Genomic DNA, 57352 nt, shown 5'->3' with positions numbered 1-57352 from the left:
TGCTGACGGGTGTGCTGGGTGCGGCACTGTTCTATGGCGACAGCGTCATCACACCGGCGATCTCGGTGCTCAGCGCGGTCGAAGGGCTGGAGGTGGTGACGCCCGCCCTCAAGCCCTATGTGCTGCCGGCCTGCATGGCAGTGCTGGTGGCGCTGTTTGCGGTGCAGCGTTTTGGCACGGGCCTGGTGGGCAAGCTGTTTGGCCCGGTCATCGTGCTGTGGTTTAGCGTGCTGGCATTTACCGGCGCGCTGGAGATTGCGCAACAGCCCGGCATATTGGCCGCGCTGAACCCACTGCACGCCTTCCACTTTTTAAGCGCACAGGGCTGGCACATGTTTGTGGCCGTGGGCGCCATCGTGCTGGCCTTTACCGGCGCTGAAGCGCTGTATGCCGACATGGGCCACTTCGGCAAACGGCCCATCCAGTTTGCCTGGGGCGGCCTGGTGCTGCCGGCACTGGCCATCAACTACATGGGCCAAGGCGCGCTGCTGATGCGCGACCCGGCCGCGCTGGAGAATCCGTTTTATCGCCTGTTTGCCGAGGCCTGGCTGATTCCCGCCGTGATGCTGGCCACGCTGGCCACGGTGATTGCCTCGCAGGCCGTCATTTCAGGGGCTTATTCGATGACGCGGCAGGCCATACAACTGGGCCTGCTGCCACGCATGAGCGTGCTGCACACCTCGGCACGCGAAGCCGGGCAAATCTACATGCCGGGCGTGAACTGGCTGCTGCTGGCGGCCGTGCTGCTGACGGTGGTGGGCTTTGGCAGCTCATCCGCGATGGCGGCGGCTTATGGCATTGCGGTGACGATCACCATGCTGATCACGACCTTGCTGACCTTCTTTGTCATACGCCAGGGCTGGCGCTACCCCTTGCCGCTGGCGATTGCGGCCACGGTGACTTTTGTGGCGGTTGACCTGCTGCTGGTGGTGTCGTGCCTGCTGAAGTTCATGCAGGGCGGCTGGTTCCCGCTGGTGATGGGCGTGGCAATCTTTACGGTGATGGCGACGTGGCGGCGCGGGCGCGAGCTGCTGATGGACAGCATCCGCCAGGATGACCCGGAGCTGCTGCCCTTTGTGACGGCCCTGTCGGCCGACAGCGAGAACCGTGTGCACCGCGTACAGCGCACCGCGGTTTATGCAGTGGCCAACCCCGACACGGTGCCGCAGGCGCTGATGCACAACCTCAAACACAACCAGGTGCTGCATGAACGCAACCTGATCCTGACGGTGGTGTTCCACGATGTGCCGTGGATACCGTTTACCGAGCGCGTGCAGGTACAGCCGCTGGCGCCGGGGTTCTGGCGGGTGGAGGTGAACTACGGCTTCAAGAACACGCCCGACATCCCGAAAGCGCTGGAGCTGTGCAAGGCCCAGGGCCTGCCCATCAACCTGTTCGAGACCTCGTACTTCTTGAGCCGCGAGATCGTGGTGCCCACACGCGGCTCGGGCATGGCGCACTGGCGCGAGGCGCTGTTCGCGCTGATGTCGCGCAACGCGGGCAGCGTGGCGGGATTCTTCAAGCTGCCGAACAACTGCGTGATCGAGCTGGGGACGCGGGTGCAGATTTGAGGGGTCGGACGTCGCCCGCGCGACGGTCCAATTACTATCAATTTAATAGCTGTTCGCGCACATTTCTATTGGGCTACAGACGCTTTTGATACTTGAAAACGCCTGTTTCACCGCTTTCCCGGGCTTTTCCGCGCCCCAGGGCGGTTCAGGACGGTTCAGGACGGTTCAGACTGATTCCGTTGCCCGGACAAGCTATCAAAACGATAGCTGCTTGCGCCTATTTTTATTGGGCTAGAGGCCTATTTGATGCTGAAAATAGCATCAAAAGGCCCCAGACACCCGCTGGGCGCCAACCGCCTCAGGCCTTGCCGTCGTACTGCTCAAAGAACCCGATGGGGTGCATGTCGATGCGCCAGCCGGCTTGCTCCCCCAGCGTGGCGGCCGGGTGCAGCGAGGCGGCTTTCACGGCTTCTTCGGCGCTGGCAGCCTCGATGATGAAAAACCCGCCGACCAGCTCTTTGGCCTCCGTGAACGGGCCGTCGATTTTCTGCGTCTTGCCTCCGCGCGGCTGCAGGCGGATGGTCGTTTCAGGCTCGCCCAGCGAAGCACTCACGCGCAACTGCCCGGTGGCCTTGAGCTGGGCGTCCTTGGCGGGGCACTGGCTGACCAGGGCCTGCATGTCGGCGGGTGCCATGGCGGCGAATTCGGCGGGGTTGTAGTAAGCGAGGCAGAGGTATTTCATGACCGATTTCCTTTAAAAGTGGTTACTGACACCTCTACGACGAATGGATTCGACCGGAATCGACAAGTCAGCTGAAAAAAGCCCGCGGCAAGAAATCGCGCCGTCAGGTCACCAGCGCCGGCAAGTCGGCCATGGCGATGAACACATGCACCGCACCGGCGGCGCGCAGGGCCCGGGGTGCGTCGTGGCCCAGCTCGGGCGGGCTGTAACCGAACACCGTGCAGCCAGCCGCCACGCCGGCGGTGACACCGGTGATGGTGTCTTCAATCACGGCGCAGCGCTTGGGGTCAACTCCCAGCGCCGCGGCGGCGGCCAGGTACACATCCGGGAAGGGCTTGGAGCGCGGCAGCTCATGCCCACTGAAAACCTTGCCTTCGAAGAAGGGCATCAGCCCGCACTTTTCCAGCTGCAGCTCGACCTTGAAGCGGTCTGCGCCGGACGCGCAGGCAATGCGGCCCTGGTACAGCGTGTGGATCTGGCTGACGGCCTCGACCGCGCCATGCACGGCCAGCAGCGACTCGACCAGGGCTTCGTTGCGGCGGGCACGAAACTCCAGCATCCACTCTTCCGTCACGGGCTTGCCGGTGTGGGCCTCGATGTTGGCGGCTTCGTCCTTGACGGCCTTGCCGACAAACATGGCCATGCATTCGGCCGAGCCGAGCTTCCAGCCGAGCTCTTCGAGCATGTCGCGCAACACGCCGTTGGTAATCGGTTCGCTGTCGACCAGCACGCCATCACAGTCAAATAACACCGCATCGAACTTCATCTGTCTGCTTCCTGTTTATGGGGGCCGCGCCGGGTTGACCGCCGGCGCATCGAGGGTGAACATCACCCACTCAGGCCTCATGTTAAATCGCACCGGCAAAATGCTGACGCCGAGCCCGCTGGTGACATACATGCGATTGTCGCCGTGCTCCACCCAGCCATAGGCCCAGTCACGCGGCGCGTCGCCGGGCACGACCAGGGCGCCGACAAAAGGCAGGTAGACCTGGCCGCCATGGGTGTGGCCAGCTACGGCAAGGCCGCGCACGGGGGGTAGTTCCTTCAGACTGGCGGGATCATGCAGAAACACCAGCGAGTGCGCGCCCGGCGGCAGTTTTTTAACGGCGGCCCGGGGGTCGGAATGCCCGGTCATGTCGTCGCCGATACCGACGACCCAGACCTGCGTGCCTTTGAGCAGCTGGGCGTCGTTCTCAAGCACTTTGATGGCGCGCCGCTCCAGCGCTGCCGTAAAAGCGGGGCCGTCATGCCACCAGTCGTGGTTGCCCAGCGCCACATAGACGCCGAGCGGCGCCTTGAGCTCGCCCAGCACTTCGGCAATTTCGTCTTCAGGCGTGGCGGCAAAGTCGGGCTTGTAGTTGTGTTCGGCGATCAGGTCACCGGGGATGAGGATGACGTCGGGCTGGGCGGCGTTGATCTCGCGGACGATGGCGCGGGCACGCTCGACCGTCATCACGCGCCACAGCGCGCGTTTGGTGAAGTGCCAATCCGACGCAACAGCCACCTTGAGGCCAGCCGGGCCTTTCCAGTGACGAACCTCCACGCTGATTTCACGGTGCGCGACCCAGCGTGGTTCGATGATGACAACCCATGCGCCCAGCAGCAAAATCACCAGAATTAAAGCGCAGGCCCAGCAAGACCTCTGCAGTCTTACCAGGCGCTCATAAACGGACATCAACACCCGTTTCGTTCACGGCCTCTATCACACCGGTGCTGTGCGGCGCCAGGCCATAGGCGCGAAGGTTTTTTCGCAATTCGACGGCGTCGACCTCGTTCCAGGCCAGGCCGCAGTCGATGCAGGCATGTGAATGCTGATTTTGCAAAAGCACCGGCTTGCCGGCAAGGGATCGCAGCAAGCCACGCAAGGGATAGAACCGTTCCGCTTCGAAATTGCCGCGCACCACCTTTCGGCTGCTGCAGCGCAGGCAATACATGCCTCGCACGGTCTGATTGAACATCTGCCCTCCCCTTATTGGATGTCGCCGTCCACATAGTACCAACGCCCTTCTTCACGCACGAAACGGCTGCGCTCATGCAGGCGCACGGCCGGGCCACCGGAGCTTTTCTGGCGCGCGACGAATTCGACCTCAGCGTGGGTGGCATCGAGCTGGCGATGGCTGCGCACTTCAAGGCCCAGCCATCTCACGCCGGGGTCAAACTCGATGGACGCGGGCCGCTGGGTGGTGTGCCAGGTGGCGAGCAGGTAGTCGGCATGCCCGGCCACAAAGGCGGTGTAGCGCGAGCGCATGAGCGACTCGGCGTCCGGCGCGGGCACAGCGTCGAAATGGTCAAGGTAACGGCCGCAGCAGTTGGTGAACAGCAGTGGCTTTTGAGCCGGGCCTGTGCGCCCGCAGGGGCACGGCTGGGACGACAGCAACTGGGGCATCAGCCGCAGTTGTTGACGCGGGCCTTGCGCTCTTCCAGCGTTTCAGTGGGTGCGCCCTGCTTCACCCATTCGGCATAACCACCGTCAATGTGCGCCACGTTGCGCATGCCCATGTCCTGCAGGGTTTTGGTGGCCAGGGCGCTGCGCCAGCCTGCCCCGCAAAAGAGGATGAACTCTTTACCTTCATCGGCAAACAGGGGCTTGTGGTACGGAGACTCTGGGTCAACCCAGAACTCGAGCATGCCGCGCGGTGCGTGGAAGCTGCCCACCACGGTGCCGGCTGTCAGCTCGCGCACATCGCGAATATCAACGATCTGTACCTTGGGGTCGTTGAGTTTTGATCTGGCCTCTGCGACGGAATAAGTTTTGATCTGCGCCATGGCCTCGTCGACCAATGCGCGGAATCCTTTGGTGATGGGCATGCTCTGTCTCCTGCTGTGGATAGCCACTGAATCGGCAAGTTTACGGCGTGCACTCCATACGTAGTGCGAGAAATCCCGCAAACCCAGCAGGGGCCGCGGAACCGGCTTTGCCGGGCCGCAGGCGCCGCCCCCTGCAAGGGGGGAGGAGGCTACACAAAGTGAGCCTCAACGGGGGTGTACTCAAAGTCCGCGTTGAATAATGATTTTCTGCACGTCCGACGTGCCTTCATAAATTTGGCACACACGCACATCCCGGTAAATGCGTTCTACCGGGAAGTCGCTGACATAGCCGTAGCCGCCCAGCGTCTGGATGGCCGCGCTGCAGACTTCTTCAGCCATTTCGCTGGCAAAGAGCTTGGCCATGGCGGCTTCTTTCAGGCAGGGCAGCCCCGCGTCGCGCAGGCTGGCCGCGTGCCAGATCAGCTGGCGGGCAGCTTCGATCTTGGTGGCGCAATCAGCCAGGCGAAAGCCCACCGCCTGGTGGTTAAAGATGGCAGTGCCAAAGCTCTGGCGCTCCTTGGCGTAGCTGAGCGCAAATTCGAATGCGCTGCGCGCCATGCCGACGCTTTGTGCGGCGATGCCGATGCGCCCGCCTTCAAGCGCGCCCAGGGCGATCTTGTAGCCTTCGCCTTCGCTGCCGATCAGGTTTTCGGCCGGGATGCGGCAGTTGTCAAAATTGATTTGCGCGGTGTCACTGGAATGCTGGCCCAGCTTGTCTTCAAGCCGCGCCACCACATAGCCCGGTGCGCTGGTGGGCACGATGAAGGCGCTCATGCCTTTTTTGCCGGCGCCCTTGTCGGTCACCGCAATCACGATAGCCGCGTGGCCATTCTTGCCGCTGGTGATGAACTGCTTGACACCGTTGATCACATATTCATCGCCGTCTTTCACGGCCGTGGTACGCAGTGAAGAAGCGTCACTGCCGACGTGCGGCTCAGTCAGGCAAAACACGCCGAGCATCTCGCCCTGAGCCAGCGGTGTGAGCCACTGCTTTTTCTGCTGCGCGTTGCCGTAGCGCATGAGGATAGCGTTGACCGGACAGTTGGTGACACTGATGGCGGTGCTGGTGCCACCGTCACCGGCGGCGATTTCCTCAAGCACCAGGGCAAGCGTGAGGTAGTCAAGATTTGCGCCGCCGAACTCTTCAGGTACGCAGATACCGTAAGCGCCCAGCGCGGCCAGGCCGGCATGCGCTTCCTTGGGGAAATAGTGCTCCTTGTCCCAGCGGGCGGCGTGGGGCCAGAGCTCTTCTTTCGCAAACTCGCGCACCGCGTCGCGAATCATTTCCTGGTCCTGGTTCAGCAGCATGGTGTGCCCTTGCGATATGTGTCAAAGAAAAAACGGAGCCGGCCGGGTGAATTCACCATGCGCCGAAGAGGCGGCCGTCATAGTCGAGAAAGGCACCCTTATGTTCGGGCTTGAGCCCCGCCAGTGTGGCGCGCATGGCCGTGACGCTTTGCTCCACAGTGAGCGGCGCGTCCTGGCCGCCCATATCGGTTTGCACCCAGCCGGGTGACAGGGCCACCATGATGGCCTTGGGGTAGTCGTGTTGGGCCGAGGCGACCGCCATATTGAGTGCGGCCTTGCTGGCGCGATAAACCCAGCCATGGCTGCTGTCCGCGCCCGCAATCTGCGACAAGGCGCTGCTGATGAAAGCAAAGCGGCCCCTGCCACCGCCTCCCATCCTTGAGGCCTCGACCATCGGCGCGACTTGCGGAATGGCCTGCATCGCACCCAGCACATTGGTATGCATGGCCTGGTCAAAGGCCTCGCGTGTCGGCGGTGTCAATGCACCGCCCCGCGGGAAGACGCCGGCCACATACAGGGCGATATCGATCTCTTCGCCGTCCAGCAGCCAGGCCAGACCGCTGATGCTGGCGGGCTCGGCCACGTTCAGCCGCAAGGCCTTGGCGCCCAGGCCCTTAAGGCGCTGCAGGCCTTCGTCGTCGCGTGCGGTGGCAATGACGTCCGCACCGTCTGCCAGGTACTGCCTGACAAATTCGAGACCTATGCCGCGCGATGCGCCGAGGACAAGAACTTTCATGGATCAGCCCGCAAACTCGAAGTACTTCGACCATGACGGATCGAATTCGCTGCGCAGATCGGCATCGGCCAGTGGCGCAGACTGCACGCTGGCATTGATCATTTCAAGCGCCGCGGGCAAGTCGCCAACGTAATAGTTGGCCATGCGTTCGCCGTTGCGCAGCATGGTGTGCGACAGGATGCCTGCATGATGGAGCTCAAGCCGGGTGGCGATCTGGTCCTGGAGGTCACGGGCGGCGTCCAGCGTGGCCTGGTCATGCGCGGGCAGCTTGAGTTCGACCGCATGGCCCAGGTCTGGCCTGGCTGCCACGGCATTGGCGCTGTCGTTGACCGACACGATCGCGTGGTTGCCTTCGCCGTCGCTTTCAAAGGCAAGCGTCAGCGTGGACCAGCTGTCTTCGCCATTCGGGAAAAGCCCCGTATGCCCCAGCGCGCCGGTCCAGAAGCTGTCCATCACGGCGCCGAACTGATGCAGCGGCGTGGCCTGAATCACCTCTGCGGAAAATTCGTCCACAAAATCCACCACCCCGACCTTGATCGCGAAGTCGTATTCGCCCAGCACATGGTCAAGCATGATGAAGGCCATGTTGCGCGCGTGGTCCTGCATGTCACTGGGGAGCTCGCGGTCGAACTTGACCTCAATGCCCACCTGCCCCTCGTCGGCAAAATGGCCGATCAGCAGCTCTGAGGTGGCGAGCTCGAAATCATTCATGCGGATCGGGAAATCGGGTTCCTCGGTGCGGCTGCGAAAAGCGCGGAGGGTGTAGTGCTTCAGGGGAGGCGCCCGCTTCACGAAATCCATGAGCAGGGGGAAGCGGTCCTTGGAGCCTTGGGCCGTCGCGATCAGCTCGATCTGGAGGTCTCCGTCGTTTGCGGACATCTCCAGCGCCAGCCCATCCAGCGAGGCCTCCAGAATTTCGTTGATCTCCTCAACCTGGTCACGCACCGGTTTTTGGACAAGTTCCGCCTCACCCTGGAGGAAACCGAGCCAGAAGGTGTCGATACGCTGCGCAAGCTCGGCCGCCGAAAGCTCCGGAGCGGCCTCGCTCATACCAGCTCAACCGCCAGTGCCGTGCCTTCACCGCCGCCGATGCACAACGTGGCGACGCCTTTTTTGAGGCCGCGGGCCTTGAGCGCGTGGATCAGCGTCACGATGATGCGGGCGCCGGAGGCGCCGATGGGATGGCCCAGCGCACAGGCGCCGCCGTTGACGTTGACGATCTCGTGGCTGATGCCGAGTTCCTTCATCGCGGCCATGGGCACCACGGCAAAGGCTTCGTTGACTTCCCACAGGTCGACGTCTTTCACGCTCCAGCCGATTTTCTTGAGCAGCTTGTTGACGGCGCCGACGGGGGCGGTGGTGAACCACTCGGGGTCTTGCGCAAAGGTGGCGTGGCCGAGGATGCGGGCGATGGGCTTGGCGCCCAGCTCTTTGGCGGTCGACTCACGCGCCAGCACCAGGGCGGCAGCACCGTCGTTGATGGACGAGCTGGACGCGGCCGTGATGGTGCCGTCTTTTTTGAAGGCAGGCTTGAGTGTGGGGATCTTGTCGAGCTTGACCTTGCCCGGGCCTTCGTCGATGGAAATCACCGTGTCGCCGCTGCGGCCCTTGACGGTGACGGGCGTGATCTCGGCCTTGAAGGCGCCGGACTCGGTGGCGGCCTTGGCGCGGTTGACGCTGGTGGTGGCGAAGGCGTCTTGCGCTTCGCGGGTGAATTTGTATTTGTCGGCGCACTGCTCACCGAAAGTGCCCATGGCACGGCCGGGCTCGTACGCGTCTTCCAGTCCGTCCAGCATCATGTGGTCATAGATGCGGTCGTGGCCGATGCGCACGCCGCTGCGGCCCTTGAGCAGCAGGTGGGGCGCGTTGGTCATGCTTTCCATGCCACCGGAGACCATCACGTCACGGCTGCCGGCGATGAGCTGGTCGTGCGCGAGCATGGTGGCCTCCATGCCGGAGCCGCACATCTTGGAGAGCGTCACGGCTCCCACGCTGGAAGGCAAGCCGCCCTTGAAGCCGGCCTGGCGCGCGGGCGCCTGGCCCTGGCCGGCCATGAGGCAGTTGCCGAACAGCACTTCGTCGACTTTTTCGGGGGCGATGCCGGCACGCTCGATGGCAGCCTTGATGGCAGCGCCGCCCAGGTCGTGGGCCGACAGGCTGCTGAAGTCGCCCTGGAAGCCGCCCATGGGGGTGCGGGCTGCGCCGAGGATGACGATGGGGTCTTGGAGTGATTTCGACATGAGAGGTCCTTTCAGATGTGGAGGTAAATCTTGTTCAGGGAGTCAGGCCACTGAGGCCAGTGAGCACGGGCTCGGGCGGCAATTGCGTAAGCACCTCGTCGCCGGCTTCTCCCGGGCTGTGCAGCGCGATAAAACGTTTTTCGCGTTCATAGGGAAATACGTCATGCACATGGCCAGCCTGGATGCGTGCCTGGTGACTCTGCCAGAAGTGCGCGTCGAGCAGGTCGCCATGGTGGTTCATGAAGACTTCGCGTACCGCATCGTTGCCAAGAAGGAAGGGACCAAAGGTTTCAGGGAACACGTCCTTGGGTCCGACGGAATACCAGACCTCGCCGCTCATCTCCTCTTCTTCGTTGCGGGCGGCGGGCACCCTGCGGAAGTTGCAGTCGGTGATGTATTCGATCTCGTCGTAGTCGTAGAACACGACCTTGCCGTGGCGGGTGATGCCGAAGTTCTTCCAGAGCATGTCGCCGGGGAAAATGTTGGCAGCCACCAGGTCCTTGATGGCGTTGCCGTATTCGACGACGGCGCGTTCAATCTGGTCCTTGGCGGCGGGCTCCTGCACGCCGGCGTCAAACGCTTCCTGCAGGTAGATGTTCAGCGGGATCATGCGCCGTTCGATGTAGACGTGCTTGATGATGACTTCGGTCTGGCCGTCGCCATCGCGGTCGCTGATCTCGAGCTGGCTGGGGGCGAACTTTTCGATCTCGGCGATCAGCTCGTCATCAAAACGCTCACGCGGGAAAGCCACTTCGCTGTATTCCTGCGTGTCGGCCATGCGGCCCACGCGGTCGTGTTGCTTGACCAGCAGGTACTTGCCCTTGATCTGCTCACGCGTGGTGTCTTTTTGCGGCGGGTAGTAGTCTTTGATGACCTTGAACACGTAGGGAAACGAGGGAAGGTCAAACACCAGCATGACCATGCCCTTGATGCCGGGCGCTATGCGGAACTTGTCAGTCGAGTGCCGCAAGTGGTAGAGGAAGTCGCGGTAGAACAGCGTCTTGCCTTGTTTGGCCAGGCCCAGCGCGTTGTAGATTTCGGCGCGCGGCATGTGCGGCATCATGCTGCGCAAAAACTGCACGTAAGCCGAGGGGATGCCCATGTCGACCATGAAGTAGGCACGCGCGAAGCTGAAGAGGATCAGCAGGTCGTCTTCCCCAAACAGGGCCGCATCGATGACGAGCTTGCCGGCCTTGTTGTGCAGCACGGGCAGCGCAAACGGCACTTCATTGAAGCCGTTGATGATCTTGCCGACGACGTAAGCGCCCTTGTTGCGGAAAAACAGGCTGGTCAGGACCTGGATCTGGAAGTTGGCGCGCAGCTTCACGTCGGCAAAACGCTCGCTGATGGCTTCCAGCACATAACCTGCGTCGCGCTCGAGGTCCTCGAACGGCAGGCGCAAGTCGAAGTCGCGCACCAGCTGCAGCAGTACATCGCGCATGTTGTCGCGTGTGGGGTAGTAGGCGCGGTAGGTCGGTTGCGATGCCAGCTCGTCGTTTTCGATGTACTCGGTGCTGACGGCCGGGCGCACGAAGATGAAGTCGTTCTGGAAGTAGCTGCGGTGCAGGATCTTGGTGGTGACCGAGTTGAAGAAGGTTTCAGCCAGCTCGGGCTGGTGGTGGTTGACGAGGAGGCCGATGTAATGGAGCTTGACCTGTTGCCAGACGTCCATGGGCTGCTCGCCGGCCTTGAACTCCCGCTCCAGCCGGGTGGAGGCTTCGCGCACGCGCAGGTCATAAAACTCTATGCGTTCGCGCTGGGCACGCTGCTGGCCGTGCCAGTCTGCCGTTTCAAAGCGGTGTTTGGCGCGCGCGGATTCGGTGCGAAAGAGCTGGTAGTGGCGGTTAAAGCCATCCATCATCGCCTTGGCGATGTCGTAAGCAATGCTCGAGTCCAGGCGCTGGGGGAACATGGCTTTGCCTTTCGCCGCTCAGACCAGTTGCTGCTGCATGCCGCCGCCGGCGCGCGCGGTCCACAAGTCCCACACGCGGTCGACTGCCTTGCTGTAGAGCTTGTCGAGTTCATCAGGTGACGAGACACTCATTTGCAGATCTTGCAGCAGGCCGTCATGCACACCGAAGGCCCAGCCGTGCACGGTGACTTCCTGGCCGCGCGCCCAGGCGTCGACCATGACGGTGCTGACCGAGACGTTGACCACCTGCTCAATCACATTGATGTCGCACAGGGCCTGGGCACGCACGTCTTCGGGCAGGCTGTCGAGCAGCTGGCGGTGGCGATGGCGCACGTCCTGGATGTGGCGCAGCCAGTTGTCAGCCAGGCCAATGCGCGCACCTTCGAGCGCAGCCTGTACGCCCGAGCAGCCGTAGTGGCCCACGACCATGATGTCCTTGACCTTGAGCCGCTCCACCGCGAACTGGATAGCGGAAAGCGCATTGAGGTCGGAGTGCACGACGATGTTGGCGACGTTGCGGTGCACGAACACCTCACCCGGCTCCAGCCCGGTGATCTGGTTGGCGGGCACACGGCTGTCGGAGCAGCCTATCCACATGTACCTGGGCGTCTGCTGCTTGACAAGGCTGGTGAAGAAGCCCGGGCGCTCGGCTTCCATCTGCGCGGCCCAGGCGCGGTTATGGGCAAAGAGGTCTTGGAGCGAAGTGGTCATGGGTGTATTTTCGCCTGCTCGGCTTACATCGTCTCGGCGAACAGCTCCCGCCCAATCAGCATGCGGCGGATTTCGCTGGTGCCGGCGCCGATTTCATAGAGCTTGGCGTCGCGCCAGAGGCGGCCCAGCGGGTATTCGTTGATGTAGCCATTGCCGCCGTAGATCTGCACACCCTCGCCGGCCATCCAGGTGGCTTTTTCGGCGCACCAGAGGATGACGGAGGCGCAGTCCTTGCGAACCTGGCGCACGTGTTCCGTGCCGAGCATGTCGAGGTTTTTGGCCACGGTGTAGGCAAACGAACGGCCGGCTTGCAGCACGGTGTACATGTCGGCGACCTTGCCCTGGATGAGCTGGAACTCGCCGATGCTCTGGCCGAACTGCTTGCGGTCATGGATGTAGGGAACCACGTTGTCCATCACGGACTGCATGATGCCCAGCGGGCCGCCGGTGAGCACGGCACGCTCGTAGTCAAGGCCGCTCATCAGCACCTTGGCGCCGCTGTTGAGGCCGCCGAGGATCTGGCTGGCCGGCACTTCAACGTTGTTGAAGACGAGTTCGCCTGTGTGGCTGCCGCGCATGCCGAGTTTGTCGAGCTTTTGCGCGACGGAAAAACCCTTCATGCCTTTTTCGATCAGGAAGGCGGTGACGCCGCGCGCGCCGAGTTCGGGCTCGGTCTTGGCGTAAACCACCAGGGTGTCGGCGTCGGGGCCGTTGGTGATCCACATCTTGCTGCCGTTGAGCAGGTAATAGCCGCCCTTGTCTTCAGCTTTCAGCTTCATGCTGATGACGTCGCTGCCGGCGCCGGGCTCGCTCATGGCCAACGCACCCACGTGCTCGCCGGTGATCAGTTTGGGCAGGTATTTTTTGCGCTGCTCATCGGTGCCGTTGCGCTTGATCTGATTGACGCACAGGTTGCTGTGCGCGCCGTAAGACAGGCCCACCGAGGCACTGGCGCGGCTGATTTCTTCCATGGCGATCATGTGAGCGAGGTAGCCCATGTTGGCGCCGCCGTATTCCTCACCCACGGTGATGCCGAGCACGCCAAGCGAACCCATCTTTTGCCACAGGTCCATCGGGAACTGGTCGTTGCGGTCGATCTCGGCGGCGCGCGGGGCGATCTCGGCTTGCGCGAATTCGCGCACGGCGTCGCGCAGGGCGTCGATGTCTTCACCGAGCATGAAGTTGAGTCCGGGCATGTTGGTCATGATGGGCTTTCTGAAGTCGTATGACGGGATTGGGTTAGTAGGTCTTGGGCACGGGCACCAGCGTTTGCTGCATCAGGGCGCAGGCACTTTCCTTGCCGCCGGCGCCGACGTGCGTCACTTCCGCTGTGGTGACGATGATGCGTTTGCCGGCCTTGGCGACGCGGCCGATGGCGCGCAGTTCGCCGTCCTTGAAGGCGGCCATGAAATTGATTTTGTACTCGACGGTGGTGACTTCGGAATCTTCCGCGGCCACCGTCAGCGCGGCATAGCCGCCTGCGATGTCGGCCAGCGCGCCCATGGCGCCGCCGTGAAAACCGCCTTGCTGCTGTGTCACGCGCCCCGAATAAGGCAGGGCCACCTCGCACAGGCCCGGCTCCACGCGCAGCAAGCGCGCACCCAGGTGCTGCATCAGGCCCTGGCGCAGGAAGCTGGCTTCGATACGCTGGAACAGTGCTGAAGGTGCAGTGCTTGCGGCGGCGGTGGCGTCCATGGAAAGCCCTTTGAAACGTGCGGAAGGCGGCTTCCGCGGAGTTTTCGGAGTTGACGTTTACGTAAACGTCAATTATGACGTATTTGATGCCCGCGTGGTCCGGCCCGGGATTGCCCGCGCCGGCCCGGGGGCAATCAGCCCCAGCGAAAGCGCTTCAGGGTTTGCCGGCCTTGGCCTTCTCGGTCTTGGCGAGAAGGGCCTTGGCTTCTTTCTCGTGGGTGCGGATTTCGTCGAGGTTGGCCTGCAGGTCAAGCATCTGAGCTTCGAGCTTTTTGCGATGCTCCGTCAGGATGGCGAGAAATTTCTTGAGCTGCGGCGCGGTGTCGCGCGGGCTGTCGTAGGAGTCGATGATTTCCTTGGCCTCGACCAGCGACAGGCCCAGGCGCTTGGCGCGCAGGGTGAGCTTGAGGCGGGTGCGGTCACGCGCGGTGTAGACCCGGTTGCGCCCGCCCGCCCCTTCGCGCTGGGGCTGCAGCAGGCCCATGTCTTCGTAAAAACGCATGGCGCGTGTCGTCAGGTCAAACTCTTTTGCCAGGTCGCTGATGGTGTAGGTGGTGGCCATGATGGGTCTCTGGGAAACTCGGGCGACAGCGCGAAAGAGGCGCGGTCCCTACAATGGTTGTGTATGACGTTTACGTAAACGTCAAATATACCGTGAATATGCCATGAACCTCCTCGAGCAGCAACTCCACTACCCTTTTGGCGACAGCCTGCCGGAATCGGGCATGACGATGGAGGTGGCGCCAGGCGTCAAGTGGATACGCATGGCCCTGCCCTTCGCGCTGAACCACATCAACCTGTGGTTGCTGCGCGATGAGATCGAAGACCCGGATGCGCCGGGCACAAGGATCCAGGGCTGGACCATCGTCGACTGCTGCATCAGCCGGGAAGAATCCAAAGCGCAATGGGAGGCGATATTTGCCACCCAGCTGGAAGGTTTGCCGGTGCTGCGTGTCATCGTGACGCACATGCATCCCGACCACATCGGCCTGGCGCACTGGTTGTGTGAGCGCTGGACCACCCCCAAACACCTGTGCAGGTTGTGGATCAGCGCCACGGACTACCTTTCCGCCCGCATCGGCTCACAAAGCACCACGGGTTTCGGCGGGGAAAGCGCCGCACGTTTTTTTGCCGCGCACGGGCTGGTGGATCCGGAATCCGTCGAGAAAATCCGCGGCCGCTCCAGCTATTACCCCGGCATGGTGCCAGCCGTGCCGGCGAGCTACGTCCGCATCATGGATGGCATGGCGGTGCGTATCGGCGGGCGCGACTGGCGCTGCATCAGCGGCTACGGCCATGCGCCCGAGCACATCGCGCTGCACTGCGAAGAGTTGAACACCTTGATCAGCGGCGACATGGTGTTGCCGCGCATCTCAACCAATGTCAGTGTGTACGACATGGAGCCGGAATCGAACGCGCTCACGCTGTTCCTGGAATCCATCGACAAATTCCTGCCGCTACCCGAAGACACGCTGGTGCTGCCGTCGCACGGCAAACCCTTTCGCGGCCTGCACACCCGCATAGGCCAGCTGCACGACCACCACCGCGACCGCCTGGCCGAGGTCATGCAGGCCTGCACCACCGCACCCTGCAGCGCGGCGGACATCCTGCCCATCATGTTCCCCCGCAAGCTGGACCTGCACCAGACCACCTTCGCCATGGGCGAAGCCGTGGCACACCTGCACGCGCTGTGGTTTGGCGAAAAGTTGACGCGCCGGCTGGACGCCGATGGGATTTACCGGTTTAGCGTTAGTCCGTAAGCGGGGCCAGGACGGGCGCTATGTTTTTAGTAGCTGCTCGCGCTCGTTCCTATTGGCCTGCAGCCCGATTCGGCACATAAGAATGAGTGACCGTGGGACCCCTTCTTTACCAGCCGGGGCCGCGGAACCGGCTTTGCCGGGCCGCAGGCGCAGCGCCCCCTCGGGGGGCAGCGCATTACACGAAGCCGAAGGCGAAGTGAAAAGCGTGGGGGCTTAACTACGCCACTTCCGGTTAGCCGTCACCAGCGCGGTGAGGTAACCGTGCAACCATTCAAAGTTGACGGGTTTTTTCAGCAGGTGGGCATGGGGTGGAAGGCCTCCGCGTTCCGCAATGGCGTCGGGCGGCAGGCCGCTGATGACAACGATCTGCATGTCAGCCAGCTGCACATTGCGCTTGAGTGCCTTGAGCATTTCAATACCGTCCACGCCGGGCATGGACAGGTCGGTGATCAGCAGGTCAGGCCGCATGCTGGCAATGTCCATCATGGCCTCCAGGGCGGAGGGCATCCAGGTGCAATCAACCGGCAGGTCCCAGTCTTCAAACTGGCAGCGGTACAGCTCGCGGGTGTCTTCGTCATCCTCCACCATCAGCACCCGAAGGCGGCTTTTGGGGTCGGTGTCGACACGCGACAGCTGTGGGCTGTTTTTCGCCAGGTAGGCATTGATGGACTGAAGGGCAATGCGGCGGTGCCCACCCAGCGTCTTCCACGCCTCGATCTCCCCTTTTTCAACCAGGGACTGCACAGTCGCAACGGACAGCCCCAGAAGCTTGGCTGCATAGCTGGTGCCGCAGTAATCCTCGCTGGAGAAATCCGCAGCCGTGATAGCGGCCTCGAAGGACTTGGGTTCACGCGCCATGGCAGACCGCAGGGTGGAGGGAATGTTTCATTTTGTGCATTTTAATCAATTCGACTCACTTGCCCGCTTATTAAGCCCGGCATACAGGATGGGAGCCTCCATCGACCATCAGGCATCAGGTATCAGGCCGAGAGTGGTGAAGTAGGCAGGGTGAAGAAAAACCTCGCTCCTTTACCCGGGGCTGCCTCGGCCCATATCCTGCCGCCATGCCGTTTGATGACCCGGCTGACGGTGGCAAGGCCTATACCGGTACCGGGGAACTCAGAAACTGCATGCAGGCGTTGAAACGGGGTGAAGAGCTTGTCGGCATAGGCCATGTCAAAACCGGCGCCGTTGTCCCCGACAAAAAATTCCGGCAGCCCGGCGGCATCAAGCTGGCAGCCCACGGCGATCTCCGCAACGGGTTGCTGGGCGCTGAACTTCCAGGCATTGCCGATCAGGTTTTCCATCACCACACGGACCAAACGGCTGTCGCCATAGGCTTTCAGCCCTTCTTCAATGTTCACCGCAACCTTGCGCCCGGGATCGCGCACCTGCCATTCATCGACAATCGTGCGGGCCAGGCCCGACAAATCCACCGCCGCGTTGTTCAGCGGTGAGCGCGACACTTGCGCCAATGACAGCAGATCTTCGATCAACTGCCCCATCTGTGCCACACCCGCCTGGATGCGCGCCAGGTAGTGCGTCACCCTTTCGCCGGCATTGGAACCCAGGTGTTTGCCCAGCAGGCGGCTGAAGCCGTCCACGGTGTTGAGCGGCGAGCGCAGGTCATGAGAGACAGAATACGAAAATGCTTCAAGCTCCTGGTTGGACAGGCGCAAGGCGGCTTCAATGGCCTTGATCTCGGTGATGTCGGCGTCGATGCCCACCCAGAATGTCACCTCCCCCTGTTCGTCCAGCACAGGTGATGCGCGGTAAGACATGGTGTGCACGCCGTCCCGGGCCAGCACGCGCCGTATGCCCGTGTATTGGGAACGCGTGGCCTTGGCTACATGCCAGCGGGCCTTGATATCGGGGAGGTCGTCCGGGTGGATGGCGGCAAACCATTGCGTGCCCGTCCAGTCCTCCATCTTGCCGCCCGCCAGGTCAAACCAGGCACGGTTGAAGTAGGTGGCGGCACCTTCAGGGTCGCTGGTCCACACCACCTGGGGCGCTTGCTCGGCCAGCGCCTGAAAGAGCGCCTGCTGACGCTCCAGCGCCAGTGTGCGGTCTGCCACTTTTTGCTCCAGTCCGGTATTGAGCTGGCTGACCTCTTCAATCAGGCGGGCGTTCTGGATGGCAATGGACGCCAGCTGGGCGAGCTCAAGCGCCACATATTCGTCCTCCTGCGTGAATTCACCTTCGTATTTGTCGGACAGCTGGAGCAACCCGATGTTTTTGCCGTCGCGGCTTGTCAGGGGCACGGCGAGCCAGCCGCGCATGACGGGATGCTTGTCGGCATAGTTGCCAAAACCGCGCCAGCGTGGATGGGCTTCCAGCTCAGCCTGGGTCATGCGCATGGACCTGTTGGTCTGGCAAACCAGTGAATAAATACCGGTACCGTCGGGTGGCTCGATCAGGTCCCGGTATTTCGCGTACTTCTCGGACAGCGACAGCGCATTGATGGCCTGGGCCCAATCGCTGTTCACGGTGAGGCTGACAATCGACTGGTGCGCGCCAATCACACCCCGGGCCTGTTCGGCCACTTCGCGCATCGTATCTTCCAGCGTCTGGTGCCACGTAATGGCCTGTGCGGCGTCGGCCGCGCGTTGCAGCGTGAACAGGTGCTCCTGCGCGGTTTTTTCGGCTTTGACCTGGGCGCTCATGTCCAGGGCCACGACAAAACGCGCGGCGTGGCCCCCGTACTGCACGGGGCGGCCCACCACGCTGACGGGAAACAGCTCACCCTCCTTGCTGCGGTGTTTCCAGAGGATTTTGGGATCTGTCGCCGGCTCGTTCCTGGCGAGATTACTGCGCAAAGCGTCGTACTCTGATTCAGGGCGAATGTCGAAAATGGTCATCGACAGGAATTCATCGTACGAATATCCGTAGCGCTCCACTGCGGCCCTGTTGACATTGAGAAACCGCGCGGTGGCGGTGTCAAAGACCCACATCGGCACGGGCCCCATCTCAAAGAGCGCCGCATAGCGCTGCTCGCTTTCGCCCAGCGCCTGCTCCGCCAGCTTGCGGCGGGTGATGTCGCGCTCCACCGACACCCAATGGGTAAAGCGGCCCTTGCCGTCGGCGATCGGGACGATATCGAGTTCGGCCCAGAATTCTTCGCCGCTCTTGGTGTAATTGATGAGCTCGGCGCGCACCGGCTCCCATTTCTGGAGCGAGGATTTGATGCGGTCGAGTTCGTCGCGCTGCGTTTTAGGCCCCTGGAGCAGGCGCGGCGTTTTGCCCAACACCTCTTTACGGGTATAGCCGGTGCGGCGCTCAAAAGCGTCGTTGACAAAGATGATGCGCGGGCCGAGGCCATCGATAGGCTGGGCGTCGGTGATGAGCACAATATCGTTGAGCCGGGATACGGCGGTTTCCAGGAGGCGCAGGTGGGCCTGCGCATCATGCTGCTCCGTAATGTCCTGCAGCACGCCGACCAGGCTCACCACTTTGCCGTCCTGCTGCAGCGCACGGCCCTGCGTACGCACCCAGATGCGCCGGCCCTTTGCCGTGATGAACGGCAGCTCCAGGTCCCATGCGGTTCCCTGCTGCAAGGCAGCCTGGGCGACGGAACGGATGGTGCGCTGGGCTTCGGGCGCATAAAAATTGAGCGCCTCCTCAATCCCCAGGCCGGCCGCCGGATCCAGTTCGTGGATGCGGTAGATCTCCTCGGACCAGTAGGGCGTCATTGTGTCAACCAGGACTTCCCATCCACCGACCTTCCCCAGCGCTCCCGTCTTGTTCAACAGCTCGGTGCTGCGCGCGACCACCAGCTCCGCACGCTTTCGGTCGGTAATTTCCTGAATCACGCCAGACCGTCTCTGCGCGGATAGCCCGCCTTTGCCCTGTTGCACATCATCAGCGCGGCCAAACAGGTGAACCCACCGAATCTCACCGGCGGAGGTGACGATGCGGAATTCCACGTCCAGCGGCTGGTCAGTCTGAACGGCCAGGTCTCGCCTGGCCCTGAAGGTCTCCCGGTCACCGGGATGGATCAGCTGCATGAACCCCTCATGGGTCCTGTCGAAGGTCGCACGGTCAACCCCGAGGACCTCGTACACCTCATCGGACCACCAGCTCTCATTGGTAGCAGTGTCAAGCTGCCAGTAGCCGATGCGGCCCAGCCGCTGGGCATCCCGCAGTTTCTGCTGAATAGCTTCGCTGTTTGCCAGCTCAACCTCAAGGTCATTCCGATGCCTTTCCAGGGATTCCGCCATGCGATTGAAACCCCTGGATATGCTGGCAAATTCCCCGAAATCGTCAGCCCGGCCCACCGGGATCCGCACATCGAGCCGCCCGTTCTCGACCTGCCGGGTAGCCTCCAGAATGTTTCTGGTGGGCGCCACGATGGCGCGCCCGCCAATAATCCAGGCGACGCCGCCCCCCACAAATGCCACAAGCGACAACAGCACGAGTTCAAGCCAAAGCTGCTCGCGGCTGGCACCCACAATCAGCTGGTGGTCCATGCTGACCGCCACAAAAAAAGCGGCGTTGGCATCGGCGCTGCTGGGCGTGAAAGCCCATACACGGCGCTGCCCGGCGCCGTCCGGGCCGTCGTCGGTGCCGGTGCGCATCTGCTGCGCTGCCGCCTTCAGTACGGGACTCTTTGCCACCTGCCCGATCCGGATGGGCAGCTCGGGCTTTCCGGCCAGCAGCACCCCACCGCGGTCGTGTATTCCCACGGCGGCGCCGGGGGGCAACTGGATGTCCATGGTGGACTTCGCCATTTCGGCCAGGTCGACCGACGCATAGGCGACGACCTCAACACGCCCGTCCTTGTCCAGCAGAGGAAGTGCAAATGAAATGGAGGGCCTGCCAGTGGCACGTCCGACGATATATTCGCCCACCACAAAGCTGCGCCGCTCCATGGCATTGCGGAAGTAGGCGCGATCTCCCAGGTAGCCCAGTTTCACGCCTTCCTGCCCGTTACACAGCGCGTAACCGTCCGTTCCCACCATGCCGAAATTGGCGTAAAGCGGAAACAGCTTGTTGAGCTCTACAAGGTAACGGTCACAACGGGCACCGTTGCCGTCCCTCAAGCCGGGCATGTGAGCGATCGCTGTCAGCACCTGCCGCGCAGATTCTGCCAGGCGCTGCTGGCTGGATGCGGTCAGCGACGCGGCAAATTGCAGATCATCCCGGGCTCGCTCGACAGCAATGTCGGCGTTGTACACGGCCTTGAAAATCGACAGTCCGAACATGGGCACGATGGCCACCAGCACGAGCATGACAAGGCGGGTTCGAAGCGTGATATGGGGGCTCATGGCATCAACGCTGCAGGAACCAGCACCTGGTGATTCTGGGCCACCGGTGCGTCACGGGATGTCAACCAGCCGCGATGGATTCATTGACGCCCAGCCAGTACGCCTGTAGCCGGTTGAGCTTTTCGGTCAGCCCGCCAAAGTCGACGGGCTTGCGAACAAACCCGTTGGCCCCGCTCTGATAACACGCCACGATGTCGGAACGTTCACTGGAAGACGTCAGCATGACGACCGGTACCAGCGCAGTCAGTGAATTGGCCCGCACGCTGCGCAGCACATCCAGGCCGGATAGTTTGGGCAGCTTCATGTCTAGCAGGATGAACGCCGGCTGCTTTTGCGTATCGCGCCCGGCATGGGCACCCTGGCCAAAAAGAAAGTCCAGTGCCTGGACCCCGTCCCGGGCGACGGCAATATCGGCGGTGACGCCCTGTTCTTCGAGCGTGAGTACGGTCAGCTCCAGGTGATCCGGATTGTCTTCAACTACAAGTATGAGTTTGTCGTTCATGTGGACTTCAGGTACACGGAGTCAATCCCTGTCTTTTCTTGGCTTTTTGGCGTTTTCTCATATTACCAAGTAAAAAATCGCCGCAATACTGTGATTTGTACCCTTTGACGGACCGCAAAAATGGGGTCCCGGGCACCGCAGTGCGGGTTTACCAGCGGGGAATCGCTTCGTCCTTGAGCTGGCCGCGCAGCTCGGCGTAGTCGGGCACCACCGCGCGCACGGTGTCCCAGAACCGCGGGCTGTGGTCCATGACGCGCAAGTGGCTCAGTTCATGAACCACCACATAGTCGATCACCGACTGCTTGAAGTGGATCAACCGCCAGTTCAGCCGGATGGAACCATCGGCGCTGGCGCTGCCCCAGCGGGTTCCGGCGCTGGAAAGGCTGAGCTTGCGCCACTGCACCCCCAAGTGGGGCGCGAAATGGTTCAACCGCTCGGTAAAGATACGCTTGGCCTGGCGCATCAACCAGGCCTGCACGGCATCGCGGATCTGCTCGGGCGTGGCATGGTGGGGCAGGCCCACATGCAGCGTCAGCTGCGCCACCCCGGGGAGGGTGCCATTGGCCGCGTCGTCATTGCCCTGCAGCAGCACTTCGGCGGTGCTGGTTCTGGTTTTGAGTTCTGCGCCGACACCGCCAAAGGCGTGCCGCGGGTCGATCACGACAATGACCTGCTCGCCCAGGAAAGGCAGCGTGGTGCCGTCCTTCCAGTCAATGCGTGCGGACTCCAGCCGCTGGTGGCGCGCTCGGGTTTCCTGCAGCTTGGCCAGGATCCAGCTGGATTTCTCCAGCACGGCCTTATCAATTTCATACAGCGGCACCCATTTGGGCGCACTGACCGTGAGGCCGTCGGCGCCGGCGGAAAAGCCGATGGTCTTGCGTTTGCTGCGGCGAAATTCATAGGCCACCAAAATGCCGTCGAGGACGGTCTCACGCGCGGCACGCGGGTGGCGAAAGGTGGCCGGCGCCAGGGCCTGCTGCAGAGTTTGAGCGGGAAGCCGGGGACCGACAAATTCAGATTCCGCTATGTTTTCGATAGCTGGTTGCGCAGACTTTACTGGGGCTACAGGCCTTTTTGGCTTGTTTTTTCTGGTTTTTGGGCCACTGGCGGCGCCAGCCGGCGCCGGCGCGGAATCAAACAGATCGAGCGTGAACTGAAGAAGCCGTTGCATCATGGCAGTTTAGCTGGACGGTATGGGCCGGTTGGCCGCTCAGGTATTGGGCGCGACGGGCGTGGCGGGCACGGCGGCCACTTCGCCGGCATAAGCCTCGGGGTCCAGCCGGCGCATTTCGGCTTCGATCCAGTTCTCGACCTCGCGCATGAGTTCGTCAGGCTGTCGGCCGGTGCTGTCGATGGGCTTGCCGATGGAGATGTCGACGATACCGGGTGTCTTGATGAAGGCCTTGCGCGGCCAGCATTTGGCCGAGGTCACCGCAATCGGGATCACTGGTGCACCGGTTTCGATGGCCAGACGCGTACCGCCTGATTTATAAACGCCCTTCTGGCCTCGCGGAATGCGGGTGCCTTCAGGGAACATGATGACCCAGGTGCCCTGCGCCATCAGGCGCTTGCCCTGTACAACGACCTTGTTGAAAGCCTGCGACCGCTGGCTGCGGTCGATGTGGATCATGTCCATGCGCGCCATCGCCCAGCCGAAAAACGGTACGTAGAGCAGTTCTTTTTTGAAAACGTAGGCCAGCGGATGGGGCATCAACGTGGGCATGCACAGGGTTTCCCAGGTGCTTTGATGCTTGAGCAGCAGCACGGCGGCACTGGTCTGGCCTGTGGGCAGGTTCTCCATGCCGGTGACCCGGTTTTTGATGCCCAGGATAAAGGTGCCGCCGCTGACCGCCACGCGCAGCCACGCCGCGCACATCCAGTACATGGTGTTGCTGCTGACGAACAGGGAGGCAATGACCACGAAAGTAGCCCAGGGGACAACCGTGATGGACATCCACAGCAGGTGAAGGATTGATCGGATCAGGCGCATATCAGAATTTTCGGTGTCGGGCAGGTTGTGGAGCAGGGATGCAGCGATTTTCAGAGTACTTTAATGCTCATCGCCTTGTATAACGGGCGCAAGTAGCTATCATTTACATAGCAACTTCTACACCGCCACTTGCAGGGGCTGGGCGCTGCGTTCCAGGATGTAGTCGGCAAACGCCGATAAATCCGCATGCAGCCGGGTGCCTTCCGGCAAGCCTTCAGGCTGGCCACCGCTGCGGTAGCGCGCCGACTTGCCCGTCAGCACCAGGTGCGGCTCACAGCCGGCAGCCGCGCCGGCCTGCAGGTCACGCAGCGAGTCCCCCGCCGTAGGCACGCCCTTGAGCGGCACACCAAAGCGCTCGCCGATCTGCTCAAAGAGACCCGGCAGCGGCTTACGGCAGGTGCAGCTTTCTTCGGGGCTGTGCGGGCAATAAAACACCGCATCGATACGCCCGCCGGCAGCTGCGAGCATCTTGTGCATCTTGGCGTGCATGGCATTGAGCGAAGCCACGTCAAACAAGCCCCGGCCCAGGCCCGACTGGTTGGACGCGATCACCACGTGCCAGCCCGCATGGTTGAGCCGCGCAATCGCCTCCAGCGCCCCCGGCAACGGCAGCCACTCGTCCGGCGTCTTGACGAAATCGTCGCTGTCGCTGTTGATGGTGCCGTCGCGGTCGAGGATGACAAGTTTCATGGTGTCTTACCTTACCAAAAAGAGCGACCGGCCGCCGGACCGCCCCAAGGCCGGCCAGCCTCCCTCGGGGGGCTGCGGCGACACGAAGTGCGGAGCGTGGGGCTCATCACGCCGCCAGCTTTGAAAGGTCAGCTACACGGTTCATGGCTTGATGCAAGGTAGCGAGCAGTCCCAGGCGGTTGGCGCGCAGCGCCAGATCCTCGGCATTGACCATCACGCCGTCGAAGAACGCGTCGACGGGCGCCTTGAGGGCCGCCAGCGCCTGCAGCGAGGCAGCGTAATCGCCGGAAGCAAAAGCGGCTTCGGCTTTGGGTCCCACGGCCTTCAGTGCGTCAGCGAGTGATTTTTCGGCCGCTTCCTGCAGAAGCTCAGGTTTCACGGCCGCGTCAACCGTGCCTTCGGCCTTCTTCAGGATGTTGCCGACACGCTTGTTGGCCGCTGCCAGAGCGGGCGCTTCGGGCAAGGCAGCAAAAGCGCGCACGGCTGCCAACCGCTTGGCCACATCGCCCAGGCGTTGGGGCTTGAGCGCCAGCACGGCATCGACCTCTTGCGCGCTGTAGCCCTGCTCGCGCAGGGAGCCCGCGAGGCGGTCGTAGATGAAGTCCGACAAAGGAGTCGTAACATCTGAAACCAACCCAAGAAATGCGGGTATGGAGCCTTCAATCAAAGCCGTTAGCTCTATCGGAAGGTCCTTTTCCACCAACATCCGAATTACGCCTAAGGCGTGACGACGCAACGCGAATGGGTCTTTGTCGCCGGTCGGTAAATTTCCGATGCCGAACATGCCAACCAAAGTTTCAAGTTTGTCAGCGAGTGCCACCACGACGCCGACTTGATTGCGAGGCAGTTCGTCACCCGCAAAACGTGGCTTGTAGTGGTCTTCAATGGCATCGGCCACGTCGGGACTGAGGCCATCATTGAGCGCGTAGTAGCGACCCATCGTGCCTTGCAGCTCAGGAAACTCGCCAACCATGTCAGTGACCAAATCGGTCTTAGCCAACTCTGCTGCAAGCCGAACATTAGTCGCTATCTGAGGGTTAAGTCGTGTTGCAATGACCTCGGCAATCTCACGCACACGAGCCATTCGATCCAACTGCGATCCAAGCTTATTGTGGTAAACAATCTTGCCCAGGCCTTCAACGCGCGAAGCCAGTGTTTTCTTGCGGTCCTGGTCGAAGAAGAACTTGGCATCCGCCAGGCGCGGGCGCACCACGCGCTCATTGCCGCCGACCACCGCGCTCGCATCGCTGGGGCTGATGTTGCTGACGACCAGGAACTTGTTGGTGAGCTTGCCCGAGGCATCGAGCAGCGGAAAGTATTTCTGGTTGGCCTTCATTGTGAGGATCAGGCATTCTTGCGGCACGCCGAGGAACTCTTTTTCAAACTCACAGACCAGCACGTTGGGTCGCTCGACCAGCGCGGTCACTTCATCAAGCAAAGCATCATCGTCAATCGCCTTGACGCCGCCGCCGACCTTGGCTGCGGCCGCAGCCAGTTGTTTGACGATCTCCGCCTTGCGCGCGGCAAAGCTGGCGATCACTGCGCCATCTTTTTGCAGCGTAGCGGCGTAGCTGTCAGCGTCTTTCAGCACCACCGGGTCGATGGCCGCTTCAAAGCGATGGCCGTGGGTGGCGTTGCCGGCTTTCAGGCCCAGTGCCTCGATGGCCACCACGTCACTGCCGTGCAGCGCGACCAGGCCGTGGGCGGGACGCACAAACTTCACATCGCTCCAGCCGTCGGCCAGCTGGTAAGTCATGACCTTGGGAATCGGCAGTTTGGCAATTGCTTCGAGCACGGCTTTCTGCAAGCCCTCGGCCAGCGTCGCGCCCTTGACGGTGCTGTCGTAGAACAGCGCCTCGGCCTTGCCATCGGGCGCGCGCTTGAGGCCGGCCACGGCCGATGCGTCGGCGCCCAAGGCCTGCAGCTTTTTGAGCAAGGCGGGCGTGGCATTGCCCGACGCGTCCAGCCCCACCGCCACCGGCATCAGTTTTTGCGATACAGCCTTGTCGGCGGCGTGCGTGGTGACCGCCGTGACATGCGCGGCCAGGCGGCGTGGCGAGGCAAATGCGGTGAGCACTGACTCAGCGGCGGTCAAGCCCTGGGCTTTGAGCTGCTCGAATAGCACGTCGGCAAAGGCATCGCCGAGTTTTTTCAGCGCCTTGGGTGGCAGCTCTTCGACAAACAGTTCTACGAGAAGGTTTTGGGAAGCGTTCATGGGTTTTTTCGGGAATGTCGGAGCGCAAAAATTGCCAGGGCCGCGGTCATCAGGGGGAACCAGATGGTTGTGGCCTCGTTGAGCAGCACGTCGGCACCGCGTTGCGTGAAAAATCGGGAAAAGGAGACCGGTGAGACCTCAACGGGCCGCCAGGGGCTGAAAAATCGCAGGTCTGAGAATGGCCAGTAGAGCGGGATGGCTACACCGCCGTTGGTCAGGGTGTCCAGCAAAGGATGCGAAAACACACAAAGTGCGATCCACGCATAGCCCTGCCACGGCGGCAGCTTCCAGTGCCGCGCCAGCCACCAGCCAACGAGGCCCATAACGAGCGCAAAGCCCAGGGTATGGGTAAAGCCGCGATGCCCCCAGATGCCGCCGTAATGGATGCCGAGCTTGAATGCAATGCCGTCAAAGTCTGGAAGGATGGCCGCCACCATGCCCGCCAGCACCATGGAGGGCGGTATCCGCTTGCTGCCTAGTGCCACCGCGGCGGCAATGGGGACGGCAATATGGGAAAAGATGGTGGGCATCGGAGGACGGCTGCAAAGTGAGGGGTGAAACCTCAGGCGGCCTTCTTGGGCATCTGGTCAACCCACTCGCGCGGCGCCATCGGGAAGCCCAGGCGCTCGCGGCTTTCGTAATAGCTTTGGGCTACAGCGCGGGCCAGATTGCGGATGCGGCCGATGTAGGCGGCGCGTTCGGTCACGCTGATGGCGCCGCGGGCGTCCAGCAGGTTGAAGCTGTGCGCCGCTTTCAGCACTTGCTCGTAAGCCGGCAGGGCCAGTTGTACTTCAATCAGGTGCTTGGCCTGCTTTTCATGCGCGGTGAAAGCGGTGAATAAAAAGTCGGCGTCGCTGTGCTCGAAGTTGTAAGTGGACTGCTCGACTTCGTTTTGTTTGTAAACGTCGCCGTAGCTGAGTTTTGAGCCATCGGGGCCTTCGGTCCAGGTCAGGTTGTAGACGTTGTCCACGCCTTGCAGGTACATGGCCAGGCGCTCCAGGCCGTAGGTGATTTCGCCGGTGGCGGGTTTGCAGTCGATGCCGCCGACTTGCTGGAAGTAGGTGAACTGTGTGACTTCCATGCCATTGAGCCAGACCTCCCAGCCCAGGCCCCAGGCGCCCAGCGTGGGGTTTTCCCAATCGTCCTCAACGAAGCGGATGTCGTTCTTCTTGAGGTCAAAGCCCAGTGCTTCGAGCGAACCGAGGTAAAGCTCCAGGATGTTGGCGGGCGCGGGTTTGAGCACCACCTGGTACTGGTAATAGTGCTGCAACCGGTTGGGGTTCTCGCCGTAGCGGCCGTCCTTGGGGCGGCGGCTGGGCTGCACGTAGGCGGCTTTCCAGGGCTCGGGGCCCAAGGCGCGCAGGAAGGTGGCGGTGTGCGAGGTGCCGGCGCCGACTTCCATGTCGTAAGGCTGAAGCAGCGCGCAGCCTTGGTCAGCCCAGTAGGACTGCAGCTTCAAGATGATTTGCTGGAAAGTGAGCATAGGAATGGGTTCAAGACAAAAGCGCGGCGCCCGTTTGGGCGCCGGAGAGGCAGGGCCGCACCGGACGGCTCTGCGAAACCGTTCATTTTACGCGGCGGCGGCGCGCGGGCGCCGGGGCTGCCGGGGTCGGCATGCGAAGGCAACCCAGCACAAAAAAGGGCGATGCCGGTTGCGGCATCGCCCTTTTGATTGGGTTTCCGTTTTTTCTGCGCCGGAATGGCGCAAGCGTCCGGAAGACCCGGACTGGCTCAGTACTGCCAGAAGACGCGCTGCAGTTCCTTGCTGCTCAGGTTTTTGGTCAGCGCCACAGCGGCCAGGATACGGGCCTTTTGGGGGTTCAGGTCATGCGCGACCACCCAGTCGTACTTGTCGTCGGGCTGCTCGGCATTACGCAGCACAAAGCCTTCAGGCACACGCGAAGAGCGCACGACCTGGATGCCCTTGGCGCGGACTTCCTGCAGCGCAGGCACCACGCGGTCAGCCACCGAGCCATTGCCGGTGCCGGCATGGATCAAGGCCTTGATGGCGGTTTTGCCGACGGCATCCACCGTGGCACGCGGCACGTTGCCGTAACCGTAGACGATGTCCACAGGCGCGAGAGCCTCGAACTCGTCGATATTGAACTCGGACTGCGCGGTGTGGCGCTTTACAGGCGCACGGAACCAGTAATTGTTGCCTTCAACCACCATGCCCAGCGGGCCCCACTGGCTCTTGAAAGCTTCGGTTTTGATGTTGATGGTCTTGGCGACGTCGCGCCCGCTCTGCAGCTCATCGTTCATGGTGACCAGCACACCCTTGCCGGCTGCGTCCTTGCTGGCGGCCACGCTCACGGCGTTAAAGAGGTTCAGCGCGCCGTCGGCCGACAGGGCCGTGCCGGGACGCATGGAGCCGACGACCACGATGGGTTTGCCGGTGCGGATCACGAGGTTCAGGAAGTAGGCGGTTTCTTCCAGCGTGTCGGTGCCGTGGGTGACGACGATGCCATCCACGTCGGACTGTTTGACCAGCGCCGAGATGCGCTTGCCCAGCTTCATGAGGTTGTCGTTGGTGAAACTTTCGGAAGCAATTTGCGAGACCTGTTCGCCCTTCACGTTAGCCACATTGGCCAGCTCGGGCAGACCGGCCAGCAGCTTGTCGACCGGCACCTTGGCGGCGGCGTACGTCGCGCTGTTCAGGGCCGAAGCGCCGGCACCGGCGATGGTGCCGCCGGTGGCCAGGATCACGACGTTGGGTTTGGCGGTTTGGGCCAGCGCGGGCACGCCGAGCGCAGTGAAGGCCACCAGGCCAAGGGTCGCACCCATGTGACGAAATGTTGAAGTTAATTGCATGCATGTCTCCAAGAAAATGGAATTTGTTCGGTTTTTGGCACGGCAGGTAACTATCCGCAGATTTTTTGCCCGCGCGTACCACGATTCCCCGGCCCTTCGACCAAAGGTGGCCCATCGTAGCGACGCCAGCAGAGCTCGGCGATGCATAATGTAACGAGGGGTGTGAATAAAACTCACACCTCGACATAGCCCATGCATCACCGGTGATCGGCAACGGGATCCACAGCGACATGAACCTCAGGCAACTCGAAGTCTTCCAGGCGGTGATGCAGACCGGCAACATGAGTGCCGCCGCACGGCTGATCTGCATCACACCGTCCGCGGTCAGCAAGACGATTGCCCACACAGAATTGCAGCTGGGCTACAAGCTCTTCACCCGCGGCAAGGGGGCACTGGCTCCCACCCCCGAGGCGCGCGTGCTGTTTGAAGAGTCCACGCTGATCCACCAGAAGCTGGACGGGCTCAAACGCATCGCCGTCAACCTGCGACAGTCGGCCGGCGGCCAGGTGCGGCTTGCAGCCATTCCATCTGTCAGCCACGAGTTTTTGCCGCTGGTGCTGGAAAAGCACATGGCGCGCTACCCGCGCGTGCGCGTGGAGGTCCGAACCTTGCACCAGGACCAGATGGTGCAAGCGCTGCTGACGCGCAGCGTGGACTTTGCCCTCGGCTTTTATGAACACCCTCACCCGCTGCTGACCAGCGCCACGCTGGTCAGCGGCCCGCTCTACCTGGCCGTCACACGCGACATCTGGCAGCGGGCCGTGAAGGCAAGGCGCCAGAACCCGATGTCGTTCCTGGCCAGCATGCCCTTGATCCGTCTGGTGGGTGAGGACCCGATGTGCCAGTCAATTGACGAGCTCGCCCGCCACCTGGGCCTGAGCGCACCCGCTGGCCTGCAGGTACAGACCTCAAGGCTGGCGCTGGAACTTGTCAAACGCGGAATGGGCTGGACGGTGGTGGACTTCCTCACAGCCAGCAACCTGGACCTCCAATCATTGACCGCGGTGCCGCTGCATGATTTTGCCCAGGCGCCGCTCCAGATGTATTTTGCAACCAGCACCCCGCCAGGGCAGGATGCGCAGCGCATGCTGGAAATGCTGCCGGAGTTGCTCCACAACGTGATGGCATCAACGCACTGAGCACGACGCTCTCCGCGTCACCCCTCAGCCAGTGGGGGCCGCGGAACTGGCTTTGCCAGGCTGCAGGCGCCGTCCCCTGCAAGGGGAAAAGGGGCTACACGCAGTGAGCTCCGATAGGGGTGTGCCAGCTACCTTCGACGGAACACCAGCGCCAATACGCCCACGCCCAGCCCCAGCGCCCACAGCGGCCACAGGCCGTAGCGGGACACCCACTGGGCGTAGGGCGTGATGCCATTGCGGCCCTGCACCTCGCCGATGAGCACGCCGCGCGTGTGTCGCTCCAGCGAATGCGTGACCTTGCCCTGATGGTCGATGATGACCGTGGCGCCAGTGTTGGTGGCACGAATCATCGGACGGCTGAACTCCAGCGCACGCATGCGGGAGATCTGCAGATGCTGGTCGATCGCCACCGTATTGCCAAACCATGCAATGTTGCTGACATTGACAAAGATGGTCGGGGCAAGCGCCGGGTCGGTAAAGCGCGCACCGAGCTCCTCGCCGAAAAGATCTTCGTAGCAAATGTTGGGCGCCAGCCGCTGGCCTTTCCACTCGAACGAAGCCTGGCCGACTGCGCCGCGATTGAAGTCGCCCAGCGGGATCTGCATCATGTCGATAAACCACCTGAATCCCGCCGGGATGAACTCGCCGAAAGGCACCAGGTGATGTTTATCGAATCGGTAAGGCTCCGGTTGCCCGGGTTTGAAGCCGGCTACCGAGTTGGCATATCCGGCCTGGGAACTGCCCAGCGGCAGGCCGATCAGCGCAGCCTGGTTGCCGGCAGTAAAACGCGCCTGCAATGCCTGCCAATACCCTGCGGGCAATTGCTGGGGCAGCATGGGGATGGCGGTTTCAGGGGCCACCACCAAGGGCGCTTTTGCATCGCGCAGCTGCTCGCCGTACCAGCGCAAGGCAGTGGCCACGCCTGTACCCGGCTGGAATTTTTCATTCTGGGGAATGTTGCCCTGCAACAGCGCGACGCCCAGCGGTTCGGCCGGGTGGGTGGTGGTGTCGTCAGGCCAGCCGCCCTGCACCGGGAGGTAGCTCACCACCACACTGACGGCCGCAATGCCGACAACGTTCACCCACTGCACATGGGATGCGCGCAGGGTCATCGCCAGCCAGGCGGCAACCAGCGCGGCCAGGAAAGTCAGCCCGTGCACGCCTACCCACGCGGCCAGCGGCCTGGCCCAGCCGTCGACGTGGGCATAGCCGCCCTCTCCCCAGGGAAAGCCGGTAAAGAATTCGACCCGGGCCAGCTCTGCCAGCAACCAGAAGGCTGCAAACACCGCGGCGCGTGGGAGCCTGCGCCTGGGCGCAAGCTTCACGAAGAACGCGCTGGCCGCTGCGTAGTAAAGCCCCAGAAAGACGGCGAGCAGGAGGACGGCCAAAACGGTCAGCGGCGCAGCCAGCCCGCCGTAGTAGTGCATGGAGATGAAAAGCCACCAGAAGGTGCTGCACAGCATCGCCGTGCCGAAGAGCCCGCCCATCCAGGCGGCGCGTTTCCATGAACGGCAGCTGTCAAGTTGCGCCGCAAACAGGAAAAGCGACAGCAGCTGCAGCCACCACAGGGGCCGGCCCTGTGCAAAGCCGAAGTCAAAAGGCCACGCCATGCTTGCCGCATGGGCGCAACCAGCTATCAAAATAATAGCGATCTGGAACGGAGAAATGCCCTTGCGCGGCGGCGGGTTGCGTGCGTGCTCAAGCAGCGCCGGCAAGGTCGGGAGATGGGACATCATGCTTTGAATCGAATCCCGTCCCATAGTCAGCCCGCCCTTTTTTCTTGAATTCGTTATCAGACGCCGGCGTTAACCGGCGATACCTTGAACCAGCGTACGGCCCCACCTTTGGTGTGCAGCACCGTGAACTGCAGGCCTGCCAGCGCGAAATGCTCGCCGCGCTTGGGAACATGCCCCATCTCATGTGCGACCAGCCCGCCGATGGTATCGAAGTCGGTCTCGGGCAGCGTCACGCCGAAAGCCTCGTTGACGCGCTCGATGGAGGTGTCGCCGCTGACGCGGTAAGTATGGTCGCTCAGGCCGAAGATGTCGCCTTCGTCTTCGGCAATGTCGAACTCGTCCTCGATCTCGCCGACGATCTGCTCGAGCACGTCTTCAATCGTGATGAGGCCGGCCACCCGGCCGAATTCGTCAATGACGATGGCAAGGTGGTTGCGGTTGCCGCGGAATTCGCGCAGCAGGTCGTTAAGCCCTTTGCTCTCCGGCACGAAGACAGCGGGCCGGAGCAGGGCCTTGATGTTGAGTTCAGGCGCGCGCTGCAGCTTGAGCAGATCCTTGGCCATCAGGATGCCGAGGATGTTTTCCTTTTCGCCTTCATAAACGGGAAAACGCGAGTGGGCGGTGTCGATCACAAGGTGCAGCAGCTCGTCAAACGGTGCGTCGATGTTGATCACATCCATGCGCGGCGCGGCCACCATCACATCGCCGGCCGTCATGTCGGCCATGCGGATCACGCCCTCGAGCATTTCGCGGCTCTGGGCGCCAATGACGTCATTATCCTGGGCCTCCACCAGGGTCTCGATCAACTCGTCTTTCGAGTCGGGACCGGGGTGGAGCATTTCAGCGAGCTTTTGCAAAAAGCCGCGTTTGTCTTCTGGCCTGGAAGACCGACTAGGGGGAACGTCGGACACGTGATGGCGGTCGGTAGTTGTGAAGGGGGTAAGGATAGCTGAAATCCTTGACCGTGCGGTGCGTGTGTGCCGCCTTTCATTCGCGGAAACAGCGCGCGTTTTGCAGGGACTGTGTTGGCCGGCACCCTGCCGGATTGTTGCCGGGCGATTCAGTTTCTAGGAAGATTTGAGCTTTTCGGCCAATAAATACAGGCGCAAGCAGCTACTGAATTGATAGCGGTCTGTGTTCATCGCTGCGTCCAATGATCCGGACTTCATCGATTCGGGGCGAATCAGGGCCGATCACATCGGCATCCGGTCCCGCCCATCGCGAACGCCCTGGCGTACCTCCTGCACCAGCGCCAGCATGTCCCAGAACTGCTTGGCCTGGACCTTAAGGCGGTAGTCGGTCTGGGCGATCTGCTCCTCGACCATTTCGGTCATGCGCGAATCCAGGTCGGCCGGTGGCAGCTTGAGGTATGCCTCGCTTTCAGAGCCGTCGCGTTCGATGATGGCGCCGGCCTTGCGCGCGATGTTGAGCATGGCGGTGTTTTCACTCAGCGCGTGGATGAACATCATGTCGACGCCGTTGTTGCGGGCATGCATGACCGCACGGTCAAACAGGCGCGCCCCATAACCGCGGCCCCGAGCCTGCGCCAGCACGGAAACGCCGAACTCGGCGCAGCTCCTGAGATTGGGGTCGGTCGTGTGCGCCAGGTGCGCCATGGCAATCAGTTGCAACTTGCGGTTGTAAATGCCGAAGATTTCATCGCGCTCGAAGTTGAGCCCGTCCACATAACGGCGGATCTGCTCGTCGCTGGCTGAATACCCAAACCGCAGATAGCGGTCGTGCTCGTTCAGCGCCAGCAGATGGGTGGCAATGCGCTCCCCGTGGCTGGGGCCGAGAGATCGGATGGGAACCATGACGGGCTGGACATGAGGCGCTGCAGGCGCCTTGAGGGCGTGCTCTTCCGCAGGCGGGCGAAAGAACTCTTTGCTCGCGTTATAGGATGCTCTTAAAAGGGTGCTGGGTGTAACCATGATCTCAATATAAGGGTTTTCCCTAGAATCGCCAGTCTAGGGGCTTCTCGCACACCATCAATAGGGAGGCAGGCCCAAAACCTCACCCTGTTTCGCCCTTCTCCAATAGGGGACGGCCTGATCAGCTACTAAAACCATAGCAAAAAGAGGCTGGAAATCCCGTCAGGAGGATCACATGTTGCAATGCAGCAACGGTCCAAACAAGGTACCGGAATGAAATCCAGCGCGTCCTGAGGAACTGTCACGCCCACTACCGGCAAATCAGCCCCATCCAAATCACAAGGGAACGGCTGTCGTCGCCTTGACCCGGTCCAACACAAAACTGGTTTTGCAGTCCTGCACGCTGGGGTGCTTGAGCAGGGTGTCCATGATGAAACGGCTGTAGTGCGCCATGTCCTGCACCAGCACCCGCAGCAGGTAATCCATCTCGCCGGTCAGGGCCGCGCACTCTGCCACTTCGGGCCAGGTTTGCACGCTCGCGCGAAACAGATCCATGGGATTGCGTTTATGGCTTTCGGTGTGCTTTTCAAGCCGCACGTTGATGTAGGCCGTGAGGCCCAGTCCCACGGCTTCGGGCTTGACCAGCGCTACATAGCGGTCAATCACGCGGCTTTCTTCCAGCCGCTTGACGCGCCTGAGTACGGCGCTGGGTGAGAGCCCCACCTGTTCGGCCAACAGGTCAAAGGTAGCCCTGCCGTCCGCCTGCAGGCTGCGCAAAATATGCCGATCAAGCTTGTCGAGTGCTTCCATATTCGATATTTTGCAATATTACTGCGCAAATCACAATCCTAGCGCCCTATTTCGCAGTAAAAGTGAGCCCAGGCGCCGCTAAAGTGGAAACATATCTTCTGGAGACACAGCATGAATGCACGCAACGACGCCGCCCTGAACTTCGAACAAGGTGCGGCCTGGGACAACCCCATGGGCACGGACGGCTTTGAATTCATCGAATATGCAGCGCCCGATCCTGTCGCCATGGGCGCGCTGTTCGAGCGCATGGGCTTCACGCCGATTGCGAAACATCGCCACAAGAATGTCACGCTGTACCGCCAGGGCGGCATCAACTTCATCCTGAATGCCGAGCCTGACTCCTTTGCGCAGCGCTTCGCGCGCCAGCACGGCCCCAGCGTTTGCGCCATCGCCTTCCGCGTAAAAGACGCCAAAGCCGCTTACGAACGTGCGATTTCCCTGGGTGCCTGGGGTTATGCCCATACATCGGCACCCGGCGAGCTGAACATTCCCGCCATCAAGGGCATTGGCGATTCGATCATCTATTTCATCGATAAATGGCGCGGCAAGAACGGCGCGCAGCCGGGCGACATCGGCAATATCGGCTTTTACGATGTGGACTTTGAAGCCTTGCCTGGCGTGCAGGACGATGCGCTGAATCCCGCAGGCCACGGCCTGACTTACATCGACCACCTGACGCACAACGTGCACCGCGGGCGCATGGACGAATGGGCTGGTTTTTACGAGCGGCTGTTCAATTTCCGCGAAATCCGCTACTTCGACATTGAAGGGCAGGTCACCGGCGTGAAGAGCAAGGCCATGACCAGCCCCTGCGGCAAGATCCGCATCCCGATCAATGAAGAAGGCAATGAAAAGGCCGGCCAGATCCAGGAGTACCTGGACCGCTACCAGGGCGAAGGCATCCAGCACATCGCCATGGGAAGCAACGACCTGTTTGCCACGGTGGACGCGCTGCGTACCAGCGGCGTGAAGCTGCTGGACACCATAGACACCTATTACGAGCTGGTCGACAAGCGCATCCCGGGGCATGGTGAAAGCGTGGCGGACCTGAAGAAGCGCAAGATCCTGGTGGACGGCAAGAAGGGTGCGCTGCTGCTGCAGATCTTCAGTGAAAACCAGCTGGGTCCGATCTTCTTCGAGTTCATCCAGCGCAAGGGCGATGACGGGTTTGGCGAGGGCAACTTCAAGGCCTTGTTCGAGAGCATCGAGCTGGACCAGATGCGCCGCGGAGTGCTGTCGGGCGCCAAGGCAAGCGCACAATAAAGTTTTTCATTCCATCAACCTCACGGAGATTGCCATGCCACTTTGCCCGCAACGGCCCCATCGCCTGGTCGCACTGATTGCAGCCACCGCCGCATTTTTTGCGGTGACGGGGGCATCTGCCCAGACGGCGGCCAGCGCCGTTCCAGCCTCCAGCCTGGACGCGGTGCAAAAAGCGGGCGTACTGCGCATCTGCACGCCGGGCGACTACAAGCCCTTCAGCTTTCACAAACCCGACGGTGCGTTTGAGGGCATTGACGTGGACCTGATGGCCTCGTTCACGGCCAGCCTCGGCGTGAAGCCGGAGTGGGTCAAAACCAGCTGGTCCAACCTGATGCCCGACATGACAGCCGGCAAATGCGACATTGCGGTGGGCGGCATTTCGGTGACCACCGAGCGGCAAAAGCGCGCCTTCTTCAGCGCTCCCTATATGGTCAACGGCAAGACGCCGATTGCGCGCTGCGCCGACGTCGCCAAGTACCAGACGGTAGCCGACATCGACAAGCCGGCCACGCGCGTGATCTTCAACCCCGGTGGCAGCAATGAACGGTTTGCGCGCGCGAACTTCAAGCAGGTCCAGATGCGGCTGAATCCTGAAAACCTGACGATCTTTGACGAGATCCTGGCCAACCGGGCTGATGTGTTCGTCACCGAATCGGCCGAAGCCATTACCCAGCAAAGGCTGAAACCGGGCCTATGCGCGATCAACCCCGACAAACCGCTGCAATATGGGGAAATGGCCTGGCTTCTGCCGCGCGGCGACGTGACGTTCAAGGCTTATGTCGACACATGGCTGCACCTGTCCAAGGCCAGCGGTGACTATCAACGCGTGGAGAGCCAATGGCTGAAGTAAAGGGCAGCGCGAACAGCAGCACACCGCCGCCGGCGGTGTACGGCCAATCTGACCGCCCGCCGCGGGGGGACTACGCACGTGGCGGCCAGGTCAATGCAGACTACACCTGCCCGCAAAATTATGCGGGCTATACCGCGGCCGACCATGAAACCTACCGGCGCCTTTACACGCGGCAGTCGGCGCTCCTGGCGGGCCGGGCCTGCAGTGCTTTTATCAAGGCCCTGCCCAGCCTGGGCGCAAGCGACGCCATTCCGCGATTTGAAGACGTGAACGAGCGCCTCTTCCAAGCCACCGGCTGGCAGCTGGTGGGTGTGCCGGGGCTGATTCCCGAGGTTCCCTTTTTCACTTTGCTCGCCAACCGGAAATTTCCGGTGACGGACTGGATACGCACGCCGGCCGAGTTCGACTACATCGTCGAGCCCGATATCTTTCACGATCTGTTTGGCCACGTGCCGCTGCTCTTCGACCCGAGCTACGCCGACCACATCCAGGCCTACGGCAAAGGCGCTCTGAAGGCGCATGCGCTGGAACATGGTGACAGCGGGGCTCCGCCGATTCCCGGAGCGGTGGAAATGCTCTCGCGCCTGTACTGGTACACCATCGAGTTCGGCTTGCTGCGCGACAGACAAGGCAACGGTGAGGTCCGGGCCTACGGCGCCGGCATCCTGAGCAGCCCGGGCGAGCTGGCCTGGAGCGTGGAGTCGAACGAGCCCCGGCGCATTCCGATGCGGGACAACGCCGACCTGCTGCGCTGCATGTCGTCGACCTACAAGATCGACAGCTTCCAGCAGCAGTATTTTGTGATTGACAGTTTTGATGCGCTGCTGCGTTTGACGGAGCCGGACTTCACGCCGTTTTACCAAACGCTCGCCCAGGCACAGCAGCTACAAGCCACGGCCTAAGCGCCTGCACCGACCGGAACGCCGGCGATGCTTGCCCAGCCAGTGCCTCACTGGCGCGTTCAAACATGACCGACCCTACGGGCGCAGTTCACCGCCATCGCCCGCGTGCCAGTCGGACTCACAAAAGGCTCTCAAACTTCCATGGCTGGCACTGGAAGACGCGGAAACCTTCACAAGCAGGCAGCGAAGCGCTTGCGGCAAGCTCGATCTGGTTTAAATGGATCACAGGCAGCGTCGATGCCGGGGCCACAACGGGATTACCCTTCGTGTTTTGTACGCTTGCGAGTAGCCGCCGTGTATTGACCGGATTCAGGCGCTTCATCAGGAACTTGCACCCGAATGGTCTTGCGGTAGCCTGCCCAGTGTTCGGCCGTCATCGCGGGTTCGCCACTCTGCATCAATCCGAGGCCGTCGCGTTCAGAAAACCCATGGGCACGTTCACCATATGTACCGCGCATCAAGGGTTGAACCTGAAACAGAGGTTGGAATTTGGAAATGTTGATCGGCACATCGGTAGCGAGCAACTGGATATTCATGAAGAGCGGGAAAGGCTGAAATCTGTCTGATTCGAGCAGGCCTTCGAAGCAGGAGTACTGATAACTCGCACGAATATTAGCCAGCGGACGAACCAGGACGCTCCAGTCGGCCCGTGTCGAACACAACAGGCCGGACCATATCTGGACAAACCCGCGTATAGGCAGAACTGACAGATAGGGAGGTGTGAGCCCTTTGATGTCGTCCGGCACGCGCTCGTCCCAATACTCATTAAAGCCGGGCAGGTAGGCCTGGAATAGCGGTCGCCACTCACCCTCTTCCAGGTGCAGCACATCCGCGCCGTTCCATTTCAGAGAAATGTCCTCGGGTGGAAAGATGTACCACCCGAAAGAAGAAGCAGTACGCATTGGCTCGCAATGCCGGAACGCCATGGTTGGCATCGTGCCCAGCGCGGCCTTGTCCGCCCGCATGGGGGAAATTGCAGCCGGATACACCTTGTGAAACGTGACGGTAGGTCCGTCGTCGGAACTGGTATCCAGCTGCATCGAATCAACTTTCTAGATTGTTCAAATTTGAGAATGTATTACTTCGCAAGATGAGCCACGAGACTCGGAGAGATCCAGCCGCTACCGACCAGAACGGCTGGCTTCCTGGCCACATGGGCCTTGACTGCCGGAGAAATAAAGCCGCTGCCCATCTCCACCGTCTTCTTGGAGAGATGCGCTTTCACTGCCGGAGAGATAAAGCCGCCACCCATCGCTACTGTCTTCTTGGCAAGATGCGCCTTAACTGTCGGAGAAATAAGGCCGCTGCCCATCTCCACCGTCTTCTTGGCAAGATGCGCTTTCACTGCCGGAGAAATAACGCCGCCACCCATCGCTACTGTCTTCTTGGCAAGATGTGCCTTAACTGTCGGAGAAATAAGACCAGCGCCCATCTCCACCGTCTTCTTGGCGAGGTGCGCCTTCACTGCCGGAGAAATAAGGCCGCCACCCATCGCTACTGTCCTCTTGGCAAGATGTGCCTTAACTGCGGGAGAAATAAGGCCGTTGCCCATTTCCACCGTCTTCTTGGCGAGGTGCGCTTTCACTGCCGGAGAAATAATGCCGCCGCCCATCTCCACCGTCTTCTTGGCAAGATGCGCTTTGATCGAGGGGGAAATATAGCCACCGCCGAACTGTACTGTTTTCATCCAACTCTCCTGAACAAGATTGAAGCCACCCGGATGAGTAGCCGACTGCAATCTACCATGCAGATATGTAGTTCACAGAATATTTATTCAGGGGGAAGGAAGCTTTGCCGGTGTGTTTCTCGACCAAGCCCAAAAGAACGGAAAGAGTCCCGACAATGCCGCATACGCAATAAATGCAGAAGCAATTCCGCCCCCAATGGCAGCCCCATGCACAATGGGACCTGTAGCCGCACCCAGCAATATTGCGCCGGTAATCCAGACCCCCGCGTGCCCAGGGCTTGCGGCGACCACAATGCCCTGCAAGCGCGCCGACAGCACATTCAACGCGAGTTCCCACAACAGGAAGCCCACAAAGAAGGCTGCAACCGCGCTGGAATAAGTCATGACGAGAATTCCCATCGCAACTGCGCACCCCAATCCAATCAGCCCGCGAAGGCCAGACGTCTGCGTGTTCTGCCTGCTGCTGTAGACAAGAACCAAAGCAGAAATAATCTTGGATGCAGCAATGACAAAGGCGGCGTCTCTGAGATCAAGATTCCGCTGGGAAGCCGACTGCATGGCGTAGGCCCAGAACCCCGGTTGCCCTGCAAAGAAAGCGAACACCACCGCAAGGCCCGACCAGCTTCGTCGCGTTGAAACGGCATTGGCGTTTCCGCTCGTCGCGGGCTGAGGGGCTGCAATAGTGCGGTACAACGTCAAACCGATGCATGCGGCAAGGCCAAAAGCGCCTATGAGGAAATAGGCGAAGGTTGAATAACTGCTTTGCCCACCGAACAAGGCAAGCGCAACGATCACGGCGCTGGCAACAACCAGGACAATGGCCAGTCGCAAAGCAAAGGCCTGCGGCTTGTTGGTCGCAGCAGCGGCTGTAGTGGCCCCCAAGAACTGAAGTGCTCCGCATGCAAAACCGACCACAAACCAGAGGACCAGAAGTAGTGGCAGAAATAAATTACCGCCAATCGAGAGGGTGAGGGACAAAATAATGGCGCTGATAGCGATCAATGCGTGCCAGCGGGTCAATCTTGAGACTTTGAACAGGGGCAGGAGCACGCCGCTCGTCAGCATTCCGATCAGGTAGGCCGAGCCCACCCACCCGGCGTAGGCAATATCAACACGGCCCTCCGAAACCAGCGACAGGACGAGGAAAGGCAATATTTGGAGAGGCAGGGAACCCGCTGCCGAAATAACACTGGCACCAATCAATACGCGCAAAATCAGTCCGCTCCCGGTGACCGTTTTGCGCGCTTGCGAACATCGGCGCCATACCGGCCGACATCGTGTGGCCGTGAAGACGAAACGCTGCGAATGGTATTTCGCAAGCCTTCCCAGTCGTCGTTAGACATACCGCCGGACTCCCCCTCACGTGGCTGCAAGCCCTCATGCTCCACACAACCGGCCATCGCCGAGGTGTAGCTTGCACGATGAACCGGCTGTAGCTGGAACAAGGGGCGGCCTCTGGGTATTTCTATCACCGTATCGGTAGCCGTCAGCCGGATATTGATGAAAAGCGGTGTGGGCTTGAACCAGTCGGTCTCAACGATGCCCTCGTAACACGCATAGGCCCGGCTCTGTGCCAGATTTGCCAAGGGGCGCGCAAGGACGCTCCAGTCGGGCGCAGTACTCACCAGTAATCCGGACCATATCTGCACAACACCCGGCACAAACAGGGCCGACAGATAAGGAGGAGCACCACCTTGCATATCTTCAGGGCAATGCTTGTCCCAATAAGAAGAAAGTTCCTGGTCAACAACGCTGGAAAGGGGAAGCCACTCTTCGCCTGCGTCGAAGAATGTTTGCGCTCCATCCCAGCGCAACCTTATGTCGCGGGGCGGAAAGATGTACCAACCAAAACTGGATGCTGCGCGCAAAGCCTCACAAAACTGGTGTGCAGCGGCAGGCATGCTGCCTAAAGCCGATTTATCCCCATGCATCGGGGAGATGGCGCCCGGGCTGATTTTGTGGAAAGTGACAACGGAAGAGTTCTCAGGCCCGGGCATGCTCAATGCTTATTGAGCCTGGAGGTGCTTGGAGACATTGGGGTGAATGATCCCCCCGCCCATAGCCACTTTTGCAGATTGAGCTACGGGCCTGGTGACATTCGGGCTGATGACACCGCCACCCATGGTTGCTGGTGCCAGGTGTTTTTTCAGTGCGGGGCTGATAGTTCCACCACCTACCAGCGTAGTAGCTGATACTTTTGAATTGCCTTTTGCCTGCGCCGGTTGCATTGCACTCTTCTGGACATGCGCCGTCACTGCCGGGGAAATAGCTCCACCACCCATTTGAACTTTTTGCATCATGTAACCTTTAGAAAAAAGCTGTTTAAGCTACCTGACTGGTAGCCGCTTGCAATCTATCACGCGGTTTGGCGCTCAAGCAACAGTTTTCAGACTTCTCGTTGTGAAATGGCCCGAACCTTCAGCATCTCCTACAAAATGAGGAGGTGAAAATTTGTTACGTCACTTACGATGTCTTTCCTTATTGAACTTCCACACAGCATGAATCGGCAGACCAAGGTGCTGCTGGTTATGGACGTGGTGGAATCAGTCAGGCTCATGGAGCAGGATCAAGATGACTTCGTACGGCGATGGCAACAATTGGTGCAGCATGCTGAGCAGCAAGTTCTGCCGCTGCATGGCGGGCGCATTGTCAAAAGCTTGGGAGACGGCCTGATGCTGGAATTTGCCAGCGCGCAAAGCGGCATGAAGGCTTCGTTTGCGCTGCAATACTTCAGCGACCAAGACAATGCTGGCCGCCCGCCCGAACGGCGCTTGCATTTGCGCATGGGCTCGCACCTCGCGGAGTTTGTCAGCGACAAGCACGACATCTACGGCACCGACGTCAACCTGACGGCCCGGGTCGCCACGCTGGCCGGGCCTGGCGAAATCGTGATCACTGCCGAGCTCCGCGACAATCTTACGGACGGCCTTGAAGCCGACATCGAGGACCTAGGGGAGTGTTACCTCAAGCACGTCGCGAAACCGATACGCGCGTATCGCGTCGGGCCGCCCGGCCATGAGCCGGTCATACAGTCGCCCACCGCTGCGGCGCCGGATTTCCGTCCCACCATTGCCATTATTCCTTTTGAAGCGCGCAGCAACGAACCCGAGCACTTCGTTATTGGCGAGGTCATCGCCGACGGAATCATTGCCCAGCTATCGCGCAGTTCCGACCTGAAAGTCATTTCGCGCCTTTCCACCACGGCCTTCCGCGGACGCAGGGACGTCATGGCCGAGGCTGGTGACCGGCTGGCGGCCCGATTTATCCTGTCGGGCAGCTACATTGCGAGCGGCGGGAAAATCCTGATCATTGCAGAGCTCGTGGACGGTCGTACCGACCAGGTCATCTGGGCGGACCGCATTTCCGGCGACACCATGGACCTGCTGGAGACCCAGAGCGAACTGCTCGACCGCATTGCATCGGCGGCTACCCATGCGCTGATTGATACGGAAGCCCAGCAGTCACTGATCCAGCCCCTTCCCCGGCTCGACAGTTGCTCGCTCATGTTGGGTGGTATTTCCCACATGCACCGGTCATCCATACATGACTTCGATCGCAGCCGGCAGGTCCTGGAAGCCGTGCTTGAACGCCACAACCGCGCGGCGGCCCCGCGTGCATGGCTTGCCAAGTGGTATATCTTGCGGGTCGTGCGCGGCATGAGCGACGCTCCGCAAAAAGACTCGCGCCAAGCCATCGAGCACGCCGAGCGTGCCTTGGACCTGGAGCCCAACAGCGCGTTGGCGCTGGCAATTCAAGGCCATGCCTTATGCCAGCTCTCGGGAGACGCCAGCGGCTCGCTGCACAAGATCGAGGAGGCCATCCGGCTGAACCCCAGCGAATCACTGGCATGGCTCTACAAGAGCGTGTGGTCCTCCATGTGGGGCGAATCTGCCGCGTCGGTGGAGGAAGCCGGCATTGCCAGCAGCCTCTCGCCACTGGACCCCATGAAGTACTACTACGACATGATTCTGGCATCGGGGCATTCGATTAATCGCGATTATGAGAAAGCAATTGTTCTAGCCAAACGCTCGCTTAAGGCGAACTTGTGCCACCAACCAACGCTCCGGGCGTTATTGCTCGCGCAAGGGGAAAGTGGGCAATTGGACGACGCTAAGCGGACCTTAGATCAACTGCTGAAGGAAACCCCAAGCTTGACGATTGCCAGCTATCTAGCAATGGGGGGTGAGCACAGCTCTCCCCGTCAACGCCTTGCATTGGTGCTACGACAACTGGGCGTACGTGAATCGTAAATTGATACAAGAAAGGTATATATGTCTTCTTTTAGCGCAATGAGTGGTGGAGTGAGTGGTGGAGTGAGTGGTGGAGTGAGTGGTGGAGTGAGCGGTGGAGTGAGCGGTGGAGTGAGCGGTGGAGTGAGCGGTGGAGTGAGCCAAACTTCTCCGCTGATGGCTAACGCCCTCACCACGAACCGCGCTGCCCTTGTCGGTCCTTTTGACCCTACACCTTTGCCCTTTAAGCTCCCGGTCCCTCTGGACGAGCCGGCGCGCTTGTCCCAATGGGAAGCCGGCCCCCGTCTGCAGGTGTGCGAACTGGATCTGCTTGCCGGCTTGCATTTCGACGTCAATCAAAACAACGAGCAAGTCATGCTGGGGTTTGTCAACCTGGACAAGAAACCTTTCAAGAGCCTGCCTCTGGCAAAGCTCAAAAGGCCCACACACAAGGTGTTCACCCAGCAATTGGAGCTGGTTGCGCTCTATTCCGACCTGCGGGAAGACCGTCACAACGAAATCCTGGCGCAAATGCCTGGCGGGCTGGCGTTTTGGGCGTCCATCATCGGCCTGCAGGGACATCGCCACAAATACACGCTTGAACTGTTGGACCTGGCTATGTCGCTGGCCATTCATGTCGAGATGCGCTTCAAGCATGCTTTTGCCTGCCCGCGCCCCGACACGCTGTCACCGCAAATCCAGTCGATGATTCCGACCCCTGGACATGCGAGTTGGCCCAGCGGCCATTCAACGGAAGCATTTTTGACCGCTACTGTCTTGCAGGCGCTGCTGCCCCAGGGCTCAAAGTACCAGGAACAGCTGCAGCGGCTTGCGGCCAGAATCGCGGTAAATCGCACTGTAGCCGGCTTGCATTACCCGGTGGACAGCGCCGTCGGAAGGCTCTTGGGCACCACCTTGGGAGAGTTTCTTGTGGCTCGCTGCAAGGGAGCAAAACTCCATGAGCGCGGATTTGATGGGCGCAAGTTTCACGACGCCAAAGGGCATGCCATCGACTTTGATCTGCGAGTCTCGATGTCGGACAACAAGAGCGGCTACTACCAGCTACAGCCCACCGCTGGAACGGTGGCGGCGTCGCCCCTCCTTGCATTTATGTGGAACAAGGCGTCCAAAGAATGCCAACCCCTTAAGTAAGCACGACCATGACCTGGACACCTCTACCCAAAGGCAGCTTCTCCGGCATTGACTGGGCCAAGCCAGGTGCAACCACCGGCTTTGATCCCTACCTGATCTGGGCAGAGGCTGACAACTTTGCCGGCTACGGCCTGAAGAAGCCGCCCAACTGGGTGCCTGTGTTGATTGAGCTCACCACAGGAACCAGCATTTCCCAGTTGCTGGCGGCCGCCTCTCCGACGTGGTTAAAGGCGCCGCCGGTTTACACATCGCCGGCCGCGCCCGCGGGCTTGCGTTTCTGTACCGCCCATGTAAAGCCGGCTTTCTTCAAGCATATTCGTCCGGGCGGTAACCTCCACGCGCTGGTTCGGCGGTTCGAACTGGGCCTGCCCGTAGGTCACCACATAGAGGAAGCTGTACCGCCTGCAACCCACGGCGGGACAACACCGCCCTTGCTGACGGGTAAGGTCCTTGGCCTGATTGATGGCGGCTTGGCCTTCGCCAACGCGAATTTTTTACGGAACGGAAAATCCCGCACCGCCTATTTCTGGCGCCAGGACCGTGGGGGGGTCGGCCATGCCCCTGGGTCCATGGGATACGGGCACGAACTGACAGCTGCCGACATCAACCATGCAATGCAACACAGCACGTACAACGGTATGGTGGATGAAGGCGCGGTATACACGCACTTCAAGCTGCATGATCTGCAAAAAAACGTTAACCACGGCACGCACGTGATGGACCTGGCTTGTGGGCCCCGTACCTTGCTGGCACAGTTTGCAGGCGCTCCGCCCCATCCAGATGCTCCACCCAGCTGGGCTTTGGCGAACGACGACGCCAGCCGGCATGACAACGTGACGGTGCAGCTCGACTGGTCGAACGTGGTTGACACGTCCGGCGGCTCCATGAATGTCAGCGTCATGGATGGCCTGATGTACATCCTTTCACGTTGCGCCCTCAATACCAAAATCGCAGTTAACCTGAGCTGGGGTACGTTGGCGGGGCCTCATGACGGCAGTTCAGTGCTGGAGGCCGCGCTGGACCAGCTGATCGAACTTAAAAAAGGCAAGCTGCAGATCATCGTGGCGGCGGGCAACAGCTATCAAAGCCGAACCCATGCCAACGCAACGCTATCAAAAGGGAAGCACGTTACGCTGAATTGGCGGGTGCAACCTGATGATTCGACCCAGAGTTTTCTGGAAATATGGCTCCCGCAAGGCGCACATGGCGTCACCGTGCAGATCACGCCACCAGGCCGGCCTGCCCTGCCGCCGCTGGCTTGGGGCAAATCGGGCATGTGGACCGATGGCGGTACGCATCCGCTTTGCGCGCTGATTTACCCACAATCCGTCGCAACAGGTGCCCATGGGACCTGCGCTCTGGTTGCGATTGCGCCCAACTTCAGCTTTGAGACATCAACGGCGACTGCGCCCAATGGTGTTTGGGAAGTGAAGATCACGAACACCCAGGCAGGAAGTGTCACATTCGACGCTTACATTGAGCGTGATGACGTGGCCATCGGGCAGCACACGGGTGCACGGCAGTCTTATTTTGAAGATCGGGACTACGACACCAGCGGTAATCCGGGCTCGTTTGTGGACCACCCGGACAATCCAACACCGATTCGCCGAAGCGGCATTTTCAACAGCTTGTCGACCGGAAAACACACAGTCTCTGTGGGAGGACTGCGTGTGACAAATTCAAGCTGGGCGCGCTATTCACCGCGCAAGCCGGATCCTGATGCGAGCCGTCCACAGCGCCCTGGCGTTGTGAAAGTGCCGGATACCGTGGGATTTAGTGATGAAAACCCGGCATTGATCGGTGTTCGTGGCGCCGGCACACGCAGCAGCGCAGTGGTGCGCACCATTGGTACCAGCGATGCGGCGCCCCAGGAAACACGCCGGGTCTTTAACGCGCTCTAAACGGTGGCCTAACCGCGCTACCAGCGGTTGGGCAGCTTTTTAAGCAGTGTGATCCGTTTGGTGCCCATTTCGATGTAGCCGCCCTTTTCCAGATCCTTGAGGAGACGGCTGACCATTTCACGAGACGCACCAACGCGACTGGCGATTTCCTGGTGGGTGATGGATTCAAGGGTGACCGTCGCATTGGCAGGGTCACGCTCTACCGCAGCGTCATGCCCTTCCAGCACCGAAATCAGCCGCCCATACACATCGAGCAAGGCCATGTTGCGGGCAGCTTCAGTGGCACCGCGCGCCCGGCGAATCACCTGAACCACGAGATTGATGGCGAACCCTGGGTCATCCACCAAGTGTTCACTCACATCAGTACGGCTGAGCACGGCACAGGTGCAAGGTTCAAGGGTAATGACCGAGGCTGAGCGAGGCCCGCCATCGAGTGACATTTCACCAAAATAGTCGCCTGAGTGAATCCTGCCGTAGGTGATCTCCCGGCCACTTTCGTCCATGGCAAACACCTTGACACTGCCCTTGAGCAGCACAAACAGGTTGTCGCCGATTTCCCCTTCGTTGATCACGACCGCTTTTTTGGGGTACGTGCGGACGACGCCTCGCAAGGCGAGCGTACGCAGCTCGGGGGTCAAATGGGCGTACAGCCCCTCGTCGGAAGATGTTGGTGAACTCATGATCACCGTAATCTAGCACGTCGCCGGGCGACGGGGGCGTCAATGGATTTGTCCGAGCGGCAAAGGAGCAATGGGCGGCAGAATCGCCACGCGGTTGACCAGCTCACGCACACCGCTGGAGGCGGTCTTGGCGCAAAGGCTGCGCACATGGCTTCGCACGGTAGAAACGGCGACTTTCATCTGGACGGCAATTTCCGGTGTGCTCAGGCAGCGGCACAAAAAGACAAGCACTTGCTCTTCCGTGTGGGTGAGGCCGTGACTGCGCGCAAAAGAGCCGAAAACACCCGATTCGCTCACGCCCACACGCGACAAGAAGAGGCCAATACGCTCACAAGGAACGCCCGCCTGACGATGCAATGGAACTACTGCGAGAGTGAAATCCACACCTTCGGCAGCGAGCTTGATCAGGCTGCGCTTCCCCGCCACAGCCTTGCCCATGGCATTCTGGAAGATTTTGGCATCCGACTGCATCAAAACCCTGAGCTCTCCTTTGTCCGAACCGAGAACAGCAGCGCGCTCAAGTTCGCGGCGCGCAGTTTGGTTAGCGTGCAGGATGCGGCTCTGGGCATTGACGACGAACACCCCATGCGCAAGTTCATCCACCAGCAAGGCCAGCAGGGCAGGCGTCGGATCCGGCTCAGCCACTCCGGGGGGCAGGGACCGGACAACCTCCAGGGAGTCGGCAGTTAGCATGGCATACGGTGTCACGGGGTGCTCCATCCTACAAATAGATGAGCATAGAAAGCCCTGCCGAATGTAGATAGTGAATATGACTGGCCATTTTTGTGAGAAATTCACATCCCACTGCCTGCGCTAGTCCGAAGAGGCGGCTTCAGCGAAAACTGCCCTGAACCCTCTCCGGGAGGCACCGTTTCAGGCCGGGTCACTGTCGAGCATCGCCAGCGTAGTGTTCATGAGCAATGGCGAAAACGCCATCTGCACATGGGCCGCGCCGCGGATCAGACGGTTGTCCGCACCGGGCAAAGTGGCCGTCGACGTCGGAAACACGATGTTGTCGCAATTGGAATACCAACAAGTGAAAAGCCTGTGCCGGTCGGCCGGCATTTCATGGTCCAGCTGCGCCTGCCAGTCTGACAGTAACCGCATCTGCCGGCCATTGTGGCCATGTCCAAAACGCGCCAGCCAGGTTCCGCGGTGAGGGGTCCCAATGGTCACCACATGGTGTACGCGGACCTCAGCCTTCATACGCTTGAGCCAGGCCCTCACGGCCAGTCCGCCCATGCTGTGGCATACCAGCAGCGGCGGCAGACCGGTGGCATCCGTCACCCGCTGAACAGCGTCATCGATTTGCGGTGCATAGTCGTCAATGGAGCCAAACAGAGGTTCGAGGTTGACGGCAACAAACGCGCGTCCACTGGCTTGCACGCGTTTCAGCCAGGGCGTCCACAAACCGCGGTTACAGAAAAAGCCGTGCACAAACACTACCCCGCGGCGACCGTGAACCAGCGCGGCCGGTGAAACCCGGTCGGGCACGGCATTCTGGCGAAACGGCTGGCGCCAGCAAAACACGCGGGGCGCCGTCAATGTTTCGCCCAGCCAGGCGTGCAGCAACTCTTTCCAGGTCGGCTGCGGCGCCGGGTCTGTCTTGTTGATGTGGTGAAGAAGCAGGAATTCGAGCGCCAGAAAACCTGTATAGCCCAAAGCGATGACAAAAAAACCGGTAACGGCCAAAGCAGGGGAATCGCTCCGAAAGTAAACCAGCCAGCCCAAGGCCGCGGCAATCAGGGTCAGGGTGATGAGGCGTTGCAGGTGAGCCAGCATGGATCAGCAGGGACGGCGAGTGTCAAACCCGCAGTATCTCAGGCCAATGTGACATCGCGGCCGGACAGCTTTTTGGCCAGACCTTGCGCCAGGCGGTTTACGGCGCCGTAAATGGACAGTTGCGGATTGGCGCCAATGCTGGTCGGGAAGAGCGATCCGTCGTGAATCGAAAGGTTTTCCAGCTGCCAGTGCACACCATCAGGCCGCGTCACGCCCCGGCGCTCGGTGGCGGCCAGGCCGCAACCACCCATGACATGGGCGCTCACCACCTTGGTCAGCAACGGTTTCATCGGCAAGGCATTGATGGCGTCGCGCGCCTCGGCCCAAGAGGCATAGGGTTGGGCCATCTCATGCAGCGGCAAGACCCGCCGGGCGCCTGCGGCGAACTGGATCTCCACCATAGATAGCAGCGCCTTGCGACCGCCCTCCATGACGTAGTCGGTCAGCGGGTAATCCAGTACAGGAGAGTCGTCGTTGCGCAGCTTGACTCGCCCGCCCGGCGATTCGTCATGAAAGCCGTCACGCAGCAGCGCCAGCAACGTATGGTTGTGAGGGAAGGATTTGAGCAGGTCGTGTTGCCCCTGCCCAAAGCCGGGCACGGTGGACGCAAAAATCACCGGGTGCAGCGGAGGCGCCTCCAGCTTGTAGCCCATGGGGCCGTCGATGGCCTGCGTGTCCAGAAAATGATCGGAGTAAATGGTTTGCGGCGCGCCGTTCCAGGCTTCCACCTTCTGCTCGAACACACTGGAAGACATGACAACGGGATGCAGGAATGTCCTGGTCCCCAGCACGCCATGCGGATCAGGCGCACCCGAGCGCAACAGCACGGCCGGCGAGTTGATGGCCCCGCCGGCGAGCACATAGTGTTTTGCTATTATTTTTATAGCTGTTCGCGCAGATTCTGCTTGGGCGGGAGCCCCATTTGGCGCCACTTTCCGGCACCTCAGTGCCGCAACCTTGCCATTGGTCAGCTCAAAGCTTTCAGCCCGGGTCTCGGTGAGCAGCAAAGCCCCGCGATCCAGGGCGGCGGGAATGGTGGTGACCAGCATGGACTGCTTCGCGTTGGTCGGGCAACCCAGGCCGCAAGAGCCCAGATTCCAGCAACCTTTGACGTTGCGGGAGATGGCTGAAGCGGGTATCCCCAGTTTGGCGGCGCCCCTGCGTAACAGATCATTATTTTCATTGGGAGGCACAAGCCAGGGCGTGATGTTCAACCGCTGCTCCGCCTGTGCAAAGTACGGTGCGAGCCCTTCCACGGTGTAGCCGTCCAGGCCAAACCTTTCTTGCCAGAACTGAAGCGTGGAAGCTGGCGTGCGGAAGGAACTGGTCCAGTTCACCGTGGTGGAGCCGCCCACGCAGCGCCCCTGAAGGATGTTGATGGCCTTGTCTTCGGTTTTCCGGGCCGCGCTCTCCTGGTATAGCGAGGGGTAGGCTTCTGATTCTTTCTGGTTGAAGTCAGAGCTGCTCTTGAGCGGCCCCTCTTCAATGATCACCACCTGGAGGCCGGCCTTGGTCAGCAGTTCGGCCGTGATTCCGGCGCCGGCGCCGCTGCCGATGATAGCCACGTCGCAGGTGATTTTTTCCGGCACGGGCCCACGCGAGCCACCCAGAACTTTCCAGCCGCGCGCAAGACCATCGAGGATTGGATCTTTCAATTGACTCATGCTGCTTTCAGTCGTCTTCAGATTTTCATCGGACCGGGATAGCCCAGCAGGAGCCAGCTCGACGGGTCCGAAAAATAGGCACCCGCCGTGATGTCATGCAGGGCGGCGTAGGCCTGCTGACGCAATACGAGTGAGGACAAACGCATATCCTGCATTGCATGCTGAATGTCAGCAACGGTCGCTTCGGGCCACGGCTGGCTCAGACCTGCCAGTGTTTGCCGCCCGGCAGCGTTTGCCAGCAACGCCAGCAATTGCGACAGCTCATCCTGGGCGTGGGGCGGCAACGACAGAAGAAGCACGTCGATGCGGCCCAAAAGGCCTTGCAACGCAATCTGTCGAGGGCCTTCGTCAGAAGGCAGGGATTTATCCAGAACAGCGCGGCCGACCGCGGAGAAAACTTCGCGCCCAGAGGCGCTCAAGACACCTCCGTTGAGACCTGGCCGCAGCAATGCAGCCGCTCCACCGGCAACAACCAGCACGGCAGCCGAGGCAGCGCCGAGCTTGAGAAGGAATCTTCGTTGCATGCGGGAAGTTTCTCACGGGCATTTAAGTTTCAATAGGGGGCCGTACCTAGATAAACTCCGGGTTTGTATGGACGCCTCTGCACAACAAATTCACGATGCGCTGCAAGCCGTGGCGCAGCTTCGGCAGCTGCATGCAGCTGATCCACTATTGGCCAGGGCGAGTGCCGAACTCAAGCGCTTTCAAGCGCGCCGTTTCCAGGCGACGTACTCCGACCTGCTGCATAGCCCTCGCTATAAAACGGCCGCCACCTTCTTTCTGAAGGAGCTCTACAGCGACAAGGACTACGCCGAGCGCGACCAGCAGTTCGCGCGCATCGCCGGCACCATTGCCAAACTCTTTCCGCAGCCCGTGGTCAACACGGCAGCCGCCCTGGCAGAGGTGCACGCATTGACGGAGAAGTTGGACGACCTGATGGCGAGAATGTGGCTGGCGGATAAGGTAACAACGCCGCAGGACGATGAATGCGCGCGCTACATTCGCTGCTGGCGACAGGTGGGTGATATCGACGCACGGACACGGCAGCTGGAGGTCGTTCTGCATTTGGGGCAGGAACTCAATCGCCTGACCCGGATGTTCGGACTTCGTACCCTGCTCAAGATGATGCGCGGCCCTGCAACAGCGGCCGGCCTGAATTCCCTGCAGAACTTTCTGGAGAATGGGTTTGACGCATTTGCCAACATGCGAGGTGCTGACGAGTTTCTCAGATTGATCAAGGAGCGTGAGACAGCATGGATTCACTCTCTGTTTGAAGACGACGCTGTCACCTGCGAGACCAGATTGAGCCATTTGCTGGCCAGCGGGCCTGCAAATTGAGCGGCATTAGGACAAGTCCCATACGAATTGCGTAACGCGGCTTTCACAATGGCCGCAAGGAGTTTGTATGAACAGACATTGGCTCAAGAGTTATCCGGACGGCGTCTCACACGACATCAACACCGATCAGTTTCGATCGCTCAACCAGCTGCTGGAGGACTCATTCAAGAAAAATGCGGCCAAACCGTTCTCGGTCTGCATGGACCGCTGGATGAGCTACGGGAAACTTGACGATTTGTCCTCGGCGCTTGGCGCCTGGCTGCAGAGCCTGGGGCTCGAGCCCGGTGCGCGCGTGGCGATCATGCTGCCCAACGTTCCGCAATTTGCAGTCACCATGGCGGCCATCCTGCGTGCGGGCTACACGTGCGTGAACGTTAATCCACTCTATACCGCGCGCGAATTGGAGCACCAACTTCGGGATTCCGGTGCGACGACCATCATCATCCTTGAAAACTTTGCCGCCACGCTTGCCGAGGTGATTGAACGGACACCGGTGAAGCATGTCGTCATGGCGGCGATGGGTGATTTGCTCGGTTTCTGGTATGGCCAATGGATCACCTTTGCAGTCCGGCACCTCGCCAAGCTGGTGCCCGCCTACAAATTGCCGCTGGATGGCGGGCGTACCGTGACCCCCTTTAATCGCGCTGTGGCCGAGGGCAGCCGGTTGACGCTCAGGCCCGCGCAGACCACGCTGGATTCGATTGCCTTCCTGCAGTACACCGGTGGAACAACCGGTCTCTCAAAAGGCGCAGTGCTCACGCACCGCAACATTGTCGCGGCCATTTTGCAGGCGGAAGAATGGTTCACACCGGCCCTGCAACGTGTTGGCGACGTCAGCAAGACCAACAACATCGCGGCATTACCGCTCTATCACATCTTTGCACTGACACTTTGTTTGCTGAGCATCCGCTGGGGTGCCCATCTGACACTCATTCCCAATCCACGGGACTTCGGCAAGTTCATCGAAGTGCTCAAGAAGCGTCCCTTTCACATGCTGCCGGCAGTCAACACCTTGTTCAATGCCCTGTTGCAGCATCCCCAGTTCAAGACGGTGGATTTTTCGCACCTTTGTGTCTCGCAAGCTGGCGGAATGGCCGCATCTGAGGGAACGGCAAAACACTGGTTGCAGGTAACCGGCTGCCCCATGATCGAAGGTTGGGGGATGAGTGAAACCTGCGCCATCGGCACCAATAACCCCATCACCAACAAAGAATTCACCGGTACGATCGGCCTGCCACTGCCCAGCATCGAGATCGCCATCAAAGATGATGATGGAAGATCGCTGGCGCTTGGCGAGTCTGGCGAAATCTGCATCAAAGGCCCACAGGTGATGACGGGCTACTACCAGCAGCCGGAAGAGAACAAAAAGGCATTCACTTCCGATGGTTTCATGCGTACTGGTGACATCGGTGTCATGGATGAACGTGGTTACACCAAAATTATTGATCGCAAGAAAGACATGATCATTGTTTCCGGCTTCAATGTATTCCCCAACGAACTCGAGAACGTGATTTCCCTCTGCCCTGGGGTCATTGAATGCGCGGCCATTGGCATTGCCGACGACAAACAAGGAGAAGCGATCAAGGTTTTTGTCGTGAAGAATGACCCTACACTGACCGAGGACGACGTGAGCGCCTATTGCAAGCAGCATCTCACGGGCTACAAACGGCCTAAATACATTGAATTTCGCGATGATCTACCCAAAACCAATGTCGGAAAAATACTCAGGCGTGAGCTTCGTACCTCGACTTGAGCACTTTTCGGCCGGTGTTTGCTGATGGCCGTGCCGGATTTACCCGCCGGTCTGCAGGTTTTTGAGCGCGGCTGGCTTTCCGCCAACAACGTTCTGTTCACCAGCAGTGACAACACCCTGCTGGTAGACAGCGGCTATTGCACGCACGCGGGGCAAACGCTAAGCCTTGTGGAGTCAGCTTTAGGTGCGCGGCCACTCGACACTCTCGTTAATACACATTTGCACAGCGATCACTGCGGCGGCAATGCGGCCTTGCAAGCGCGCTATCCAAAACTCCAGACATTTATTCCACCCGGTCACGCTCAACAGGTCGCCGAATGGGATCCGGTCGCACTGACTTATTTACCAACCGGACAACTTTGCCCGCAGTTCAGCTTCACCCAGGCGCTTAAACCAGGCAGCGTCATGCAGTTTGGATCGCTGCACTGGGAATTGCATTCGGCGCCTGGGCATGATCCCCACTCGCTTGTTTTCTTCGAGCCAGTTAGCCGGGTGCTTATTTCAGCTGACGCATTGTGGGAAAACGGATTTGGTGTGGTGTTTCCCGAACTTGAGGGAGCTGACGCCTTCGCTGAAGTGAGCGCAACCTTGGATCTGATCGAGCATTTAGCCCCTCGAACCGTGATTCCGGGACATGGTCGCGTCTTCGCTTACGCGCCTGAAATAATGGCAAAAGCGCGCCAGCGGCTGGATTCATTTGTGAGCAATCCTGCGAGGCATGCGCACCATGCGGCCAAGGTGTTGCTGAAATTCAAGCTACTCGAAATTCAGCGCCAGGATTTTGACGAGTTTGTGCGATGGGTGACGGAAACACCGTATTTCTTGCAGATCAAAGCGAAGTTCTTCGCGGAAATTCCAACTCGAACATGGATAGAGCAACTGAGCGCTGAACTGGTGAGCGCCGGCGTTGCAAGAAAAGATGGTAACCACATCCTGAACGCCTGATCGTCTGGATCAGCATCACTGGGGCGCCAAGTCACAAGGCTGGCCTCGCTTGGTAAGCGGCAACTTACGCACTTTTTGCAGCGAAATAGAAAGCAAAAAGCCCGCGTGAATTCACGCGGGCTTTTTTAATACCGTCATCTGATCTGATTAAATTTCAGAAGCACAAAAGAAAACGCCCGGTTGATCAAAATCAACCGGGCGTTCCTTGCTGTAAGAGCCTGACGATGTCCTACTTTCACACGGGAATCCGCACTATCATCGGCGCTAAGTCGTTTCACTGTCCTGTTCGGGATGGGAAGGAGTGGTACCAACTTGCTATGGTCATCAGGCATAACTTGTTGACAGACTGTTCAAGAACAGCCCATCGAATTCATAGAGTAAATCAGCTTGTATTTAGATTCGCACAGCTGCTGGGCTGTGCTTTTTGAATGCGTCAACTTGGCATAACAACTTCGAATTAATCAAAGTTATAGGGTCAAGCCGCACGAGCAATTAGTATCAGTTAGCTTAACGCATTACTGCGCTTCCACACCTGACCTATCAACGTCCTGGTCTTGAACGACTCTTTAGGGGGCTCAAGGCCCCGGCAGATCTAATCTTGAAACGAGTTTCCCGCTTAGATGCTTTCAGCGGTTATCTCTTCCGAACTTAGCTACTCGGCAATGCCACTGGCGTGACAACCGATACACCAGAGGTTCGTCCACTCCGGTCCTCTCGTACTAGGAGCAGGCTTCCTCAAATCTGCAGCGCCCACGGAAGATAGGGACCAAACTGTCTCACGACGTTTTAAACCCAGCTCACGTACCTCTTTAAATGGCGAACAGCCATACCCTTGGGACCGGCTACAGCCCCAGGATGAGATGAGCCGACATCGAGGTGCCAAACACCGCCGTCGATATGAACTCTTGGGCGGTATCAGCCTGTTATCCCCAGAGTACCTTTTATCCGTTGAGCGATGGCCCTTCCATACAGAACCACCGGATCACTATGTCCTGCTTTCGCATCTGCTCGACTTGTCAGTCTCGCAGTTAAGCACGCTTATGCCATTGCACTATTATCACGATGTCCGACCGTAACTAGCGTACCTTCGAACTCCTCCGTTACACTTTGGGAGGAGACCGCCCCAGTCAAACTGCCTACCATGCACTGTCCCCGATCCAGATAATGGACCTAGGTTAGAACCTCAAACACACCAGGGTGGTATTTCAACGTTGGCTCCACCGAAACTAGCGTCCCGGCTTCAAAGCCTCCCACCTATCCTACACAGATCTGTTCAAAGTCCAATACAAAGCTACAGTAAAGGTTCATGGGGTCTTTCCGTCTTTCCGCGGGGAGATTGCATCATCACAAACATTTCAACTTCGCTGAGTCTCAGGAGGAGACAGTGTGGCCATCATTACGCCATTCGTGCAGGTCGGAACTTACCCGACAAGGAATTTCGCTACCTTAGGACCGTTATAGTTACGGCCGCCGTTTACTGGGACTTCAATCAAGAGCTTGCACCCCATCATTTAATCTTCCAGCACCGGGCAGGCGTCACACCCTATACGTCGACTTTCGTCTTAGCAGAGTGCTGTGTTTTTAATAAACAGTTGCAGCCACCGATTTTTTGCAGCCTCATTGGGCTCCCCAAGTAAATGGTTCACCTACTAAAGGCACACCTTCTTCCGAAGTTACGGTGTCAATTTGCCGAGTTCCTTCTCCTGAGTTCTCTCAAGCGCCTTAGAATACTCATCTCGCGCACCAGTGTCGGTTTGCGGTACGGTCGTGTGTAGCTGAAGCTTAGTGGCTTTTCCTGGAAGCAGGGTATCACTCACTTCGTCTGCAAGCAGACTCGTTATCACCCCTCATCTAAGCCCGGCGGATTTACCTACCAGGCACGACTACAGGCTTGAACCAACATATCCAACAGTTGGCTGAGTTAACCTTCTCCGTCCCCACATCGCACTACACATCGGTACAGGAATATTGACCTGTTTCCCATCAGCTACGCATCTCTGCCTCGCCTTAGGGGCCGACTCACTCTACGCCGATGAACGTTGCGTAGAAAACCTTGCGCTTACGGCGAGGGGGCTTTTCACCCCCTTTAACGCTACTCATGTCAGCATTCGCACTTCTGATACCTCCAGCAGGGTTTACACCACCACCTTCACAGGCTTACAGAACGCTCTCCTACCACTTGCAATAAATTGCAAATCCGCAGCTTCGGTAACTGGCTTAGCCCCGTTACATCTTCCGCGCAGGACGACTCGATCAGTGAGCTATTACGCTTTCTTTAAATGATGGCTGCTTCTAAGCCAACATCCTGACTGTTATAGCCTTCCCACTTCGTTTCCCACTTAGCCAATTTTAGGGACCTTAGCTGGCGGTCTGGGTTGTTTCCCTCTTGAGTCCGGACGTTAGCACCCGGTGCTCTGTCTCCCAAGCTGTACTCATCGGTATTCGGAGTTTGCATTGGTTTGGTAAGTCGCCATGACCCCCTAGCCAAAACAGTGCTCTACCCCCGATGGTAATACTTGAGGCACTACCTAAATAGTTTTCGGAGAGAACCAGCTATTTCCAAGTTTGTTTAGCCTTTCACCCCTATCCACAGCTCATCCGCTAGTTTTGCAACACTAGTCGGTTCGGACCTCCAGTGCGTGTTACCGCACCTTCATCCTGGCCATGGATAGCTCACTTGGTTTCGGGTCTACACCCAGCGACTGATCGCCCTATTCGGACTCGATTTCTCTACGGCTACCCTATTCGGTTAACC

At 60.2% G+C, this 57352-nt stretch carries 51 protein-coding genes and 2 rRNA genes (2 of these 53 running past the window's edge); 12 read left to right on the top strand and 41 right to left on the bottom strand.

What is annotated here, in order from left to right; translation table 11 throughout:
• On the top strand, positions 1-1571 hold the 3' portion of the coding sequence (locus tag ACQ4MS_RS12210) for a potassium transporter Kup (protein ID WP_431094813.1). 379 nt of this gene lie to the left of the window's left edge; 1571 of the gene's 1950 nt are visible here — the last part of the coding sequence; the start codon falls outside the window, past its left edge; the stop codon is at positions 1569-1571.
• A gap of 298 nt (positions 1572-1869) precedes the next feature.
• Here the strand turns inward: ACQ4MS_RS12210 and ACQ4MS_RS12205 are convergent, their stop codons facing one another.
• The 15 genes from ACQ4MS_RS12205 to ACQ4MS_RS12135 all read right to left on the bottom strand — a co-directional run bounded on the left by ACQ4MS_RS12205 (position 1870) and on the right by ACQ4MS_RS12135 (position 14225).
• Positions 1870-2253, bottom strand: a complete 384-nt coding sequence (locus ACQ4MS_RS12205; protein ID WP_431094812.1) for a YciI family protein — start codon at positions 2251-2253, stop codon at positions 1870-1872.
• Positions 2254-2356: 103 nt separating this feature from the next.
• The gene (locus tag ACQ4MS_RS12200) at positions 2357-3019 is read right to left on the bottom strand and encodes an HAD family hydrolase (RefSeq protein ID WP_431094810.1); all 663 of its coding nucleotides are present in this window, start codon (positions 3017-3019) and stop codon (positions 2357-2359) included.
• 15 nt (positions 3020-3034) lie between these two features.
• Positions 3035-3865 (bottom strand): metallophosphoesterase, encoded by an 831-nt coding sequence (locus ACQ4MS_RS12195; protein ID WP_431094808.1) that lies wholly within the window; start codon positions 3863-3865, stop codon positions 3035-3037.
• Between the two features lie 49 nt (positions 3866-3914).
• Entirely contained in the window at positions 3915-4211 is a 297-nt protein-coding gene (locus ACQ4MS_RS12190) for a hypothetical protein (protein ID WP_431094806.1), read from the bottom strand.
• An 11-nt stretch (positions 4212-4222) separates the two neighbouring features.
• Positions 4223-4639, bottom strand: a complete 417-nt coding sequence (locus tag ACQ4MS_RS12185) for a YchJ family protein (RefSeq protein ID WP_431094804.1) — start codon at positions 4637-4639, stop codon at positions 4223-4225.
• Positions 4639-5061, bottom strand: a complete 423-nt coding sequence (locus ACQ4MS_RS12180) for a rhodanese-like domain-containing protein (RefSeq protein WP_431094802.1) — start codon at positions 5059-5061, stop codon at positions 4639-4641. Before ACQ4MS_RS12180 ends, ACQ4MS_RS12185 begins: the two co-directional genes overlap by 1 nt.
• 180 nt (positions 5062-5241) lie before the next feature.
• The gene (locus tag ACQ4MS_RS12175) at positions 5242-6369 is read right to left on the bottom strand and encodes an acyl-CoA dehydrogenase family protein (protein WP_431094800.1); all 1128 of its coding nucleotides are present in this window, start codon (positions 6367-6369) and stop codon (positions 5242-5244) included.
• 52 nt (positions 6370-6421) lie between these two features.
• Positions 6422-7105, bottom strand: coding sequence for an SDR family oxidoreductase (locus tag ACQ4MS_RS12170; RefSeq protein ID WP_431094798.1), 684 nt, complete (start codon positions 7103-7105; stop codon positions 6422-6424).
• Positions 7106-7108: 3 nt separating this feature from the next.
• Positions 7109-8155 carry a DUF695 domain-containing protein gene (locus ACQ4MS_RS12165; RefSeq protein ID WP_431094796.1) on the bottom strand — a complete coding sequence of 349 codons (1047 nt, stop codon included), beginning with the start codon at positions 8153-8155 and terminating at the stop codon, positions 7109-7111.
• A complete protein-coding gene (locus ACQ4MS_RS12160) occupies positions 8152-9345 on the bottom strand; it encodes an acetyl-CoA C-acyltransferase (protein ID WP_431094794.1) in 1194 nt (397 codons plus the stop codon). Before ACQ4MS_RS12160 ends, ACQ4MS_RS12165 begins: the two co-directional genes overlap by 4 nt.
• Positions 9346-9379: 34 nt before the next feature.
• The gene (gene aceK / locus ACQ4MS_RS12155) at positions 9380-11257 is read right to left on the bottom strand and encodes a bifunctional isocitrate dehydrogenase kinase/phosphatase (protein ID WP_431094792.1); all 1878 of its coding nucleotides are present in this window, start codon (positions 11255-11257) and stop codon (positions 9380-9382) included.
• A gap of 18 nt (positions 11258-11275) precedes the next feature.
• On the bottom strand, positions 11276-11968 hold the full coding sequence (can, locus tag ACQ4MS_RS12150; RefSeq protein WP_431094790.1) for a carbonate dehydratase: 693 nt from the start codon (positions 11966-11968) through the stop codon (positions 11276-11278).
• 23 nt (positions 11969-11991) lie between these two features.
• A complete protein-coding gene (locus ACQ4MS_RS12145; RefSeq protein WP_431094788.1) occupies positions 11992-13173 on the bottom strand; it encodes an isovaleryl-CoA dehydrogenase in 1182 nt (393 codons plus the stop codon).
• A 34-nt stretch (positions 13174-13207) separates the two neighbouring features.
• Positions 13208-13663, bottom strand: coding sequence for a PaaI family thioesterase (locus ACQ4MS_RS12140; protein WP_431094786.1), 456 nt, complete (start codon positions 13661-13663; stop codon positions 13208-13210).
• A gap of 154 nt (positions 13664-13817) precedes the next feature.
• On the bottom strand, positions 13818-14225 hold the full coding sequence (locus ACQ4MS_RS12135) for a MerR family transcriptional regulator (protein WP_007867394.1): 408 nt from the start codon (positions 14223-14225) through the stop codon (positions 13818-13820).
• Positions 14226-14328: 103 nt separating this feature from the next.
• Between ACQ4MS_RS12135 and ACQ4MS_RS12130 the strand changes: the two genes are divergently transcribed.
• The gene (locus ACQ4MS_RS12130) at positions 14329-15423 is read left to right on the top strand and encodes an MBL fold metallo-hydrolase (RefSeq protein ID WP_431094784.1); all 1095 of its coding nucleotides are present in this window, start codon (positions 14329-14331) and stop codon (positions 15421-15423) included.
• Positions 15424-15636: 213 nt separating this feature from the next.
• Here the strand turns inward: ACQ4MS_RS12130 and ACQ4MS_RS12125 are convergent, their stop codons facing one another.
• The 10 genes from ACQ4MS_RS12125 to ACQ4MS_RS12080 form a co-directional block, all read right to left on the bottom strand.
• Entirely contained in the window at positions 15637-16281 is a 645-nt protein-coding gene (locus ACQ4MS_RS12125) for a response regulator (protein ID WP_431094782.1), read from the bottom strand.
• A gap of 122 nt (positions 16282-16403) precedes the next feature.
• A complete protein-coding gene (locus tag ACQ4MS_RS12120) occupies positions 16404-20687 on the bottom strand; it encodes a PAS domain S-box protein (RefSeq protein ID WP_431094780.1) in 4284 nt (1427 codons plus the stop codon).
• Between the two features lie 61 nt (positions 20688-20748).
• Positions 20749-21189, bottom strand: a complete 441-nt coding sequence (locus tag ACQ4MS_RS12115; protein ID WP_431094778.1) for a response regulator — start codon at positions 21187-21189, stop codon at positions 20749-20751.
• Positions 21190-21337: 148 nt separating this feature from the next.
• Positions 21338-22363, bottom strand: coding sequence for a M48 family metallopeptidase (locus ACQ4MS_RS12110; protein WP_431094776.1), 1026 nt, complete (start codon positions 22361-22363; stop codon positions 21338-21340).
• Positions 22364-22399: 36 nt separating this feature from the next.
• Complete coding sequence (locus tag ACQ4MS_RS12105; protein WP_431094774.1) at positions 22400-23179, bottom strand: lysophospholipid acyltransferase family protein; 780 nt, start codon at positions 23177-23179, stop codon at positions 22400-22402.
• A gap of 117 nt (positions 23180-23296) precedes the next feature.
• Positions 23297-23869, bottom strand: coding sequence for a D-glycero-beta-D-manno-heptose 1,7-bisphosphate 7-phosphatase (gene gmhB, locus ACQ4MS_RS12100; protein ID WP_431094772.1), 573 nt, complete (start codon positions 23867-23869; stop codon positions 23297-23299).
• Between the two features lie 106 nt (positions 23870-23975).
• Positions 23976-26084: a glycine--tRNA ligase subunit beta gene (glyS, locus tag ACQ4MS_RS12095; RefSeq protein ID WP_431094770.1), complete on the bottom strand. Its 2109-nt coding sequence runs from the start codon at positions 26082-26084 to the stop codon at positions 23976-23978.
• Positions 26081-26614, bottom strand: a complete 534-nt coding sequence (locus tag ACQ4MS_RS12090; protein ID WP_431094769.1) for a metal-dependent hydrolase — start codon at positions 26612-26614, stop codon at positions 26081-26083. The genes glyS and ACQ4MS_RS12090 overlap by 4 nt, the downstream gene beginning before the upstream one ends.
• 32 nt (positions 26615-26646) lie before the next feature.
• Positions 26647-27567 carry a glycine--tRNA ligase subunit alpha gene (glyQ, locus tag ACQ4MS_RS12085; protein ID WP_431094767.1) on the bottom strand — a complete coding sequence of 307 codons (921 nt, stop codon included), beginning with the start codon at positions 27565-27567 and terminating at the stop codon, positions 26647-26649.
• A gap of 248 nt (positions 27568-27815) precedes the next feature.
• Positions 27816-28868: an asparaginase gene (locus tag ACQ4MS_RS12080; RefSeq protein ID WP_431094765.1), complete on the bottom strand. Its 1053-nt coding sequence runs from the start codon at positions 28866-28868 to the stop codon at positions 27816-27818.
• Between the two features lie 257 nt (positions 28869-29125).
• Here ACQ4MS_RS12080 and ACQ4MS_RS12075 point away from each other — a divergent pair, with 257 nt between their 5' ends.
• Positions 29126-30034, top strand: a complete 909-nt coding sequence (locus ACQ4MS_RS12075; RefSeq protein ID WP_431094763.1) for a LysR family transcriptional regulator — start codon at positions 29126-29128, stop codon at positions 30032-30034.
• Between the two features lie 128 nt (positions 30035-30162).
• Here ACQ4MS_RS12075 and lnt read toward each other — a convergent pair whose 3' ends face one another.
• The 4 genes from lnt to ACQ4MS_RS12055 form a co-directional block, all read right to left on the bottom strand.
• On the bottom strand, positions 30163-31770 hold the full coding sequence (gene lnt, locus ACQ4MS_RS12070; protein ID WP_431094761.1) for an apolipoprotein N-acyltransferase: 1608 nt from the start codon (positions 31768-31770) through the stop codon (positions 30163-30165).
• A gap of 56 nt (positions 31771-31826) precedes the next feature.
• Positions 31827-32609, bottom strand: coding sequence for an HlyC/CorC family transporter (locus ACQ4MS_RS12065; RefSeq protein ID WP_431099584.1), 783 nt, complete (start codon positions 32607-32609; stop codon positions 31827-31829).
• Between the two features lie 354 nt (positions 32610-32963).
• The gene (locus tag ACQ4MS_RS12060) at positions 32964-33701 is read right to left on the bottom strand and encodes a GNAT family N-acetyltransferase (protein WP_431094759.1); all 738 of its coding nucleotides are present in this window, start codon (positions 33699-33701) and stop codon (positions 32964-32966) included.
• Positions 33702-33977: 276 nt separating this feature from the next.
• Positions 33978-34451: an Lrp/AsnC family transcriptional regulator gene (locus ACQ4MS_RS12055; protein WP_431094757.1), complete on the bottom strand. Its 474-nt coding sequence runs from the start codon at positions 34449-34451 to the stop codon at positions 33978-33980.
• Between the two features lie 111 nt (positions 34452-34562).
• Between ACQ4MS_RS12055 and hppD the strand changes: the two genes are divergently transcribed.
• From hppD to phhA, 3 genes are read left to right on the top strand one after another with little or no spacing between them, the layout of a single operon-like run.
• Positions 34563-35714 (top strand): 4-hydroxyphenylpyruvate dioxygenase, encoded by a 1152-nt coding sequence (gene hppD, locus ACQ4MS_RS12050; protein ID WP_431094755.1) that lies wholly within the window; start codon positions 34563-34565, stop codon positions 35712-35714.
• A 34-nt stretch (positions 35715-35748) separates the two neighbouring features.
• Entirely contained in the window at positions 35749-36564 is an 816-nt protein-coding gene (locus tag ACQ4MS_RS12045; RefSeq protein ID WP_431094753.1) for a transporter substrate-binding domain-containing protein, read from the top strand.
• Positions 36552-37466 (top strand): phenylalanine 4-monooxygenase, encoded by a 915-nt coding sequence (phhA, locus tag ACQ4MS_RS12040; RefSeq protein WP_431094752.1) that lies wholly within the window; start codon positions 36552-36554, stop codon positions 37464-37466. The genes ACQ4MS_RS12045 and phhA overlap by 13 nt, the downstream gene beginning before the upstream one ends.
• A 257-nt stretch (positions 37467-37723) precedes the next feature.
• Here the strand turns inward: phhA and ACQ4MS_RS12035 are convergent, their stop codons facing one another.
• The 5 genes from ACQ4MS_RS12035 to ACQ4MS_RS12015 all read right to left on the bottom strand — a co-directional run bounded on the left by ACQ4MS_RS12035 (position 37724) and on the right by ACQ4MS_RS12015 (position 41450).
• Positions 37724-38506, bottom strand: coding sequence for a hypothetical protein (locus ACQ4MS_RS12035; RefSeq protein WP_431094750.1), 783 nt, complete (start codon positions 38504-38506; stop codon positions 37724-37726).
• A gap of 38 nt (positions 38507-38544) precedes the next feature.
• Positions 38545-39153: a hypothetical protein gene (locus ACQ4MS_RS12030; protein ID WP_431094748.1), complete on the bottom strand. Its 609-nt coding sequence runs from the start codon at positions 39151-39153 to the stop codon at positions 38545-38547.
• An 87-nt stretch (positions 39154-39240) separates the two neighbouring features.
• Positions 39241-40365 carry a hypothetical protein gene (locus ACQ4MS_RS12025; RefSeq protein ID WP_431094747.1) on the bottom strand — a complete coding sequence of 375 codons (1125 nt, stop codon included), beginning with the start codon at positions 40363-40365 and terminating at the stop codon, positions 39241-39243.
• Between the two features lie 2 nt (positions 40366-40367).
• The gene (locus ACQ4MS_RS12020; RefSeq protein WP_431094745.1) at positions 40368-41150 is read right to left on the bottom strand and encodes a DUF6065 family protein; all 783 of its coding nucleotides are present in this window, start codon (positions 41148-41150) and stop codon (positions 40368-40370) included.
• Between the two features lie 9 nt (positions 41151-41159).
• Complete coding sequence (locus ACQ4MS_RS12015; protein ID WP_431094743.1) at positions 41160-41450, bottom strand: hypothetical protein; 291 nt, start codon at positions 41448-41450, stop codon at positions 41160-41162.
• A gap of 201 nt (positions 41451-41651) precedes the next feature.
• On the opposite strand from ACQ4MS_RS12015, the gene ACQ4MS_RS12010 reads away from it, so the two are divergent.
• Genes ACQ4MS_RS12010 through ACQ4MS_RS12000 form a run of 3 tightly spaced genes read left to right on the top strand, consistent with a single transcriptional unit; the run spans position 41652 to position 46435 of the window.
• Positions 41652-43403, top strand: coding sequence for an adenylate/guanylate cyclase domain-containing protein (locus tag ACQ4MS_RS12010; RefSeq protein ID WP_431094741.1), 1752 nt, complete (start codon positions 41652-41654; stop codon positions 43401-43403).
• Positions 43404-43424: 21 nt separating this feature from the next.
• Positions 43425-44534 (top strand): phosphatase PAP2 family protein, encoded by a 1110-nt coding sequence (locus ACQ4MS_RS12005; protein ID WP_431094739.1) that lies wholly within the window; start codon positions 43425-43427, stop codon positions 44532-44534.
• Positions 44535-44542: 8 nt separating this feature from the next.
• A complete protein-coding gene (locus ACQ4MS_RS12000) occupies positions 44543-46435 on the top strand; it encodes a hypothetical protein (RefSeq protein WP_431094737.1) in 1893 nt (630 codons plus the stop codon).
• A gap of 17 nt (positions 46436-46452) precedes the next feature.
• Here ACQ4MS_RS12000 and ACQ4MS_RS11995 read toward each other — a convergent pair whose 3' ends face one another.
• From ACQ4MS_RS11995 to ACQ4MS_RS11975, 5 genes are all read right to left on the bottom strand, one after another.
• Complete coding sequence (locus tag ACQ4MS_RS11995; protein WP_431094735.1) at positions 46453-47115, bottom strand: Crp/Fnr family transcriptional regulator; 663 nt, start codon at positions 47113-47115, stop codon at positions 46453-46455.
• Positions 47116-47154: 39 nt separating this feature from the next.
• Positions 47155-47823 (bottom strand): helix-turn-helix transcriptional regulator, encoded by a 669-nt coding sequence (locus tag ACQ4MS_RS11990; protein ID WP_431094733.1) that lies wholly within the window; start codon positions 47821-47823, stop codon positions 47155-47157.
• Between the two features lie 165 nt (positions 47824-47988).
• Positions 47989-48897: an esterase/lipase family protein gene (locus tag ACQ4MS_RS11985; RefSeq protein WP_431094731.1), complete on the bottom strand. Its 909-nt coding sequence runs from the start codon at positions 48895-48897 to the stop codon at positions 47989-47991.
• A gap of 38 nt (positions 48898-48935) precedes the next feature.
• The gene (locus ACQ4MS_RS11980; RefSeq protein ID WP_431094729.1) at positions 48936-50561 is read right to left on the bottom strand and encodes a GMC family oxidoreductase N-terminal domain-containing protein; all 1626 of its coding nucleotides are present in this window, start codon (positions 50559-50561) and stop codon (positions 48936-48938) included.
• Between the two features lie 17 nt (positions 50562-50578).
• Positions 50579-50980, bottom strand: coding sequence for a hypothetical protein (locus ACQ4MS_RS11975; protein ID WP_431094727.1), 402 nt, complete (start codon positions 50978-50980; stop codon positions 50579-50581).
• Positions 50981-51083: 103 nt separating this feature from the next.
• Between ACQ4MS_RS11975 and ACQ4MS_RS11970 the strand changes: the two genes are divergently transcribed.
• The 3 genes from ACQ4MS_RS11970 to ACQ4MS_RS11960 all read left to right on the top strand — a co-directional run bounded on the left by ACQ4MS_RS11970 (position 51084) and on the right by ACQ4MS_RS11960 (position 54597).
• Positions 51084-51899: an FFLEELY motif protein gene (locus ACQ4MS_RS11970; RefSeq protein ID WP_431094725.1), complete on the top strand. Its 816-nt coding sequence runs from the start codon at positions 51084-51086 to the stop codon at positions 51897-51899.
• A 67-nt stretch (positions 51900-51966) separates the two neighbouring features.
• Positions 51967-53652: an AMP-binding protein gene (locus ACQ4MS_RS11965; protein ID WP_431094723.1), complete on the top strand. Its 1686-nt coding sequence runs from the start codon at positions 51967-51969 to the stop codon at positions 53650-53652.
• Positions 53653-53676: 24 nt separating this feature from the next.
• Complete coding sequence (locus ACQ4MS_RS11960) at positions 53677-54597, top strand: MBL fold metallo-hydrolase (RefSeq protein ID WP_431094720.1); 921 nt, start codon at positions 53677-53679, stop codon at positions 54595-54597.
• A 216-nt stretch (positions 54598-54813) separates the two neighbouring features.
• Here the strand turns inward: ACQ4MS_RS11960 and rrf are convergent.
• A 5S ribosomal RNA gene (gene rrf, locus ACQ4MS_RS11955) occupies positions 54814-54926 on the bottom strand.
• 142 nt (positions 54927-55068) lie between these two features.
• Positions 55069-57352 (bottom strand): 23S ribosomal RNA (locus ACQ4MS_RS11950) (it continues 596 nt past the right edge of the window).

It is taken from the genome of Polaromonas aquatica, assembly GCF_050626995.1.
Taxonomy (GTDB): Bacteria; Pseudomonadota; Gammaproteobacteria; order Burkholderiales; family Burkholderiaceae_C; genus Polaromonas; species Polaromonas aquatica_A.
Note: the sequence above shows the minus strand (reverse complement) of the source record. Positions and strands in the feature narration are given on the sequence as shown.

Coding starts and splice junctions, on each gene's coding strand:
- aceK (WP_431094792.1), bottom strand. CDS start 11,257: ATGTTCCCCCAGCGCCTGGACTCGAGCATTGCTTACGACATCGCCAAG.
- ACQ4MS_RS12005 (WP_431094739.1), top strand. CDS start 43,425: ATGTCTTCTTTTAGCGCAATGAGTGGTGGAGTGAGTGGTGGAGTGAGT.
- ACQ4MS_RS12015 (WP_431094743.1), bottom strand. CDS start 41,450: ATGCAAAAAGTTCAAATGGGTGGTGGAGCTATTTCCCCGGCAGTGACG.
- ACQ4MS_RS12145 (WP_431094788.1), bottom strand. CDS start 13,173: ATGACCAACATGCCCGGACTCAACTTCATGCTCGGTGAAGACATCGAC.
- ACQ4MS_RS12130 (WP_431094784.1), top strand. CDS start 14,329: ATGAACCTCCTCGAGCAGCAACTCCACTACCCTTTTGGCGACAGCCTG.
- ACQ4MS_RS12075 (WP_431094763.1), top strand. CDS start 29,126: ATGAACCTCAGGCAACTCGAAGTCTTCCAGGCGGTGATGCAGACCGGC.
- ACQ4MS_RS12065 (WP_431099584.1), bottom strand. CDS start 32,609: ATGCTCCACCCCGGTCCCGACTCGAAAGACGAGTTGATCGAGACCCTG.
- ACQ4MS_RS12200 (WP_431094810.1), bottom strand. CDS start 3,019: ATGAAGTTCGATGCGGTGTTATTTGACTGTGATGGCGTGCTGGTCGAC.
- glyQ (WP_431094767.1), bottom strand. CDS start 27,567: ATGCTCACTTTCCAGCAAATCATCTTGAAGCTGCAGTCCTACTGGGCT.
- ACQ4MS_RS12180 (WP_431094802.1), bottom strand. CDS start 5,061: ATGCCCATCACCAAAGGATTCCGCGCATTGGTCGACGAGGCCATGGCG.
- ACQ4MS_RS12045 (WP_431094753.1), top strand. CDS start 35,749: ATGCCACTTTGCCCGCAACGGCCCCATCGCCTGGTCGCACTGATTGCA.
- ACQ4MS_RS12135 (WP_007867394.1), bottom strand. CDS start 14,225: ATGGCCACCACCTACACCATCAGCGACCTGGCAAAAGAGTTTGACCTG.
- ACQ4MS_RS11980 (WP_431094729.1), bottom strand. CDS start 50,561: ATGAGTCAATTGAAAGATCCAATCCTCGATGGTCTTGCGCGCGGCTGG.
- ACQ4MS_RS12060 (WP_431094759.1), bottom strand. CDS start 33,701: ATGGTTACACCCAGCACCCTTTTAAGAGCATCCTATAACGCGAGCAAA.
- ACQ4MS_RS12165 (WP_431094796.1), bottom strand. CDS start 8,155: ATGAGCGAGGCCGCTCCGGAGCTTTCGGCGGCCGAGCTTGCGCAGCGT.
- glyS (WP_431094770.1), bottom strand. CDS start 26,084: ATGAACGCTTCCCAAAACCTTCTCGTAGAACTGTTTGTCGAAGAGCTG.
- ACQ4MS_RS12160 (WP_431094794.1), bottom strand. CDS start 9,345: ATGTCGAAATCACTCCAAGACCCCATCGTCATCCTCGGCGCAGCCCGC.
- ACQ4MS_RS12190 (WP_431094806.1), bottom strand. CDS start 4,211: ATGTTCAATCAGACCGTGCGAGGCATGTATTGCCTGCGCTGCAGCAGC.
- ACQ4MS_RS12020 (WP_431094745.1), bottom strand. CDS start 41,150: ATGCCCGGGCCTGAGAACTCTTCCGTTGTCACTTTCCACAAAATCAGC.
- ACQ4MS_RS12055 (WP_431094757.1), bottom strand. CDS start 34,451: ATGGAAGCACTCGACAAGCTTGATCGGCATATTTTGCGCAGCCTGCAG.
- ACQ4MS_RS12175 (WP_431094800.1), bottom strand. CDS start 6,369: ATGCTGCTGAACCAGGACCAGGAAATGATTCGCGACGCGGTGCGCGAG.
- ACQ4MS_RS12105 (WP_431094774.1), bottom strand. CDS start 23,179: ATGCGCCTGATCCGATCAATCCTTCACCTGCTGTGGATGTCCATCACG.
- ACQ4MS_RS11960 (WP_431094720.1), top strand. CDS start 53,677: ATGGCCGTGCCGGATTTACCCGCCGGTCTGCAGGTTTTTGAGCGCGGC.
- ACQ4MS_RS12170 (WP_431094798.1), bottom strand. CDS start 7,105: ATGAAAGTTCTTGTCCTCGGCGCATCGCGCGGCATAGGTCTCGAATTT.
- lnt (WP_431094761.1), bottom strand. CDS start 31,770: ATGATGTCCCATCTCCCGACCTTGCCGGCGCTGCTTGAGCACGCACGC.
- ACQ4MS_RS12080 (WP_431094765.1), bottom strand. CDS start 28,868: ATGGGTGCGACCCTTGGCCTGGTGGCCTTCACTGCGCTCGGCGTGCCC.
- ACQ4MS_RS12030 (WP_431094748.1), bottom strand. CDS start 39,153: ATGAAAACAGTACAGTTCGGCGGTGGCTATATTTCCCCCTCGATCAAA.
- ACQ4MS_RS12115 (WP_431094778.1), bottom strand. CDS start 21,189: ATGAACGACAAACTCATACTTGTAGTTGAAGACAATCCGGATCACCTG.
- ACQ4MS_RS12110 (WP_431094776.1), bottom strand. CDS start 22,363: ATGATGCAACGGCTTCTTCAGTTCACGCTCGATCTGTTTGATTCCGCG.
- ACQ4MS_RS11970 (WP_431094725.1), top strand. CDS start 51,084: ATGCGGGAAGTTTCTCACGGGCATTTAAGTTTCAATAGGGGGCCGTAC.
- ACQ4MS_RS12000 (WP_431094737.1), top strand. CDS start 44,543: ATGACCTGGACACCTCTACCCAAAGGCAGCTTCTCCGGCATTGACTGG.
- ACQ4MS_RS11985 (WP_431094731.1), bottom strand. CDS start 48,897: ATGCTGGCTCACCTGCAACGCCTCATCACCCTGACCCTGATTGCCGCG.
- ACQ4MS_RS12185 (WP_431094804.1), bottom strand. CDS start 4,639: ATGCCCCAGTTGCTGTCGTCCCAGCCGTGCCCCTGCGGGCGCACAGGC.
- ACQ4MS_RS12090 (WP_431094769.1), bottom strand. CDS start 26,614: ATGCCCACCATCTTTTCCCATATTGCCGTCCCCATTGCCGCCGCGGTG.
- ACQ4MS_RS12205 (WP_431094812.1), bottom strand. CDS start 2,253: ATGAAATACCTCTGCCTCGCTTACTACAACCCCGCCGAATTCGCCGCC.
- phhA (WP_431094752.1), top strand. CDS start 36,552: ATGGCTGAAGTAAAGGGCAGCGCGAACAGCAGCACACCGCCGCCGGCG.
- ACQ4MS_RS12035 (WP_431094750.1), bottom strand. CDS start 38,506: ATGCAGCTGGATACCAGTTCCGACGACGGACCTACCGTCACGTTTCAC.
- can (WP_431094790.1), bottom strand. CDS start 11,968: ATGACCACTTCGCTCCAAGACCTCTTTGCCCATAACCGCGCCTGGGCC.
- ACQ4MS_RS12120 (WP_431094780.1), bottom strand. CDS start 20,687: ATGAGCCCCCATATCACGCTTCGAACCCGCCTTGTCATGCTCGTGCTG.
- ACQ4MS_RS11965 (WP_431094723.1), top strand. CDS start 51,967: ATGAACAGACATTGGCTCAAGAGTTATCCGGACGGCGTCTCACACGAC.
- gmhB (WP_431094772.1), bottom strand. CDS start 23,869: ATGAAACTTGTCATCCTCGACCGCGACGGCACCATCAACAGCGACAGC.
- ACQ4MS_RS12140 (WP_431094786.1), bottom strand. CDS start 13,663: ATGGACGCCACCGCCGCCGCAAGCACTGCACCTTCAGCACTGTTCCAG.
- ACQ4MS_RS12010 (WP_431094741.1), top strand. CDS start 41,652: ATGAATCGGCAGACCAAGGTGCTGCTGGTTATGGACGTGGTGGAATCA.
- hppD (WP_431094755.1), top strand. CDS start 34,563: ATGAATGCACGCAACGACGCCGCCCTGAACTTCGAACAAGGTGCGGCC.
- ACQ4MS_RS12125 (WP_431094782.1), bottom strand. CDS start 16,281: ATGGCGCGTGAACCCAAGTCCTTCGAGGCCGCTATCACGGCTGCGGAT.
- ACQ4MS_RS11995 (WP_431094735.1), bottom strand. CDS start 47,115: ATGAGTTCACCAACATCTTCCGACGAGGGGCTGTACGCCCATTTGACC.